The following is a 57,671-nucleotide window of genomic DNA, read 5'->3' on the forward strand; positions in this document are numbered from 1 at the left end:
GCTGGCCGGCATCCCCATCCGATCAGGTCATGAACCCCGCCCATGGGCAGTGCCGGCCGCTGGCCGGCATTCCCATCCGATCGGGCCATGAACCCCGCCCATGGGTAGTGCCGGCCGCTGGCCGGCATCCCCATCCGATCAGGTCATGAACCCCGCCCATGGGCAGTGCCGGCCGCTGGCCGGCATTCCCATCCGATCGGGCCATGAACCCCGCCCATGGGTAGTGCCGGCCGCTGGCCGGCATCCCCATCCGATCGGGTCATGAACCCCGCCCATGTAGTGCCGGCCACTGGCCGGCATTCCCCTTCAATCGGCCAGGTCAGGCGTCGGCTTCTTCCGGTTCGTTGGCCTGCTGGCGGCTGCGCTCGGGCAGCTTCAGGCGCTTGCCTTCCTCGTCATACTCGATCAGCAGCACGCCGGAGTCGTGGCGGCCGCTGATTTCGACGAAGCAGGCGCCGCCGATGAACGGTTCCAGTGTCATCACCGACTTCAGCGGGGTGGCAACCACCATCTGGAAGCCGAAGTTGTCGAAGATGTTCATCGCCAGCGCGGTGAACTCGTTGTCGGCCTTGTCGAAGGCTTCGTCGAGCACCACTGCGGCGTAGCTGGGCAGCTGGCTGTCGGCACCGCCGAGCTGGTAGCGCAGTGCCGCGGCCAGGCAGGTGGTAGCCAGTTTCTGGCGCTGGCCACCGGACTTGCCGGCGCCGCTGCGGTAGATCTCGACCTGCTGGCGCGTTTCCGCATCCAGCTCGACGCCGATGAACTCCACGTGCATGCGCACGTCCAGCACCAGCTCCCGCCAACGCTTGTCCTCGCCTTCCTGCGAGCCCAGGCGGTTGACCAGCTGGCGCAGCACGGTGAACTGCGATTCGGCCAGCTCGCGCTGCTCGGTCTGCTGCTGCGACAGCACTTCGCGCAGCTGCAGCTGGAACTCGCCCACTTCCGGCAGACGACGGTCGCTCAGTTCGATGGTCAGCAACGTACCGCGGTTGAACGGCACCTGTTCCAGGCTGGCGTTCACTTCGTCCAGGCGCTGGCCGATCGACTTGCGGGCCTCGGCGCTGTGGCGCTGCAGGGCCAGCAGGTTGTTCTTGCTCTGGTTCTGCAGCAGATCGAAGAAGCGCTCTTCGTGCTGCGGCAGGCCATCGCGCTCCAGTCGTTCGAGGCGTGCGAGGAAGTCCTCGGCCGAGGCCACCGACACGGTGAAGTCGCCCGATTCCTCCGGCCATTGCTGGATGAAGCGACGGAAGCAGCCGATCAGCTGGTTCTCGATGCGGTTGAGGTCCTGCTGCGAGGACGACAGCTGCTCGTTCAGCGCGTTGCTGACCTGGCGCATGTGCGCTTCCAGCGTTTCCAGGCTGAGCGGACCCTGCTCCTGCAGGCGCTCGGCAAGGCCGGCTTCCTGCTCCTGGGCCAGGCTCGGCAGCACCAGCGCACGGCTCTGCTGGCGCGCGCGGTCCAGGCGGTCGCGTTCCTTGACCAGCTGCCCGCGCTCGACGCGGACGTCTTCATAGGTGCGGCGGGCCTGCTCGATGTCGGCGCGCACGGCGTCAATCTGCTTGGCCAGCTTGGCGAGGTCGGCATTGCCTTCGCGCAGGTCGCGCAGCGTGGCCTCGATGTCGCTCAGGCGCTGCTGCGGGGCGGCGATGTCGATCTCGTTCCAGCTGATGCTGACCAGCTCGTGGCAGGCCAGGCGGCGTTCGTTGTCGCGGTCACGCTGCCCACGCAGGCGCGCGATGTCGGTCTCGCAGCTGGCGATGCGCTTGGCCAGTTCCTGAGCTTCGCGCTCGAAGGCGCCCACCTTGTCGTGGTTGTTGAAGCCGAGGATCCAGCGACGGCGGTCGCCCACCGCACTGCGGTCATCCTTCTCGAAACGGTCGCCCGGATGCTTGACCTGGCCTTCGCGGGTGATGCCGCGGTCGACGTTGCGCAGCTGCTTGGCATCCACGCACTCGTAGTCGAATCGCTTGCCGAGCTCGCGGCGCAGCCAGCTTTCGAACACGTGTTCGCGCAGTTCCAGCTTGTGCAGCAGCGACTTCGCCGACGGCTCACGGGCGAACGCATCATCGTTGCGGCGCACGCGGTAGTAGGTGAAGCGCATGCCCAGGTGGGTACGGTTCACCCACTCGGCGACGTCGTTGTAATGCTTGTCGTCGACCAGCAGCGACAGCGCGAAGCCACCCAGCACGCGCTCGATGGCACCCTGCCAGCCCTGCTCTTCCGAGCGGACCTGGATCAGTTCGCCGACGAACGGCAGCGCCGCTTCGGCGATGCCGGTTTCCTCGGCCAGGCGCGCGCGCAGCTTCTGCATCGGCGCCGGGATATTGGAGGGCGTGCGCTGCATCGCTTCGAGTTCCGCACGGACCTCGCCGAAGCGGCGCTCGTCATCGCGCTTGCCACCCAGGCGATCGCTGATCGCATCGTCCAGCGCCGAAGAGGCGCGCTGGCGGTCCTGCAGCTCGTTCTGTGCGCGCTCAACCAGTTCGGCGAAGCCGTGTGCGTCGTCCGGCAGTTCGGCCCCCAGCTGCTGCGCGGCCAGGCTTGCCTGCTCGCGCTTGGCCTGGCGGCGGTCGCGCTCGGCTTCGGCGCGGCCCTGCTCGCGTTCCAGTTCTTCGATGCGCTCACCGCCCTGCTGGCGGCGCTGCAGTTCCAGTTCGGCCAGGCGCTCGGTGTGATTGTCCAGTGCGGCACGGCGCTGGGCTTCTTCGCCAAGCAGGCCACGGTCACGCACGTCCATCTCGCGCAGGCGCGCTTCGATCAGCGCCTGGCGGCGGCTTTCACGGAAGCTGTCGACGCCGAGCTTGAGGGCTTCGTCGTCGCCGCGCCGGCGGTGCATTTCCTTCAGGTCGTTGTAGTAGGCGCGTGCCGGCAGCAGGGTCTCCACCTGGCGACGGGCGGTGACCACCGCCTGGTGCGCGCCATCGAGCTCGGCGAAGTCGCTGACCAGGCGCTCGGCGGCGTCGAAGGTCTTCGGCGTGTCGAGCATGAAGTCGCGCAGGAAGACGTTGAGATCGCCCAGGTTCTTCGCCGACTGCGTCTTGTGCAGCAGGCGCAGCGCCATCTCGTTGTCGATGCCGAGCAGGTCGCGGAAGCGCTCGGCGTAGCCGGAGAAGGTGTCGAAGTGGTGCAGGTCGGACAGCTTCTGCTTGAGCTTGCGCAGGTCCAGGTCGAACCCACCAAGATCCTTGGCGATGTCGAACGGGCGCTCGGCAATCATGTAGTGCTTGCGCACGTCACCGGCCGAGGTGCCGTTACCGGAGATCCACAGCAGGCGCACCAAGCTGACCACGCGGCCGTCGCCGGCGCGGTATTCCAGCACCAGTGCGGTCCAGGTGGCGCCCTTGCGCAGGTACTGGGTGGCGATTTCGCCGGTGCCGCTGTCCTGCTGGTCAGCCCACGCGCCACGCACGTAGGACACCAGGTTGCGGTCGCGGCCACTGCGCTCGGCTTCACGCGCGGCAGCGTTGAAGTCGACGATGGCCGGCGGCGTCAGCAGCGCGGACATGGCATCGAGCAGTGTCGACTTGCCCGAGCCGGAACGTCCGACGAACAGGAAGCCGCGCTCGGCGATCGGCACTTCGGTCAGGCCGTTGAAGGTGCCCCAGTTGTGTACCTGCAGGCGGCGCATGCGGAACTGCTGCAGGCGCGGGTCCGGCAGGCCTTCGTTGAACAGGGCGGGAGTGTGCTTGGAGATAGCCATGCGATGGTCGGGTCTCTCAGGCCTCGGCGGCCGGGGTTTCGCGCAGCTGGCGGTAGACCGCCGAGAGCTGGGACACGTCTTCGGCGGAGAACAGCAGCTTCAGCGCCGGCGAGACTTCGTGGCGGTCTTCCTGGCCGCTGAGGCGGGTCAGGATGTGGTTGTCCTTCATCTTCTGCACCGCCGAGGCGACGCGGCGGTTGAAGCCGGCGCGGTCGGTGGACAGGTTCTTTTCGTAGATGGCCAGTGCTTCGGCCATTTCGGCATCGGCGACCACCGCGCGGTTGCCGCGCGCATCGGCTTCGGCCAGCTGCTGGCGCAGGTACAGCAACAGCACCGAGTCGATGAAGGTCAGCGGCGAGGTGCGCAGCAGCACCGGCGCATCGACGTCTTCGGTATCGGCCTGGCGGGTGAACGCCACGCCGCTGTCACGGTCGAGCACCAGTTCCAGGAACAGGTCCGCCAGCGACGAGCGGATGGCCGCTTCGCTGCGGATCAGTGCCGGCCACAGCTTGGCGTGGCGCAGCTGGTCGATGCTGGGGCCGATCAGCAGCTGGCACAGCGCGCGGCGCGCATCCAGCGGCAGGCGCCCGGTGTCGCCGAGGTAATAGACGTCGTTGCCACGGCGGGGCTGCGCCACGGCCGCCACCGGTTCGGCCTCGTAGGCGTCTTCCGCCACGTCGGCCTGCGCTGCGTCGATGGGATCTTCATGCCAGCTCATGGCGTCTCTCCTGGGTGAACCAAACCAGCGGGATGCGGGCGCGACGGACCTGGCCGTCGCCACCACGCCACTGCGCAAGCTCCTGCTCGCCGGCGACCACGTTGCCGAAGCGCGTGCCCAGCGACAGATAGCCGATGACGCTGCCAAGACCTTGCGGCGCCTCGCGCTGCGACAGGGCCTGGGCGATGCTGAGCCGCGGCTGTGCATCGAGCAGGTCGTGCAGGTCGCGGCGCAGGGTGCGGAAGTCGATTTCGGACGAAGCGACCAGGTCGCCGACGCTCTCCAGGCTGATCGCGGCCGCGTCGTTGTACTCGACATTGCCGTCGACCTGGGCGCTGCGCGGATCATGCAGCTTCCACTGCGACCACGAGCGCAGGCGGCTGGTGGTCAGCTGCAGGTCGCGGCCGATGCCGCGTTGTGCGGGGAATTCGTCGCGCAGGGCCAGCGCTTCGGACTGCGCCTGCTTCAACAACTGGTTGAGGCGGCGCTGTTCCAGGTAGCCACGGCTCTGCACGAAGCCGCGCAGGCTGCGCGCGAAGTTCTGCAGCACGTCGTGCACCTGGCCACCGCGCTCGAGCATGGTGCTGGTGAAGCTGCGCAGGAAGTTGCGTTCGTTGCGGTCCAGGCGGCGGGCGAAGCCGCGCGCCAGCACCGCTTCCAGCGCGGCATCGAGCTGGGCACTCTGTTCGGCGTCGTTGAGCAGGCGCCAGAAGGCCTGGAAACTGCGCCCGGCGTCACTTTCGCCAATGACATCCACACCTTCGAACAGCTGCGACAGCACATCGCCGCGCTCGCCCTCGTCGTCGATGATGCGTTCGCGGAAATCGCGGTTGAGCTGCTCGAAGTCATCGCGCACGCGGCGGAAGTCCTCGGTCAGCTCGTCGGCCAGGCCGATGATCTGGCGGGTGCGTTCCAGCGCGCGCTTGCCGTCCAGCGCAACCACGCGGCCGGTGCCGACCCGGGCGATTTCGGCATCGATGCGGTCGCGCTCGTCGTGCAGCGCGGACAGGCGCGCATCGGGATCGGCTTCGGTCTGCGCAGCCAGCGCCGAGAGCTGCTCAATGACCAGCGCCAGGCGGCTTTCGGTGGCGGCCACGCGGGCCTGCTCGAGGCCGTCGGCGAAGCGGATCGCCTGCAGTGCCGCGGTCGCCAGCTCGTACTGCTCCTGGTCGGCGCCTTCGGGCAGACGGCGTTCCAGCCAGCCCTGGGCCAGCCAGTGCGCGATGTAGGCCTGGGCGGTGCGCGGCAGCTCGCGCGAGAGTTCATCGCCGGCCAGCTGGTCCAGCGCGCGCTGCAGTCGCTCGTTCAGTACCGAGGACGGCAGCGTGCGCTCGCCGTCCATCAGCAGGCCCTGCAGCAGGCCGATGATTTCCGGAGCGTGGTCGGCGGCAAGCAGCTTCCACTGGGGCTGTTCGCGCAGGTGGCGGTAACGGGCAATGCGTTCGCGATGCTTCATGCAGCGAAAGAAGTCTGTAGGGCTGACAGGGACAAACCGCCATGCACAGCTGCCGCGTGGACAGCCGTGGGCATGCCGGCCTGCAGGAGCCGGCGTGGTGCGGGCAAGCGGCTCAGCGCTTGCCGCCCACTTCGATGAAGCGCAGGAACTCGGCGCGGGTACGCGCGTCGTCGCGGAAGCTGCCCAGCATCTTGGAGGTGACCATGCTGACGCCGCGCTTGTGGATGCCGCGGGTGGTCATGCACTCGTGGGCGCCTTCGACGACCACGCCGACGCCGATCGGCTGCAGCACATCCTGGATGCACTGGGCGATCTGCGCGGTCATCTTCTCCTGCACCTGGAAACGGCGGGCGTAGGCTTCGACGACACGGGCCAGCTTGCTGATGCCCACCACCTTGCCGGCCGGCAGGTAGCCGACGTGCACGCGGCCGATGATCGGGGCCATGTGGTGCTCGCAGTGGCTTTCGTACTCGATGTCGCGCAGGACGATCAGCTCGTCGTAGCCGGCCACTTCCTCGAAGGTCCGCTCCATGTAGGCGCGCGGGTCGTCGCGGTAACCGCTGAACCAGTCGCCATAGGCTTCGGCGACACGGCGGGGGGTATCCAGCAGGCCTTCACGGGACGGGTCCTCACCGGCCCAGCGCAGCAGGGTGCGCACGGCATCCTCGGCCTGGTCCTGGGTCACGTCGCCCTGCGGGGCGGCCTTTTCGTTGTTCTTGCTCATTGCGTACAGCGTCCCGAACGGGGGGCGAGCATCGTACCCGACCGGGGGGTGGGTCGTCCTGTTGGTCGGGTTCATCGGGGGTCTGGCGGCGCCTGCCTGTTACGGGTCTGGATGGGGAAGGGCGGCAGGGCAGGACACGCCGTAAACCCATCCATGGGGGCTCGGTCGGCGCATCCATGCGCCTCACGGTCCTGCCCTGCCGCCCTTCCCCATCCCTGACAGTTTCCCGCGGGCGCGGCCGGACCGCCCGAAAGCGGGGGCAAAAGCGGGGGTTCATGGCTTCGGAATCGGCGCGCCGCTGCTGTGGTGTTTTGTGCTTTGGTGGGTGCGGACCGTTGGTCCGCACTGCTTCTGCTCTTGCTTCCAAGAGCCAACCCACCGCGCTCGCGGGGGGATGGGAAGGCCGCGGGGGCCGGGCGGGGCAGGACCGTCCGCGGCATGGATGCCGCGGCCGAGCCCCCAAGGGTGAGGGCGCTTGCTTGCGAGGCATGCCTCGCAAGCGCCCGAACGCACAGCCGCCAGCGGCTGGGCCGGACCCCGGAGGGGGGTTCACGGCGTGTCCTGCACCGTCCGGCGCCCGCTGCCCCACCCGACACCAGGCAGGCGCAACGCTTTCCTCACTACACCCACCCATTCAGAAAAACCTATTGATAGGAATGAAATTAGTAGTATCCTATCTATCTCTTATGGACCGACCCCTCGACGAGCGCACCGTGCTGCAGATGCAGCTCAGCTCCGGCCTGCTGTACGCAGGGCGGCAGTGGCAGCGCCTGGCCGACAGCCGGCTCGGCAGCTACGGCATCTCCACCGCCTGCACCATGCCGCTGCTGATGATCGGCCGCTCCGGCGGTGGTATCCGTCAGGTGGCGCTGGCGCAGCAGCTGGGCATGGAAGGACCCTCCCTGGTGCGCCTGCTGGACAAGTTGTGCGCCAGCGACCTGGTCCGCCGCGAGAGCGACGCCAGCGACCGCCGCGCCAACCTGCTGTGGCTGACCGACGCGGGCCACGCGCTGGTCAGCGAGCTGGAAGACCAGTTGATCGGCCTGCGCCAGGACGTGTTCGGCGAGCTTTCCATGGATGAACTGCACGCCGTGCTGAAGGCATGGCGCCTGCTGGCCGAGGCCGCCGACCGCATCACGTAAGACCGCTGCCCCTGAACACCGCCGCTGCCGTGCACACGCCAGCGGCTTTTGCCCGTTGCCGTTGTTTCGTTGTTCCTCCCCTCCCCCCACCTCGCCCCCGCCCCTACCGATGCCCGGTGAATTCAGTCTCCACGGAGTGTTCGTCCCGACCCTGCTCGGGTTGATGTTGTTGGCCTACCTGGTCAACAGCGGCCTGCATGCGCTGCTGCAGCGTGCCGGTGCCTATCGCCATATATGGCACCCGCCACTGTTCAACCTGGCGCTGTACGGGATCGTGCTTGGCCTGCTGTTCCACCTCCTGCGTTGGATGCAATCGTGAACAAGATCGTGAAGAAGACCCTGCCGGTGCTGCTCACCAGCGCAGCCGTGATCATCGCCCTGCTGGTGCTGCGCCAGCTCTGGGTCTATTACATGGATGAGCCATGGACCCGCGATGCCCATGTCGGTGCCGACGTGGTGCAGGTGGCGCCGGACGTGTCCGGGCTGGTGGAAACGGTGCAGGTGGCCGACAACCAGGCGGTGAAGAAGGGTGACCTGCTGTTCGTGGTCGATCGCGCCCGCTACCGCATCGCGCTGGAGCAGGCCCGCGCCAACCTGGCCGAGCGCCAGGCATCGGTGGCGCAGCTGCGCCGCGAGATCGGCCGTGACCGCAGCCTGCAGGACCTGGTCGCCGCCGAGGACGCCGAAGTGCGCCGCGCCAAGCTGCAGGCCGCACAGGCGGCGCTGGCCACCGCACAGGCGGCGGTCGACCTGGCCGAGCTCAACCTGGGCCGCACCGAGGTGCGCGCGCCGGCCGATGGCCGGGTCAACGACCGCACCCTGCGCGTGGGCGACTACGTGGTGGCCGGCAAGCCGGTGCTGGCGCTGCTGGATACCGGCTCGTTCCGCATCGATGGCTACTTCGAGGAAACCCGCCTGCGCGGCGTGGCCCCGGGGCAGAGCGTGGACATCCGCCTGATGGGCGAGTCGGCCCCGCTGCGTGGCCACGTGGAAAGCATCGCCGCCGGCATCGAGGACCGCTACCGCAGCAACGGCAGCACCCTGCTGCCGAACGTGACCCCGGCCTTCGACTGGGTGCGGCTGGCACAGCGCATTCCGGTGCGCATCGCCATCGACGAAGTACCCAAGGGCGTGGAACTGATCGCCGGCCGCACCGCCACGGTGACCGTGGACACCGGCCGCCATCCGCACAACGACAAGGCCGGCACTGCGCCGACACAGGCGGGCCTGTGAACGCCGCCCTGCCCCGTCTCGGTCTGATCGTTGCGCTGGCCAGCTTGGCGGCCTGCAGGACCGTCGGCCCGGATTACGCCCTGCCGGAAGGGTCGGCGTTCAAGCGCCCGGAGGCCAATACAGCCTTCATCGATACGCAGAACCCGCAGGTGGCCGCCAACCAGGCGCTGCCCGACCGCTGGTGGTCGCTGTACAACGACCCGGTGCTGGACGGCCTGATCACCCAGGCGCTGCGTGACAACGTGGAACTGAAGGCCGCCGATGCACACCTGCGTCGTGCCGCGGCGATGTACGAACAAGCGCTGGACGCCGGTGGCTTTGAGTACGAGGCCGAGGCCGGTGTCAGCCGCGCGCAGCTGTCGGCCGAATCGTTCCTGCAGGAGCACGAGCTGCCGGTGATCAACCTGGCCGATGGCAAGTTCGCGGTCAGCTACCAGTTCGACCTGTTCGGCAAGCTCAAGCGCGGCGCCGAGGCAGCGCGTGCCGACGAGCAGTCGGTCGCTGCGGCGCGCGACCTGGCCCAGGTCAGCGTGGTCGCGCAGGTCGCCGACAGCTACCTGGAAATCTGCCACGCCAACCACGAACTGCACGTGGCCGAGCATTCGCTGCAGCTGCAGCAGCGCAGCCGCACGGTCACCGAGCGCCTGATCGCGGCCGGCCGCGGCACGCCGCCGGAACTGGCCCGCGCCAATGCGCAGGTAGCGTTGCTGGAGGCGGCACTGCCGCCGCTACGCGCGCAGCGTTCGGCGGCCGCCTATTCGCTGGCCGCGCTGCTTGGGAAAACCCCGGGCCAGCTGCCAGCCGGCGTGATCGACTGTGCGCACGCCCCCGGCCTGGCGCAGCCGCTGCCGGTCGGTGATGGCCGGGCGCTGCTGCAGCGCCGCCCGGACGTGCGCCAGGCCGAGCGCAAGCTGGCCTCGGCCACGGCGCGGATTGGGGTCGCCACCGCCGAGCTGTACCCGGACATCCGCCTGGGTGCCTCGGTGGGTGCCGCCGGCCTGCTGGAAGACTTCGGCACGCCGATGACCCAGCAGTGGTCGATCGGCCCGCTGATCTCGTGGACGCTGCCGTCGTCCGGCACGCACGCACGCATCCACGCCGCCGAGGCGGGTGCCGATGCCGCGCTGGCCGAGTTCGACCACACCGTGCTGCAGGCGCTGCGCGAGACCCAGACCGCGCTGGACCGCTATGCGCAGGACCTGCGCCGGCTGCAGTCGCTGCGCATCGCGCAGGAGCAGGCCGCACTGGCCGCCGAGCAGAACCGCCGGCTGTACCAGGGTGGCCGTACGCCGTACCTGTCCAGCCTGGATGCCGACCGCAGCCTGGCCACCAGCGACGCCACCCTGGCCGCCGCCGAAGCGCAGGTCTCGCGCGACCAGATCCATCTGTTCCTGGTGCTGGGTGGCGGCTGGCAGGCATCGGTTGCCCCGCCCGCGCCGTCCACCGCACAGGCCTCGGCGAAGTAAGCCATGAACGCGCTGACCGATCGCCAGGCCTGGCTGTTCTCGATCAAGACCTACCTGGCCGCGGTGGCCGCGCTGTACATCGCCATGGCCGGCAACCTGTCGCGCCCGTACTGGGCGATGGGCACGGTGTACATCGTCAGCCAGCCGCTGCTGGGCCCAACCCGCGCCAAGGGCGTGTACCGCATCGTTGGCACCCTGGTGGCCGGCCTGGCTACCCTGCTGGTGCTGCCGGCGCTGGTGGAAACGCCGCTGGTGCTGAGCGCGGCGATGTCGATCTGGCTGGCCGGGTGCCTGTTCATGGCCCTGCTCAACCGCGGCCCGCGCGGTTACGCGTTCCTGCTGGCCGGCTACACCACCGCCTTCATCGGCTTCCCGGCCGTGACCTCGCCGGAGACCATCTTCGACACCGTGGTGGCCCGCAGCGAGGAGATCATCCTCGGCACCGTGGTGGCAGTGCTGTTTGCTTCGCTGCTGTTCCCGGCCTCGGTACGCCCGATGCTGCGCGCCCGCATCGGCAACTGGATGGAGGACGCGGCGCAGTGGTGCCGGCAGATCCTCGAACGCGGCCGCGCGCACGCGCCGCGCAACCGGCTCGCCGCCGACCTGGTGCAGTTCGAGGCGCTGATCGAGTTCCTGCGCCGCGACGACCCGCGCCATGCCGGTTCGGCCGTGGCGATGGAGCGGCTGCGCGAGCGCATGCTGCTGCTGTTGCCGGTGCTGTCCTCGATTGCCGATCGCTTGAGCGCACTGCGCAGCGATGGCCAGGCCCTGCCGGAAGGCCTGCCGGCGCTGGTCGACGACATCCATGACTGGCTGGACGGGCCCACCAACGCCAGCGAGTACGCGCGCCTGCGCGCGCGCATCAGCGCACTGAAGCCGCAGGTGGACCGCGACCTGCAGCACCTGCAGCTGGCCAGCCTGCTGCTGCGCCTGGAGGAGCTGGTGGACCTGTGGCAGGACTGCCGCACCCTGCAGCACGCGATCGACCAGGGCACTGCGCCGCTGGACCGTGCGCACTACCGCATCCGCACCGAACGCGTGGCCGCCGACAAGCACGTCGACTATGGCATGGCGCTGTTCTCCGCGCTCAGTGCCGGCGCGGCGCTGATGAGCTACTGCGTGCTGTGGATCGCGCTGGGGTGGGAAGGCGGCGGCAACGGCGCGATGATGGCCGCGGTGACCGCCGCATTTTTCGCCGCGCAGGACGATCCGGCACCGAGCATGGTGTCGTTCCTGGTGTGGGCGATGGTCGCCTCGGTGGTGGCCGGCGTGTACCTGTTCGGCGTGTTCCCGGCCGTGCACGACTTCGGCCTGCTGGCGCTGGTGCTGGCGGTGGCGTTCCTGCCGCTGGGGCTGATGCTGCACCACCCCAAGAGCGCGCTGTTCGCGCTGCCGCTGACGGTCAACCTGGCCGCGCTGCTGAGCCTGCAGAACACCTACAGCGCCAACATCCAGACCTTCCTCAACTCGTCCATCGCGATGTTCATCGGCATTGGCTTTGCGGTGGTGATGACCCGCCTGTTCCGTTCGGTGGGCGCCGAGTGGACCGCGCGCCGGCTGGTGCGGCAGGGCTGGACCACGCTGGCCGAAGCCGCCGAAGGTCGTGGCCAGCAGGACCGCCAGCGCTTCGCCGCGCGCATGCTTGACCTGCTCGGCCTGCTCGCGCCGCGCCTGGCGGCGACGCCGGAAGGCAGCGACATCGCCTCGGTGGACATGCTCAATGAAGCACGCATCGGCCTGAACATCCTGCAGCTGCGCCGCGCCCGGCTGGAACTGCCCGAGCGCAGTCGCGAGGCGGTCGAGCACATTCTGGAAGAGGTCGCCGTGCACTACCGACGGCAGATCGCCGCGCGCAAGCCGATTGTGGCGGCCGACGCGTTGCGCGAGCGGCTGGATACTTCGCTGGCCCGGGTCGGTAGCGTGGCCGCCTGCAAGGCCCGCGATGAAGCCCTGATGGGCCTGATCGGCCTGCGCTTCGCGCTGTTCCCGGAGGCGAAGGCGCTGGCGCCGGGGTGGGCGGACGCCGACGCTGCATCAGCCTGATAATGATCGGTGGCGCCGGGCAATGCCCGGCAGCCTTTCGCCACGGCAGCAGGATGGTTCAATGAGTTACGACATGATGGTGTTCGAGGCCAGTGCCGCCCCACGTGAGGCAACGGCATTCATCGCCTGGTTCGAAAAGCAGACGCAGTGGAACGAACGCCACGAGTACGACGACCCGGTAGTCAGCAGCCCCGCGCTGCGAGCGTGGTTCGCGGAGATGGCGCAGGAATTCCCGCCGATGGACGGCCCATTGAGCAACGACGATGACGATCGTGCCGAAGTGACCGAGTACAGCATCGGCCGGCAGGTGATCTATGGCGCCTTCGCGTACTCGGTGGCCGAGCGCGCGCACGGCCGCGTGCAGGACCTGGCCGAGAAGCACGGCGTGGGCTTCTTCGACGTGAGTGCTGATGAAGCGGCGATCGTGTTCCCGGATGGGCTGGTACTGATCGCGGAATAGGTGTGGCGGCAGGGCTGCGCCCTGCACCTGCCGAGGCAACGTCAACGTCAAAAGCGGGTATTCCTTGGGATGGCGGGGTGGGTCCGGTTGAGGGGGACGCCGTCAACCCATCCATGGGGGCTTGGTCGCCGCTTGCTCGTGTGCGCTGTCCTGCGCACACGGCAAGACCGGGGTTGGGCGTCCTGCCCAACCCGCCCGAGGCATGCCTCGGGCCCATGCGGCTCACGCCCCCGCACCCGGACCCACCCCGCCTTCGACAGTTTCCTGCGATCTGCCGGCACGGCGTTCTGCTCTGGTGGGTGTCGACCTTGGTCGACACGGTAGATCCCGGCATGCGTGGATGAACGTCGGAATGATCGAAGTACGCTGTTGTAAAGTCGAGCCATGCTCGACTGCTTCTGCCTGGCGATCAGGTGAAGGGGTCAGAGCCCGTTCCCGATGGGAACGGGATCCGACCCCGATTCAGAACAACTGGCCCTGCATCGTGGGCTGTTCGATGCGCACCGGTGCTTCGGCCACCGCTTCCGTACCCAGCCGCCAGGCCAGGCCACCCAATCGGCTGGCGTGGCGTTTCAATGCGGCCTGCAGCACCTCTGCGCTGCCCGCCACATGCAGCACTTGGCGGGCGCGGGTCAGGCCGGTGTAGACCAGTTCGCGCGACAGCACGCGGCTGTCCTGGCGCGGCAGCTGCAGCCACACTTCATCGAACTCCGAGCCCTGCGCCTTGTGCACGGTCATCGCGAAGGCGCTTTCGTGCGCGGGCAGTGCGGCCGGGTGGAAGGCGCGCGGCTGCTCGACCGTGTCGCCGGGGAACCAGGCCACCATCGCGCCACTGCCATCGCGCAGGCAGATGCCGATATCGCCGTTGAACAGGCGGTGCCGGTAGCTGTTCTCGGTGACCAGCAGCAGGCGGCCCTGGAAGTAGCCCGGGGTGTTGCCAGCCAGCAGCTGTTCGATGCGGCTGTTGAGCCCGCGCGCACCCTGCGGGCCTTCGCGCAGCGCGGTCAGCACGCGCAGTCGCCCGGCCTGCTGCAGGGCAAGCACCGGATCGGCGGCGTCGGCCAACGCACGCCAATGGCCCAGCAGGTGCTCGCGCTGGCCGCGCAGTGGATCGGCTTCGCCTTCGTGGAAATGCACGCCGGCCAGTTCACCACTGCGCAGCAGCTGCAGCGCGGTACCGCTGTCGCCCTCGCGCACGGCATGCGCCAGCGGTGCCAGGTCCAGCGCATCGCTCTGCCGGTAACCACGTTGCAGCTGCACGCGGCGGCCGGCGAAGGCGCGCGGCGTGGCCTGCGGCTGCAACGTGGCCGGTGCCAACAGACCCTGCAGTGCCTGCGCATCATCGGCGCGGGTGCCGATGCCATCACCGCTGGCGCGCAGGATCGCGCTGAGCACATCACCGGCTTCGACCGAGGGCAACTGATCGGGGTCGCCAAGCAGGATCAGGCGGGTGCCGCTGGCGATCGCGTCGACCAGCTTGGCCATCATCGGCAGATCGATCATCGAGGCTTCGTCGACCACCACCACGTCCACCGGCAGCGGGTTGTCGGCGTGGTGGCGGAAGCGCGGCGAATCCGGGATCACGCCGAGCAGGCGATGCAGGGTGGTGCCGGTACTGGGCAATGCCGCGCACAGCGCCGGGTCCACGCCGTTCTCCTGCAGGCGCTGCACGGCCAGACGCAGGCTCTCGGCCATGCGCTCGGCGGCGCGTCCGGTAGGCGCGGCCAGCGCCACTTCGGGCAGCGGCTGGCCGGCGTGCCGGGCCTGCGCCGCCAGCAGCAGCAACAGGCGCGCGATGGTGGTGGTCTTGCCGGTGCCGGGGCCGCCAGTCACCAGCGCCAGCGGATGGCGCAGGGTCACGCCGGCGGCACGGGCCTGGTGATCCTCGCTGCCCGATGCCTGCGGGAACAGCTGCGCGAACAACGGTGCCAGCGCTGCCATGTCCGGTGCCGGCAGCGGATGCCGGCCGATGCGCTGCAGCCCGGCGGCCAGCTGCCGTTCGTACTCGCGGTAGCGGCGCAGGTAGAGCAGGCCGTTCTCCAGCACCAGCGGCGCATCCTCGGCGATGGCGTCGGCCTGCTCGGGTATAGCCACCCAAGGCGATGCGCGCAGTTGTGCCAGCCAGTCCTGCGCGGCGGGCCACTCGGGCACCCCTTCCAGCAGGCGCTGCGGCTGCGCCGGATCGAAGCCGGCGTGGCCCTGCGCCACCGCCAGCGAGGCCAGCGCCGCCGCCAGCGCCACGCTCTCCGGCGTGTCGCCGCGCAGCCGCATCAGGCTGGTCGCCAACGCGTGGTCGAGGGTGCGCAGCAGGCCCTTCTGGTGCAGTTCCTTCAGCAGGCTCATGCGCTGGCCCCACGGGCACGTGCGGCCAGTTCGGCCTGGGCCTGTTCGCCACCGGCGAACAACGCATCCAGTGCATCCACCAGCGCCAGCGGGAAGCGGTCCACATGCACACCGTTGCCGGTGCCATCGAGGCCGCGGCAGAACAGGTAGCGGATGCCGCCCATGTCACGCTCGTAGTCGTAGGCCGCGCCCAGGCGGAAGCGCAGCCAGCGATGCAGGGCCACGGTATAGATCAGCGCCTGCAGGTCGTACTCGCTGTGGCGCATGGCGATGGCCAGCAGGTCCTGGCTGTAGCCGGGCAGACGATTGGATTTGTAGTCGAGCACGTACCAGCGCCCGTCGCGCACGTAGGTCAGGTCGATCATGCCGGTCATCAGCCCTTCCAGGCGGCGGCGCTGGCCGAAGCCTCGACGACCACTGGAAACACCGTGGGCATGCAGCACCTGCAGCAGCGCCGGCACCGTGGTCGGCTCGATGGCGAAATGGAAGTCGATTTCCGCGCGACGCTCACCTTCACCCAGGCTGTGCAGCGCGCCGCCTTCGGGCAGCGGCACGGTGAGCGTGTGGCCGACCAGCGGCACCAGCACGGCCACGCCATCGTCCAGGTCGACGTCGGCATAGCCTTCGTCGTGCAGCGCCTTGCGCAGTACATCGGCCTGTCCCTCGGGCGCTTCCCGGCCCGGCTTCCAGTCACCCCAGGCAGCAAAGTCGACGTTCTCCATCGCCTCGTGCAGCACGTTGCCGAAGCGGCTGCCCATGAAGCGCGGGTCGATCGGCGCGCTGTCTTCGACGACGGCGGTGGGTTCGGGCAGCGCCGGTTCCAGCGGCAGCTCCGGGCCGGCCGGTTCATCGGCGGCCGGTGCCGGCAGCTCGGTGGCGGCGGCTTCAATATCACTGCCAGCGCCCGCATCGGCATGCGCCAGCTGGGTGAAGCTGTACACCCACCAGTCATGCGGCACGCGCCGGGTCAGAGCACGCACCGCCGGCAGGTCGCCTTCCACTTCGGCCGCCAGCTGCGGCAGCGCGGCCGGTGCCTCGCTGTCATCAATATGCACATCGGCGTGCGCGCGCAGCGCCTGCAGGTCACCCAGCAGTGGCGCCAGACGCGTCCTGCCGAGCCCGGCCAGATCACCCACGGCGATCCACAGCGCATGCTCGGCGCGGGTCAGTCCCACATAGAGCAGGCGCGCATCCTCGGCACGCTGCTCGCGCTCACGCTGCGCGTTGGCCGCTTCCCAGGCCTCGTCCTTGTCCAGCTTCCAGTGCAGCTGGCGCTGGCCGCCAACGTGCACGGTGCAGTGCGAGGCGGTGTTCGGCGCGCCGCCGTCGATGCCGACGAAGGGCAGGAACACCAGCGGATACTCCAGGCCCTTGCTCTTGTGCAGGGTGATGATCTGCACGCGGCGCGCATCCGACTCCAGGCGCAGGAGCTGCTGCTCGTCATCCTGGTCGGCACTGGCCATTTGCCCCTGCAGCCAGTCCAGCAGGCCATGCATGCCCAGCGCCTGCGCCGAGGCCTCCTGCAGCAGTTCACCCAGCTGCAGGTAATTGGTCAGGCGGCGCTCGCCATCGATCAGCGCCAGCAGGCGTTCACCCTGTGCGGCACAGACATCGGCAATCACTGCGAACGGTCCGCCGCGCTGCCAGCGCTCGCGCCAATGCAGCAGCTGTGCCTGGAACCCGCGTTGCAGGTCACCTTCGCGTTCCATTGCCGCGATCGCGCTGGCCCGCTGGCCAAGCAGCACGGTGGCCAGCGCTGCACGCAGGCGGCCTTCGTCGGCCGGTTGCAGCAGTGCCAGCAGCAGCGCACGAAGATCGCGGGCTTCAGCAGTGGCAAACAGGCTCTGCTTGCCGGCCGCCACCGCGGGAATGCCGACCGCGGCCAGCGCGCGCTGTACCAGGGTGGCCTCGCGATGCGAGCGCACCAGCACCGCGATATCACCGGGCTGCACCGGTCGCCCACGCAACACGGCATTGCCCGCGCGCGCATCGACCAGGATCTGGTGAATCGCGGCCACGCAGGCCTGGGTCGCCGCATCGCGCGAGGCATCGGCGCTCATCGCCTTGTCGCCGCCACTGCGCAGCACGCGCAGGGTGAGTGCCTTGGCGGCCTGGCCGTCGCGCAGGTAGTCCGCATCGCTGCGCACGCCACCGGGCCGCACCCGCTCGAACCGGATGTCGCGTTCGAGGAAGGCGTCTTCGCCACCGTTGTCGTACAGCGCCTGCAACGCGCGCAACACAGACGGTCGCGAGCGGAAGTTCTGGTCCAGCACCGGCGCCTGCTGCGCCACCTGCTTGGCCTTCAGGTAGGTGTGGATGTCGCCACCGCGGAAACCGTAGATCGCCTGCTTGGGGTCGCCGATCAGGAACAGCGCCGGCGCCAGGCCGAGTTCGCGCACCTCCGGCGAATCACCGAACACGGTGTGGAAGATGCCCCACTGGCGATCGTCGGTGTCCTGGAACTCATCGACCAGCGCGATGCGGTACTGCGCACGCAGTTGCCTGACCAGCGTCAGCCGCTGCGGGCCTTCCAGTGCGAGCGCTACGCCATCAATCAGATCGTCGTAGGTCTGTACCCGGCGCGTACGCTTCAGCGCCTGCAGGCGCTGCGTGGCTTCGGCGCGAAGCGTGTGCAGGAAATCCAGCGCGGTGCCACGCAGCCAGGCATCGCGTTCGGCCAGCAGCGCAACATAGCGCGCCAACGGCGCCTGCAATGGCGACGACGGCGTGCGATCAGGGAATTTCTTGTTGGTCTTGTCGGCCAGCACCTCCGGCAGCAGTGCCGGCAGGCGATCGCTGGCCAGCAGCTCGCGCGGGTCGGCGCGCTCGGCCCAGGCCAGCAGCTGCCGGCCCAGCGGGTGCAGCCAGCCCAGCTTGTATGACACGCCGTTGAGCCACTTGTTGTCGACGGCATCGCAGAGGTCGATGAAGAACTGCTCGCCATGCTCGCGCACGCTTGCGGACAGGGCTTCCGCCGCGCTCTGCAATGCCGGGCGTGGATCGGCCAGCGCCGCCGGCCGTGGCAGCGGATGCAGCGGCGGTGTGCCCAGCAGCGCGCGCAGATCGGCGGCCAGCGCGTCGGGGCTCGACCACAGCCAGGTCAGCGGCTCCAGCGTGGCCGGGTCGTTGGCATGCACGCGCCACAGATCGGCCGCGAGCTCCTCCAGCAGTTCAAGGTCGCTGGCCAGCAGTTCCGGCGGATCAAAGGTGTGGCCGCTTTCCAGCGCATGCTCGCGCAGCACGCGGGTACAGAAACCATGAATGGTGAAGATGGACGCCAGGTCGATCTCGTCTGCGGCCACCTGCAGGCGGCGTTTCAGTGCGGCAGCGCTCTCGGTGCCGCACTGCAGATGGCGCTGCAGCACGTCGCGCGTCAATCGTACCTCCGGTGCTTCATCGTCGGCCGCTTCCAGGTCGACCAAGCGCGCGGCCAGCGCCAGGCGCTCGCGGATGCGCTTGCGCAGTTCCTGGGTGGCGGCATCGGTGAAGGTCACCGCCAGGATCTGGCCGATGCGCAGGCCCTGCTCCACCACCAGGCGGGTGAACAACGTGGCCAGGGTGAAGGTCTTGCCGGTGCCGGCGCTGGCTTCGATCAGCCGGATGCCCTCCAGCGACAGCGCCAGATAGGGATCGCGGCTGAGGGATTCGCTGCCGTCTTCGGTGATGGCGGTGTTCATGCGCTGCCCTCCTGGCGTGCTTCGGTGGCGAGAGCGCGGCCTTCGCGCACCGCGCTGAAGACCACCTGGCTGTTGCGCAGCAGGTCGGCGTAGCTGGCCTCGGTAGCGAACGGGTCGGCACCCCGCAGCAGCAGCTGCCAGGCGTCGCTGCTGGATTCACCCCAGCTGCGGTCGCTGCCGTGCCACTGCTTCCAGCCTTCGCTGCGCTGCTTTTCTGCTGGCGCGTTGTACAGCACCCAACCGGTGTACGGGGCAAAGCGCAGCGGCTCGCGCAGGCCACGCTGGCGCAGCTGCAGCAGCGCACGCAGCGCCGCACGTGCAGCGGGAACGCTCAGTGCCGGCAGTACATGCGGGCCGGGACCGGCGTCGCCGCCATCATGGAACTGCACAAGCGGCAGCGCGTCGCCCGCCGCGTTCGCCAGCAGCCAGTCCAGGCCGTGGCGGATCACTGCATTGCCATTGAGCGTGCCGGCACGCAAGCGCACCAGCCCTTCCGGATGCCGATCGGCCACGCGGCCATGCAGGCGCACGCCATCGATGTCCACTTCGTAGCGACGGCTTTCCAGTGGTTCGCCCTGCATCCAGCCCAGCAGCGCACTGGCATACGGGCGTGTCTTCAACTGCTCCACCTCGAACTGACGCTCGCCCAATGGACCCGACGGCAGCAGGCCACGCGCGCGCAGCCGCGGGTACAACGGCTCGGTATCGCCGCTGAGCGTGGCGCGCACTACCGCCGCCTGCACGCTGCGCTTTTCCGGCCCGCGCGAGGACAGCACCAGCGGTTCCAGGTCATCCACCTCCTCGACCTCGTCGGCCAGGCGCAGGCCCAGCGACTGTGCGAGGAACTGCCCGGCCGGGTCGCACAGGAAGCGGCGCAGGGTATCGAGCGCGACCTCCTCTTCCACCGCGTCGTCGAGCGGCGGCGGCAACGGTGCATCGAACCACGGCTGCAGGCCACCGCGCTGGCCGGTGAGGCGACCGGCGGCCGGATGCCACTGGCGGCGATAGCTGAAGCGACGCGGATCGCCATCGCCGAACGCCGCCGGTGAGAACGGCTGCAGGGCGTGGCGCACGGTGAAGTCGCGGACCGCCGCAGGCGGATCGAGGTGATACGCGGCGGCGGCGTCGATCAGTTCGCTGACCAGCACCGACGGCTCGCGCACGCTGCCATCGCGCGGATCGGCGCCGAGATAGCTGAGATAGAACACCTCCTGCGCGGCGGCGAACAGCTGCAGGAACAGGAAGCGGTCATCCTCGCGGGTGGAGCGGTCGCCCGGACGGCGGCGCGGCGTATCCAGCTCGGCGGTGAGCTGGTTGAGACCGGCAGCGGGGTCACGCCGCGGGAAATCGCCATCATTGAGGCCGAGCACGCAGATCACCCGGAACGGCAGCAGGCGCATCGGCACCATGCGGCCGAAACTGATGCCACCGGTCAGCAGCGGTGCGCGCGTATCGGCCTCGCCCAGCGCGCCGGCGAAGTGCGCGCGCACCACCTCTGGCGGCACGCCTTCCTCGAAGCCGGCCTTGGCGGCATCTTCGGCGAACTGGTTGAGCAGCTTGCGCAGGCGCTCCAGCGCGCGCTGGCTGTTGGGGGAACTGGGCGCGGTGGGCAGCAGTGCATCCAGCAGCGACAGCAGGCGTTGCCGCCACTGCGCCGGGGTGAGCAGCTCGCCCAGTCGGCGCTGGTAGATGGCCAGCACGCGCAGCAGGCGCAGCAGCCGGTCCAGCGCGTCCAGCGCACCGCCTTCCAGTTCGATCCACGGCGCCACGCCGGCCAGGTCGGCCTCGCTGCCGGTGGCGTGGCCGAGTACCAGGCGATCCAGCGCGAACTGCCAGGTGTAGGCGTCGTCGGCCGGTGCCTGGTGCTGGTTGCGGTGTTTCGCATCCAGGCCCCAGCGTGCACCGGCCTGTTGCAGCCAGCCATGCAGGCGGTCGAAGTCCACCGCTTCCAGCCCGGCCGCCTCGGCCAGCGGCGCGCTGGCCAGCAGGTCCAGCACTTCGTTCAAGCCAAAGCGCGAGACCGGCAGGCCCAGCAGGTGCACGAACACATCGGCCAACGGCTCGCCGGCCAGCGGACTGCTGTCGGCCAGCGCATACGGAATGTGTTCCTCCTCGCCGCCGCGACCGCCGAACACCGCTTCCAGGTACGGCACATAGGGATCGATGTCCGGTGCCAACACCGCGATCTCGCGCGCCTGCAGCGGCGGGTCGAAGCGCGGGTCCTGCAGCAGGCTGCGCAGCTGGTCGTGCAGCACCTGCAGCTCGCGCAGGCGGGTATGGCAGGCATGCACCTGCAGGCTGGGGTCGTCGCTGCGCAGGCCGTCGCGCAGCTCGCCCGAGGGCAGCGCGCGGCGGTGGAACAGGTCACGCTGCAGGCGATGCAGCAGGCTGTCGGACAGGCCGCCTTCGTCCAGGGTCGGGCGGGTGTCCTCCTCCGGATCGGAATAGGCAGCGATTTCGCCGGCCGGATGCACCACCTCGTAACTGCCCAGCACCGCCATGAAGTCGCGCCCGGCCGCACCCCAGGCTTCCAGCAGGCGGTTCTCGCCGGCCGCTTCGCCGAAGGGGTCCGGTGCGCCGCTGCGCAGGCGCTCGGCCAGCGTCTGCAGGTCACCCCAGTACGACTGCACCGGGGTAGGCATATAGAAATGCAGTTCGCCCACCCGCGCCTGGGTGGCCATCACCCGCAGCACGTCGGGCGAGATGTTGAGCGTTGCGAACGCAGACATGCGCGGTGGCAAGCCCTTCGGCAGCGGTTGGACGGCACCTTCGAAACGGTCCAGGTACTCCTGGATGCGGCGCGCGCGGTAGTCGTGGCCCTGGGTGATGGTGCGCCACAGGATCGCCTGCGGGTCGGCAGGATCGGCACCGGCTGCCCAGCGCAGCAGCCAGTCACGGCGCCACGCCTGGTACTTTTCAAATACCGAGGCCAGCTCGCCGGCCAGCGCCCAGGGTTTCAATGCGTCACCGCCGGCAAGATAGGACTGCAGCGCACGCATCGGTGGCTGCGCCAGCAATGTCGGGTCGCGCAGGGCCTGGTACAGCTTCCAGTGCAGGCCGGCCGCGTCCAGATCGTCCTGCTCGCCGCTGACGTTGGCCTTCAGCGCGCGGGCCACGAACTCGCCCGGGGTGAGGAATTCGAGGTTGGCGGCGACACCGAATTCGGCGGCCAGTGTCGCTTGCAGCCAGCGGCGCATCGCCACCTGCGGGATCAACACCACTTCCGGCGCCAGCAACGGCTGGCCTGGCACCGGCGCACGCACGTTGCGCGCCAGCAGCGCGGCCAGCACGTCCAGCGAGTTGGAATGGTAGAGGCGGAAATCGCTGCCTGGGTCACTCATCATGCACAGTGTGCAGGACGGCAGGCAGTATTCAATGGTCGGCCCATCGACGGTACGGATTGTTCCGGGCTGCCGGCCGATTGTCCCGGCCTGCGCCACGCCCTGCCGTGCAACAATACTGCACCGTCCAGTCTGCTTATGTTCAGCCGGCTGGCCCGATCCTTCGATGTCTAAAAAACGTTAATGGTGCCCATGTCGGCTTCCACCTCCAGTCTGGTGCAGTTGTCCAACGTCCGCATCGACCGGAGCGGACGCACGATCCTGCGTGACGTGTCGCTGCAGGTGCCGCAGGGCAGCATCACCGCCGTGCTCGGCCCCTCCGGCAGCGGCAAGTCGACCCTGCTGGCGGCGCTGACCGGCGAACTGCGACCGGTGGCCGGCGACGTTACCCTGTTCGGCAAGCCGATCCCGCATGACAGCAGCGCGCTGCTGGAGATGCGCAAGAGCGTGGGCGTGCTGCTGCAGGGCAATGGTCTGCTGACCGACCTCACCGTGGCCGAGAACGTCGCCCTGCCGCTGCGTACGCATACCCGCCTGCCGGCCGCCGTGCTGCGCCGGCTGGTGGAGATGAAGCTGCATGCGGTGGGCCTGCTGGCCGCCGCCGACGCCTGGCCGCGCGAGCTGTCCGGCGGCATGGCGCGCCGTGTGGCGCTGGCCCGTGCGCTGGCGCTGGACCCGCCGCTGATGATCTACGACGAGCCGCTGACCGGGCTGGACCCGATCGCCTCCGGGGTGATCATGAGCCTGATCCAGCGCCTCAACCACAGCCTGGGCCTGACCAGCATCATCGTCAGCCACCACGTGCACGAGACCCTGCCGATCTGCGACCAGGTGATCGCCATCGCCAATGGCGGCGTCGTGTTCCAAGGGACGCCCGAGGCACTGCAGTCCAGCCAGGATCCGCTGCTGCGGCAGTTCCTGCATGGCCAGCCGGATGGCCCGATTCCGTTCGATGCCGCGCCACGCGCGAGGGTTGCCTGATGCCGTTCGTCCAAGCCACCCGCTCGCTGGGCCGCGCCGGGCTGTTCTCGCTGACCGTGCTGCGCGGTTCCCTGCCGACCCGTGATTTCCTGGCCGAACTGACCCGCGAGATCTACAAGATCGGCGCGCGCTCGCTGCCGATCATCGCCGTCGGTGGCGCCTTCGTCGGCCTGGTGCTGACCCTGCAGGGCTACCGCACGCTGACCACCTTCGGCGCGGCCGACGCGTTGTCGACCCTGCTTGGCCTGTCGCTGTACCGCGAACTGGCGCCGGTGCTGACCGCGCTGCTGTTCATCGGCCGCGCCGGCAGTTCGATCGCCGCCGAGCTGGGCCTGATGCGCGCCACCGACCAGATCAAGGCGCTGGAGCTGATGGCGATCGACCCGGTGGCCAAGGCCGTGGCGCCACGCTTCTGGGCGGCGGTGCTGACCGTGCCGCTGCTGACCGGCATCTTCTGCTCGCTGGCGATCAGTGCCAGCTACTTCGAGGCCGTGCACGTGCTGGGCCTGGACAATGGCGTGTTCTGGTCGGCGCTGCGCAACAGCGTCGATTTCTGGGATGACTTCGGCGTGGCGATGCTGAAGTCGGCGATCTTCGGCGGCACCGCCGCGCTGGTCGCCGCCTATGTTGGTTTCCATGCCGAGCCGACCATTGAAGGCACGTCGGTGGCGACCACCCGTGCAGTGGTCAACGCTTCGCTGCTGGTGCTGATGTTCAACTTCGTTCTGTCGGCAATGTTGTTCACCTAACCCCTCCACCGGCGGTGCGCAGGCGCGCGCGGCCACCACGACTCGATCAGGTAATCCACATGGCCATCCGCGGTCCCAGACTCGAATTCTCCGTCGGCGCTTTCCTGCTGCTGGCCCTGGCCTCGCTGATGGTGCTGGCCGTGGCCTCGACCAACCAGCGCTGGAGCTGGGGCAGCCAGGGCTACGAGCTGAAGGCGCGCTTCTCCCAGGTCGGCCAGCTGCGCAAGCAGGCGCCGGTGAAGATCGGCGGCGTCACCGTCGGCCAGGTCGCCTCCATCGACCTGGACCCGGTGAAGTTCGAATCGATCGTGACCCTGCGCATGGACAGCAAGGTCAAGGACCTGCCGGCGGACACCTCGGCCGGCATCTTCACCAGTGGTTTGCTCGGCGAGAGCTATATCGGACTGCAGCCGGGCGGTGATCCGGACGTGCTGAAGGCCGGCGACGAAATTGTCTTCACCCAGCCGGCGGTTGACCTGATCCAGCTGGTCGGCAAGTACATGTTCAGTGGCGGCGCCGGTGGCGGCGCTGCTCAGAAGCCCAACGATGGCGCGCAGGCGCCTGCAACGGAACCGCAACCATGAAGATGAAACTGATCCCGGCCCTGCTCGCCTCGGCGCTGCTGGTGGCTACTCCGTTCCTCGCCCAGGCCCAGGCCGCCGCCCCCGCCGCTGCCGCGGCGCAGGGCCAGGCCGGCAAGGTGGTGATCGATGCCAGCACGCGCATCCTCACCACCCTGCAGCAGCGCAGGAGCGAATTCGGCAGCAACCCGGCCAGCCTGCGCAACTACATCGACAGCGAACTGAACCGCACCTTCGACCGCGACTATGCCGCGCGCCTGGTGCTGGGCCCGCACGCCCGTGGTGCCTCGGATGCCGACATCAAGCTGTTCGCCGATGCCATGGCCGACAGCCTCATGCAGCGCTATGGTTCGACCCTGCTCAACATCCAGGGCAAGCCGAGCTTCCGCCTGAAGGGTGAAAGCCCGCTGCCGGGCAACCGCGGCGTGCGCGTGAGCACCGAGCTGGTGCGTGCCGGCAGCGAGCCGACCCCTGTCGAGTACTGGATGCGCAACGTGAACGGCCAGTGGAAGATCTTCGACGTCAACATCGAAGGCATCTCCTACGTGCAGACGTTCCGCAACCAGTTCGACACCCCGCTGCGCCAGAAGGGCATCAAGCAGGTGGCCAGCGAGCTGCACAGCGGCAGCATGCAGGCCGGGCCCGCGGGCAATGGCAAGTAACGCACTGGCGCTGCTGGAAGGCGACACCCTGCGCCTGCGCGGGGTGCTCGACCGCGCTGCGGTGATCGCGCTATGGCCGCAGCTGCAGGCCCTGCCGGCAAAGCTGGCACGGCTGGATCTGGCTGAGGTCGAACGCGTGGACAGCGCCGGCCTGGCCCTGCTGGCCGAGCTGGCGGCACGTGCGCGCAAGGCCGGCCATCCGCTGGTGATCACCGGCGCGCCGGCTGGCTACAACGAACTGAGCGCGGCCTACCGGCTGTCGCCCAACCTGGATTTCAACGCTACTTCTGCTGCGAGCTGACATGAACGTCGTGCGCACTCTCCCCCTGATCGTCCTGGCCACCGCCCTCACCGCCTGTGCCGGCAAGCCCGCGCGCAGCGATGCACCGGCAGCCAGCACCGTGGTCCCGGCCAGTTCTTCCACCTCGCCCGCCGTCGCGGCCACCGATGCCGGCACGGCTGACGCTGCCCTGGTCGCGCCGGTGGCCAATCCGCCGGCTGCTGCCGCATCGTCGCCGGCTGCTCCCACCGACAGCGGCGACGGCAGCGCGGCGAAGACCTCAGCCGCCACCGCGCCCGGTGGCGATGACGACTTCGATGCCCTCTATGGCGGTGCCGGCAACACCACCAACGCAGCGGCCTACGATCCGTGGGAACCGTTCAACCGCAAGGTGCACAAGTTCAACAACGCGGTCGACCGCGGCGTCGCGCGTCCGCTGGCCACCGCCTATACCCACGTGGTGCCGCGCTTCGCCCGCACCGGCGTCAGCAACTTCTTCAGCAACCTGCGCGCGCCGGTGACCATCACCAACCAGCTGCTGCAGGGCCGCGGTGCCGATGCATGGGACAGCCTCGGCCGCTTCCTGATGAACAGCACGCTGGGCATCGGTGGCCTGTTCGATCCGGCCAGCAAGGCGATGGTGCCGCGCCGCAATGAGGACTTCGGCCAGACCCTGGGTGCCTGGGGCTGGCGTCGTTCGCGCTACGTGGAACTGCCGTTCTTCGGCCCGCGTACCGTGCGCGACGTGTTCGGCCTGGCCGGCGACATTCCGCTGTCGCCGATCCGCCGTATCGAAGAGGACAAGGTCCGCATCGGCCTGCAGGGCCTGCAGCTGGTCGATACCCGCGCGCAGCTGCTGGCGATCGACGACCTGCGTGACACTGCCGTGGACGAGTACTCGCTGGTGCGCGATGCATGGATGCAGCGTCGCAACTACCAGATCGAGAACGATCTGCGCAGCAAGCGCGAGCGTGGCCACGACGACGCCAATTCGCCGATCCCGGTCGATGCGATGCCGATGCCGCAGTGGACGCACTGAGTCCTGTCAGCGACGCATGAAAAACCCCGCCTCGGCGGGGTTTTTCTTTGGCGCCGTGGGTGGGGTCGGAGCCCTTTCCCGTGGAAAGGGATCCGACCCCGGCCGATCAGGCAGCCAGCGCGGCTTCGATGGCTTCGCGCAGGCGCGCGTCGTCAGCCGCCACGTCCGGGGCGAAGCGGGCGATGACCTTGCCGTCGCGGCCGACCAGGAACTTCTCGAAGTTCCACAGCACCGCCGGCGCGGCGTGGATCGGAATCTCCTTGCTGGCCAGGCGCTCGCGCAGCGGGCCTTCGCGGATCGACTGCGGCTGCGCAGCGATCAGCTGCTGGTACAGCGGGTGGGTGTCGTCACCGGCCACGCTGATCTTGGAGAACATCGGGAAACTGACATCGTAGGTGAGCTGGCAGAACTGCTGGATCTCCGCTTCGCTGCCCGGCTCCTGGCCGAGAAAGTTGTTGGCCGGGAAGCCCAGCACTTCCAGGCCCTGTGCGTGCTTTTCCGCATACAGCGCCTGCAGGCCTTCGTACTGCGGGGTCAAGCCGCACTTGGAGGCGACGTTGACCAGCAGCAGTGCCTTGCCCTGGTAGTCGGCAAGCGAGGACGGCTGGCCGTCGATGGTGGTGAGGGAAATGTCCTGGATCGAAGTGCTCACGCGGGGGCTCCGGCAACAGCGGGGAATGGCCCACCAGCATAGCGCCGCGCGATGTCGGTCGTGCCGGCCGCTGGCCGGCAATCGTGCGATCGTTCGCAAGGGTTCATGAGGCTGCCGGCCAGCGGCCGGCACTACGATCAGTCCACGCAGATCATGCCCTGCGCCTTGCCCTCATCAATGCGCTGGCGGCAGCCGAAGTTCTGGCGGGCATCGCGCTGGCAGGTGCCGGTGGCGGGGCTGCCAACGGCCACTTCGCCGCCGGCAAGGCACTGGCCCGTGCAGTCGCTCTTGCGGCTGCAGGCCTTGCCGGCATCGGCGTAGGGAATCACGCACTGTTCGCGCTGCAGCCGGCCCAGCCGCTGCAGGGTGCCGCCAGCGGCCTGGCAGTCCACATCGCGCGCTTCGCGGTAGGCCTCGGCCGCTTCGGGGCTGGTGGCTGCGGCAGGTGCCGCCGCCGGATTGGCAGCCGGCGGTGCGCTGCTGCAGGCGACAAGCAGCGCGGTCAGGATGAGACTGGTGCAGAGGCGCAGGCGCATGGCGTTACCTGATCCAGTAGGACAGGCCGCCAGCATACGCATCGACCATGCAGGCGGCGTGTCGACGTAGCTCAGGCTTCGTCGCCGTCGTCGCCTTCGTTGCCTTCGTCCTCGGCCGTGGCATCAGCATCGGCCAGGCCGCCCAGCAGGGATTGCGCCTGCTCTGACGCCAGCGACTCCACGCCGCGCAGGCGCCGCTCGATGGTGCGCGTCTTGCGGCTGGCTTCGCCGATGCTGCGGCCGACCGTGGTGATCTGCTTCTCGGCCTTCTCGAGAATGCCGGCGAACTTGCCGAACTCACTCTTCACCGCACCCAGCAGGCTCCACACCTCGCTGGAACGCTGCTCGATGGCCAGCGTGCGGAAGCCCATCTGCAGGCTGTTGAGCAGCGCGGTGACCGTAGTCGGTCCAGCCACCACCACGCGGTGCTCGCGCTGCAACAGGTCGACCAGGCCCGGGCGCCGGATCACTTCGGCATACAGGCCTTCGGTTGGCAGGAACATCACCGCGAAGTCGGTGGTGTGCGGCGGCGCGATGTACTTGTCGCAGATCGACTTGGCCTGCACGCGCACCGCGCGTTCGAGCTGGATGCCCTGCAGGCGCACGCCCTCGGCGTCACCCTGTTCCTGCGCGTCGAGCAGGCGCTCGTAGTCCTCGCGCGGGAACTTGGAGTCGATCGGCAGCCACACCGGCGTGTCGTCGCTGCTGCGGCCCGGCAGGCGCACCGCGATATCGACCATCTCGCCACTGTCCGGGCGTACCTTCACTGCCCGCGCGTACTGTTCCTGGGTGAGCGTCTGTTCGAGGATGTTCTCCAGCTGTACTTCGCCCCAGCTGCCACGGTTCTTGACGTTGGTCAGCACACGCTTGAGATCGCCAACGCCGGTGGCCAGCTGCTGCATCTCGCCAAGACCGCGCTGCACCTGTTCCAGGCGCTCGGAAACCAGCTTGAAGGAGTTGCCCAGGCGTGTTTCCAGCGTCGACTGCAGCTTTTCGTCCACGGTGTGGCGCATCTGCTCCAGCTTCTGCGCATTGTCGTTCTGCAGCGCGCGCAGCTGCTCTTCCAGCGTGGCGCGCATCTCGGCGATGCGCTGTTCGTTGCGCTGGGTCAGTTCCTGCAGGCGCAGGCCAAGGCTTTCGGTCAGGCGCTGCTGCGACTGCGCACCTTCCTCACGACCCTTGCGCGCATCGTCCACCAGGGTCTGGCGCAGCGCGCCCAGCTGGGTATCGGTCCGCCCGGTGAGTTCCTGCAGCTGCTGGCCGAAGGCGTGGATGCGCGCTTCCTGCTGCTGGCCGAAGGTTTCCAGCTGGCCGCGCAGTTCCTGTAGGCGCTGCCCCATGAGTGCGGCGCCACGCTGCTGGCTCTCCGCCGCCTCGGCACGCGCCTTGCGGGCGTCCTCGCCCAGCGCCTCGCGCAGCAGGTCCAGGCGCTGGTCGGTGCGGGTGGACAGATCGGTCAGCGCGCGGGCAAAGCCATCGAGCTGTTCGCGCAGCTCGCTGCGCCCGGCGCGCGCCTCCTCACGCACCGCCTGTTCGAGGCGGTCGTGCGGCGGGCGGCGCAGCAGGGCGACAAGCTGCAGGATGAGCACGGCCAATAGAAGGCCGCCAATGAGCAGATATTCGGTTTGCATGGGGCAAGTGTAGGCTGGCGGAGTCTCAGCTGCTGCGCCAGAACCATGCTCGCTCTGTACGGAAAGCCCACCTCCATCAACGTGCGCAAGGTGCTGTGGCTGTGCGCGGGGCTGGATCTGCCCCTGCGCCACGAGCCTGCGCCATCCGCGGACCTGCTGGCCGCACTGAATCCGAATCGGCAGGTACCGGTGCTGCGCGATGGCGACTTCGTGCTGTGGGAATCCAACAGCATCTGCCGCTACCTGGCCGACCGCGCCGGCCGTGACGACCTGCTGCCCGCAGCAGCGCAGGCCCGGGCCCGGGTGGAGCAGTGGATGGACTGGCAGTCCAGCGACCTCAACAGCGCCTGGCGCCATGTGTTCATGGCGCGCGTGCGCCAGCATCCGGACTACCCGGACGATGCCCGCGCCGAGGCCAGCCTGGCGCAGTGGAACCGGTTGATGGGGGTGCTTGATGCACAGCTGGCCGCTTCCGACGGCTATGTGGCGGGCGACACCTTTACCCTCGCCGATATCGTGCTGGGGCTGTCGACCCAGCGCTGGCGCAGCACGCCCGGCCACAAGCCCGCGCTGCCACACCTCGCGGCGTGGTTCGAACGCCTGCGCCAGCAGCCCGGTTTTGCCGAACACGTCGACAACGGCGTGGCCTGAGGCAGGGGTCAGATCCCTTTCCCAACGGGAAAGGGATCTGACCCCGAGGACGCGGGAACAACCAGCGTTACCAGCCTTCCAGCACGATCTTGCCCTTGGCGCGGTGACTCTCCAGCAGCGCATGCGCGCGCCGCAGGTTGGCCGCGTCGATGCGCCCGAAATGCTCGCCCAGCGTTGTCTGCAGCACGCCGGCATCGATCAGCTCGGCCACCCGGTTCAGCAGGTCGTGCTGGCGCTGCATGTCCGCGGTCTTGTACAGCGGGCGGGTGAACATCGACTCCCAGTGCAGCGACAGTGCCTTTCGCTTGAGCGCCATCACGTCCACCTGGCCCGGATCGTCGATCAGGCCGAACTGGCCCTGCGGCGCCAGCAGCTCCACGATCTGCGCGTAGTGCTGCTCGGAGTGGGTCAGGCTGGCCACGTGCTGCACCTCGCTGATGCCCAGCCGTGCCAGTCCCTCGGCCAGCGGCAGGCTGTGGTCGATCACGTGGTGTGCGCCCATTGCGTACGCCCAGTCCTGGGTATCCGGACGCGAGGCGGTGCCGATCACGGTCAGCCTGGTCAGCTTCCGCGCCAGCTGCACCAGGATCGAACCGACACCGCCAGCAGCACCGATCACCAGCAGGGTCTGGCCTTCGCCACCGCCCTCGGGGATGCGCAGGCGGTCGAACAGCAGCTCCCAGGCGGTGATTGCAGTCAGTGGCAGCGCGGCGGCGGCGGCATCATCGAGGCTGGCCGGCTTGCGGCCGACGCTGCGCTCGTCCACCAGCTGGTACTCGGCATTGCTGCCCGGGCGGTCGATCACGCCGGCGTAGTAGACCGCGTCGCCAGGCTGGAACAGGGTGACTTCGCTGCCCACCGCGTCGACGATGCCGACCGCATCCCAGCCCAGCACGCGCGGGCCATCGGTGGCCACGCCGCGACGGACCTTGGTGTCGACCGGGTTCACCGCCACCGCGCGTACCGCCACGCGCAGGTCACGCGGGCCGGGCTGCGGCAGCTCCAGTTCGATGTCGATCAGGGCCTGGGCATCATCGATCGGCAGGCCGGCGTGGGTGTAGGCAATGGCGCGCATGGCAGCGGTCCGGTGGGGAAGGAGTGCACAGGTTGCGCCGCGCACGGTCGCTCAGAAAGGCGCAGAATCGGGCAGCACTTTCACTCCGGCAATGAAGATGATCCGCTTCGACGACCTGCAGTTGTTCGTCCGCACGGCCGCACTGGGCAGCTTCTCGCAGGCGGCCCGCGAGGCCGATCTGTTACCCGGCCAGGTCGCTGCTGCCGTGGCGCGGCTGGAACGCGAACTGGACCTGCGCCTGTTCGTGCGCACCACCCGCAGCCTGCGTCTGACCGGCGAGGGCGCGCTGTACCTGCCGTATGCGCAGGAGGTACTGGCTACCCTGCGCGAAGGGCGGGCCCGCGTACAGGGCGAGGACGCCGAACTGCACGGCACGCTGCAGCTGTCGGCACCGTCGGATTTCGGTCGCAACCTGCTGCTGCCGTGGCTGACCGCGTTCCGAGCCGCGCATCCACGGCTGCGCCTGCACCTGCGGCTGTCCGATGAAGTGGCCGACGTGTTCCGCGATCCGGTCGACGTGGCCATCCGCATCGGCCACTTCGACGACGCCAGCTACGTGGCCCTGCCCCTGCTCGAAGGCAACCGTCGTGTGCTCGCGGCTTCGCCCGATTACCTGCAGCGACGGGGCACGCCGGTGCGCCTGGACGAACTGCGCGAGCACGATTGCCTGGTCTACCAGCTCAGTGGCCGCGCCTACGATCGCTGGTCGTTCGAGGTCGAAGGGCGCCGCACCGTGATCCCGGTGCGCGGCCCGCTGGTCTGCGACGACGCCGACGTGGTGCGGCGCTGGGCGGTGGCCGGCGAAGGCATCACCTACAAATCCTGGCTGGACCTGCGCGAAGACGTGCTGGCCGGACGCCTGCAGCTGCTGCTCGACGGCGTCGGCAGCCACATTCCGCTGCAGCTGGTGTGCCCGCACCGCAAGCAGTTCTCGCCGGCGGTGCGGCAGCTGCATGCGCAGCTGCGCCAGCACCTGCAACCGCTGCTGTCTGGCATGCCCGATGGACTCCCCCACCCCCTGTCGCCCACCCCGGTGCTGGCCGACAATGGCAGCCCCCCGTAAGAGAGAACACCGCCATGCCGTGGATGGGCATCCAGGACCTGTGGACGTTTCTGGTCGCTGTGCTGGTGTTTCTCGCCCTGCCCGGCCCCGGCACCTTCACCCTGCTGACCGCCACCGGCCGTGGCGGCGTGCGCGGCGGCTACACCGCACTGGCCGGCCTGCTGGTCGGTGACCAGATCCTGATGTGGCTGGCGCTGGCCGGTGTCGCCGCACTGCTGAAGGCCAACCCCTTGGTCTTCCACGCTGTGCAGTACCTGGGTGCGGCCTACCTGGTATGGGTGGGCATCAGCCTGCTGCGCACGCCGAAGCACGAGGGCGGTGACGCCGGCCCGATCCGCATGCAGCCGGGCCGCTACTTCCAGCAGGCGATCCTGGTCAGCCTGCTCAACCCGAAGGCGATCCTGTTCTACATGGCCTTCCTGCCGCTGTTCATCGATCCGAAGGCGCACCAGGGCATCGCCACCTTCGCGGCCCTGGCCGGCATCATCCTGGTGGTCAGCATCGCCTACTGCTCGATGCTGATCGGTGTGGGCAACCTGGCCCGCCGCCGGTTGATCCAGCATCCGCGCATCAGCGATGCGCTGCGCCGGGTGGCCGGCCTGTTCCTTGTCGGGTTCGGCATCCGGTTGGGGTTGAACGGATGAAGGCCTGGCTGGCAACCGCGGTCGCACTACTGCTCGCCGGCACCGCCTCTGGCACCACCGTGCAGGACCATCGCTGCCTGAGCGGCGGTCGCAATGACAGCATCCACCTGGAATGGCGCTGGCTGAAAGACGGCCGGGCCGATGTGCGCTACGCCGGGCAGCGCGAGCGCCTGCCCCTGCACCGGATCTCGATGGAGACCACGGTGCTGGCCGAAGATCGCCCGTACCAGTTCGACAGCGTCTGGGAAGAACGCATCGACGGACGCCTCAACGGCCGCTACCTGCTGAGCACGCAGGGTGCCCTGGTGCTGGATCTGCGTTACGAACGCGCCCGCGATGGCCGCAGCACCACCTTCCACGACGACCCCGAAGCCTGGCAGGAAGACGGCTGCCGCTGGCCCGGCAGGGTGGCTGAGTGAGCACCATCGACGACGACACCCTGCTGGAGCGCAGCTGGGAGTATCGGGAGGAGACGCTGTACCGGCGGTTGTTCGGCGATACCGGACCGGGGATCTACCCCCTCGACATGGATCTGCTGCGCAACGTCTTCAAGCAGGAGCAGATCGACCCGCGCTGGCTGCATGTCGGCGTCAATGCGTGCCCTCCGCACGGTGATCGACGGCACTGGATCTATGTCAGCACCGGCCTGTCCAACCCCTGGGAAGGGCGGCACGAAGATGGAGATTCGGGGTGGGGCATCGAACTGATGCTTGAGACGCAGGATGAAGCGACGTGGGCGCTGACCACCTTGCGCTGGTTCACCGCGTACCACCTGCTGCTGTGCCACTCACGCATGCCCGGCAATCCGTTGGCGCCATGGGACCGGCTGAAGCTGGGGGGGCCGGTGGATCACGCAGGGAGCATGCTGCAGGCGGCCGTCTTCGTGCCGTCATTGCACTTTCCGGGACCCCAGCAACTGCCATCGGGACGATTCGACTTCCTGCAGCTGCTGCCGTTGACCCTGGACGAGCACGCGTTCGGCCGCGCGCATGGCTTCGAAGTGCTGGTGGCCCAGTTGAGAACCCAAGGTGCGGCGCCGGTGATCGATCCGCAGCGGGTCAGCATCGATCTGGCCCCTGCTCTCGTACTTCAATCGCCTCCGGGCTCGCCTTGAGGGATCGAATCATTTCGAACCCTGCCAGCATTTGTGCCGATTCCGGCAGCGTGGCCGGGGTGCAGCGCGCGCCCCGCCATGCATGACCCCCGTCAGTGGTAATGCTGCGCTGCGTTCGGTCACACTCGGGAACTTGTCGTTCTTAGTCACCCCTTCCGAGGCCTGCATGTCCCTGTTCCGGCGCAAGTCCCTAGATTCCGTCACCGTCCACGAAGCCGGCAGGCGTCTGATCCCGACGCTCAGCTGGCCGCACCTGATCGCGTTGGGTATTGGCGCCATCGTCGGTACCGGCATCTACACGCTGATCGGCGTCGGTGCCAACCTGGCCGGCCCGGCCGTGCTGATCTCCTTCGCCATCGCCGGTGCGGTCTGCGCCTGCGCGGCGCTGTCCTACGCCGAGCTGTCGACGATGATGCCGGCCGCCGGCAGTGCCTACACCTACAGCTACAGTGCGCTGGGCGAGGTGTTTGCCTGGGTGGTGGGCTGGAGTCTGATCCTGGAGTACTCGCTGGTGGTGAGTACGGTGGCGGTGGGCTGGTCCGGCTACTTCGTCGGCTTCCTCGAATGGGTCCACACCCAGTTCGGCTGGAACGTGCACCTGCCGGCCTGGCTGGCGGCCGGCCCGCACGTGGAAGGCGGCATGATCAACCTGCCGGCGATCATCATCACCTGGCTGGTGGCCGGCATGCTGATGGCCGGCACCAAGGAAAGCGCCACCCTCAACGCCGTCCTGGTGGTGTTCAAGCTGATCGCGCTGGCCATCTTCGTGGCCGTGGCCCTGCCCGCCTTCGACAGCGCCAACCTGCAGCCGTTCATGCCGTATGGCTTCGCCAAGTCGATGGGCCCTGACGGCGTTGAGCACGGCGTGATGGCGGCCGCGGCGATCATCTTCTTCGCCTTCTACGGCTTCGATGCGATCTCCACCGCCGCCGAGGAAACCAAGAACCCGGGCCGCGACCTGTCGATCGGCATCATCGGTTCGATGATCGGCTGCACCATCGTCTACGTGCTGGTGGCGCTGGCCGCCGTGGGTGCGATGAGCTACGCCGTGTTCGGCCACAGCGCCGAGCCGCTGGCGCTGATCATGCGCCAGCTGGGCCATCCGACCGCGGCGATGGTGATCGGCGTGATCGCGATCATCGCCCTGCCGACCGTGCTGCTGGCCTTCCTGTACGGCCAGAGCCGCATCTTCTTCGTGATGAGCCGTGATGGCCTGCTGCCGCGTGGCCTGTCCAAGGTCAACGCGCGCACCGGCACGCCGGTGGCGACCACGCTGTTCACCGCAGTGGTGGTGTCGGCGCTGGCCGGTGTGGCGCGCCTGGACGAGATTGCCGCGCTGGCCAACGCCGGTACCCTGGCCGCGTTCACCGCCGTCGGCATCTGCCTGGTGGTGCTGCGCCTGCGCGAGCCGAACCGCGAGCGCACGTTCCGCACGCCGCTGGCCTTCGTGGTCGGCCCGCTGGCCGCGCTGGGCTGCATCTACCTGTTCCTCAGCCTGCCGCACACCACCCAGCTGTATTTCCTGCTGTGGAACGTGGCCGGCCTGGTGCTGTACTTCCTGTACAGCCGTCGCCACGCGCTGATCGCGAAATAACCGGATCGCCGGTAGTGCCGGCCGCTGGCCGGCACCTCGCATCCTGTTGATACAGGCAATGCCGGCCGCTGGCCGGCACTACCGCAGGGCGGTCAACCGCCCTGCTTTGCCGCGTAGTCCTGCGCCTGGCGCATCACCCGCAGCAGGTTGCCGCCCCAGATGCCGGCAATCTGCTGCTCGGTGTAACCCTTGCGCAGCAGCCACGCGGTGATCTTCGGCAGCTGGCTGACATCGGGCAGGTCGCTCAGGCCGCCGCCGCCATCCCAGTCCAGGCCGATGCCCACGTGCTCGGGGCCGACCACCTTGAGGATGTGCTCGAAGTGGGCGAAGAAGTCGTCGAGGCTGGCATGGCGCACCGGGTGCTCGTGGTCCAGCACCTGTTCGGCCTTCAGCAGGGCGACACCCTGCTCGATGCCCATGCCTTCCCAGCCACCCAGCTGCTTGCTCAGCGCTTCCTCGGCCTGCTTGCGCTCGGGCGTCTTTGCGGTGTCGATCAGGTAGCCACCATAGGCGTTCACCTGGATCACGCCGCCGGCCTTGGCCAGCTTGCGCAGGCGCGCATCATCAAGATTGCGCGGGTGGTCGTAGACCGCCTTGGCTGAGCTGTGCGACAGCACGAACGGCACCGGCATCATTGCCAGCAGGTCATCGAACACCGCGTCGGACGCATGCGACTGGTCGATCACGATGCCCAGCTTCACCGCCTGCTGCACCAGGACCTTGCCGGCCGGGCTCAGGCCTTTCCATTCCGCTCCCTTGGGGTCGGTGGCCGAATCGGCGAACTCGTTGTTGGCGAAGTGCACGGTACTGAGCAGGCGCAGGCCGGCACGGTGGTAGAACGAGAGCAGGCTGGGGTCTTCCACCAGCGGGCTGGCGTTTTCCATGCTGATGTAGACCACGCGCTTGCCGGCGGCCTTGATCCGTGCCGCGTCATCGGCGGTCAATGCCAGCGCGAAACGCTCGGGATTGGCGGCCAGCATTTCGCGGATCTCCAGCAGCCGCTGCAGGCCATGGTCACGCTCGGCGAGGTGCGCGGCTGGGCTGCGGTCGCCCTGATCGGTGTAGATCGCCCAGAAGCCGCCGTCCAGCGCGCCCTCGACCATGCGCGGGTAGTCCACTTGCGAGAGTGCGTTGCGGTCGTGGCGCTGCTCGATGTCGAAGCCGGTCCGGCCGAAATTGGCCGGCGTATCCAGGTGGCTGTCGAGCGTGACCAGGCGCTGCTGCAGGGCCTTGGCGCGGGCCAGTTCCTGTGCGCTGAACTCGATGGCATGAGCCGACAGCGGCGCACACAGCGCCAGGGCAAGCACGACGGACAGGTGGCGCAACGATGGCATGGGCTCTCACCGGCAATGGGAAGAGCCCGACCATAGCGCTGCAGCCGGCAGATTTGTAGAGTCGGGCTCACGCTCGGCTGCCAGGCACCGCGAGTCGAGCATGAATCGTATTCACGGCCCAGCGGCCAGCTTCCCGCGCATTGCGATGCGTTCGAAACAATGGCGCCCCCAGGATCAGGTGGCGCGGCTCGCCTCTACATCGTCCCGCGGTCAGTCGACCACGCGGCAGAACACGGCCTTCAGGTAACGCGATTCCTGCACGTGGGCCATGAACGGATGGTCCGGACCCGCACCAGCGACCTTCAGGATCTGGATCGTGCGGCCGGAGAAATAGGCCGCGCGGCGCAGCATGTCGAGGAACTGGTCCTCGGCCACCAGGCCGGTGCAGGAGAACGTGGCGAACAGGCCGCCCGGCTTGACCACGCCCAGCGCCAGCTTGTTCATGTCCAGGTACTTCTTCAGCGCAGTGATGACCTGGTCGCGGTCGCGGGTCATCTTCGCCGGATCCAGGATCACCACGTCGTACTGCTCGCCGCGGTTGGCGGCGTCGCGCAGCCACGGGAAGATGTCGGACTGGATGAACTTCGGGCGCACGTTGTTCAGGCGCGAATTGCCCTTGGCGATCTGGATGACGTCCTCATCGATGTCGATGCCGACCACTTCCGAAGCGCCACGCGCAGCGGCATACACGGCGAAACCGCCGGTGTTGCAGCACAGGTCCAGCACGCTCTTGCCTTCAACCTGCTGGCTCAGCCACTCGCGGTTCTCGCGCTGGTCGGCAAAGAAACCGGTCTTGTGCGCGCCGGCCGGGTCGGCGCGGAACTTGATGCCGTACTCGGTGATCACCGACGCTTCGGTGGTGGTGTTGCCGTGGAAGTCGAAGCTCTCCTGCTTCTGCACGTGTTCGTCGGCAAAGCTGTGGAAACGGCAGCCCGGGAACTGCTCGCGCAGGGCGTCGTAGATCCATTCGCGGTGGCGGAACATGCCGGCGGCGAAGAACTCGACCACCACCAGGTCGCCGTAGCGATCCACCACCAGGCCGGACAGGCCGTCGCCTTCGCTGTGCACCACGCGCCAGGCGTCGGAGACCGCGTCGAGCTTCAGCACCTCACGGCGCAGCGACACCGCCTGGGCGATCTTGCGCGAGAACCAGCCGGCATCGACCGGCACGTTCTGGTCGGTTTCGAGGATGCGCACGGCGATGCGCGAGTGCCCGTTGTAGAACCCGCGGCCAATGAACTCGCCATCGATGCCGACCACGTCGACGATGGAACCGGGCTTGGGCCGGACGGTCGGTTTCTCGACCAGTTTCTGGAAGATCCACGGGTGGCTGGAACGCCACGCATTCTTGAGGCGGACAATCGGAAGGGGGGTATTCATCCACCCATTGTAAACCGGGCGCCGGGGTCGGATCCCCGCAGGGGCTCTGACCCCAGTGTGGCGACGATGGGGTCGGAGCCCCTTTGGGGATCCGACCCCTGGCCTCCCCATTTGACGGCGGCGGGGCCAGACGGCAGAATCGGCGCCAGAAGGGGAGTAGCTCCCAGACGTTGTCGCCGTCATTTCGAGCCCGCAGGCTCCGGTGCAACGGCAGTTCCAGCCGACTGGAACTGCGAGCGAGACCTTCGCCGTACTGGCGAAGCTCTGTCCCTGGATCCCCCTCCCGATCCTCCGTTGCAGATCCTCGCCGTCCGGCCTGGCATTCATCTTTCCAACGGACATTCCCAATGCAGACGATCGGTAACGTGTGGTTGTGGGGCGGCTTCGCAGCGGTGGTGGTCATCGCCCTGCTGGTCGACCTCGTGTTGATGCGCCATGGTGGACCGCACAAGGTCACCTTCAAGGAGGCCCTGTGGTGGTCCATCGGCTGGGTCGCGCTGGCCCTGCTGTTCAATGCGGGCCTCTGGTACTACCTGAATGAGACCGCCGGCCAGGTGGTGGCCAACAAGGTCGGCCTCGAGTTCCTGACCGGCTACCTGGTCGAGAAGGCGCTGGCGGTCGACAACATCTTTGTGTTCCTGATGATCATGAGCTACTTCGCGGTGCCGGAGGAGCAGCGCCAGAAGGTGCTGATCATCGGCATCCTGGGCGCGATCGTGCTGCGTACGATCATGATCTTCGCCGGCAGCGTGCTGATCAGCCAGTTCCATTGGCTGCTCTACGTGTTCGGTGCCTTCCTGCTGTTCACCGGCTGGAAGATGTGGTTCGCCGCCGGCCAGGAGCCGGACCTGGAGACCAATCCCGCCCTGCGCTGGATGCGCAAGCACCTGCGCCTGCTGCCGGACTATGCCGGCAACGCACTGAGCGTGAAGCGCGACGGCGTGCGCTGGTTCACCCCGCTGTTCGCGGTGCTGATCCTGATCGCGGTCACCGATGTGATCTTCGCCGTGGACAGCATCCCGGCGATCTTCGCGATCACCACCGACCCGTTCATCGTGCTCACCTCCAACGTGTTCGCGGTACTGGGCCTGCGCGCGATGTTCTTCCTGCTGGCCGGCATGGCCGACCGCTTCCACCTGCTGCCGTATGGCCTGGCGCTGGTGCTGGGCTTCATCGGCATCAAGATGATGATCATCGACCTGTTCAAGATCCCGACCCCGGTGTCGCTGGGCGTGGTCGCGGTGATCATCGCCGCCACCGTGGTACTGAGCCTGAAGTACCCGCCGAAGGAAGGCTCCGGCCACGCCTGATCATGGCCGGCCGGCGGGATTGTCCCGCCGGCCTCACCCACTCTCCCGTTGCGGTGGCCTTGGTTTCGCGCCAGTCACCGCCATTGCTGAGGTATGGACAACAACGCGCCCCTGCCCGCCGGCGACGTACCGGCCCCCCGCAATGACCGCTCGCGCATCCTGCGGGCGTTCAATGTCAGCCTGGCCGCCGTGCTGGTGCTGGTGGCCGTGTTCGCCCTGCAGGGCACCTTCGACTGGCGGCCCTGGGCGGTCGCGCCGCTGGAAGCCAAGGGCCTGCTTGGCCTGATCGGCGGCCCGATGCTGCATGCCTCGGTCGAGCACATCGCCGCCAACAGCATCGCGATCCTGATCCTGGGCACGCTGGCCGGCAGCGTCTACCCGAAAGCCACCGTGCGCGCCCTGCCCCTGCTGTGGCTGGGCTCGGGCATCGGTGCGTGGATGCTGGGCAATCCGGGCAGCGTGCACCTGGGCGCCAGCGGCGTCACCCATGGCCTGATGTTCCTGCTGGCCAGCCTGGGCCTGCTGCGCCGCGACCGTGCAGCGATTGCCACCGGCCTGATCGGCATGCTGTTCTACGGCGGCATGCTGATGACCATCCTGCCGCACGCCGACGGCGTGTCCTGGCAGTCGCACATGGGCGGCGCCTTCGCCGGCATCATCGCCGCGCTGCTGTTCCGCAATGCCGACCCGCTGCCGCCGCGCCCGCGTTACAGTTGGGAAGACGAAGAAGACGAGGCCGAACCGCTGGCCGACGACGAGCTGGAACCGCAGTCACCGCAGCGCGTGCCGGTGCTGTGGCAGCCGCGCGAAGGTCAGGACTACGTGGTGATCCCGTTCCGCCGGCCAGACGAGCCGCGCGGCTGAAAATGCCCCGGTAGTGGCCGACCTTGGTCGGCGCGGTTGTAGTGTGCCAACCAAGGTTGGCACCTACCAGAGTCGTCAGTTCGCCGCATTCCCCGCCGCGCCCATGCCATCCACCGTCTGCCGGCCCAGTGCCGGGTCATCGGTGAAGAAGGCATCGATGCCGGTGGCCAGATAGGCACGCATCTCGGCAATCGAACCCTCGGCATTGCGCGCGTTGTCGGCGCCCTTGCGCAGGTTGCTGGCCTGGAAGTGGTTCTCCGGACGGAAGGTGTACGGAATCACCATCAGGCCCACTGCATGTGCGTCCTGTACCAGCGTGGTCGGAGTGCTCAGCGCGCCCTTGGCGTCCAGCGGAATGATCGAGCGCAGTTCCGGGCCGATGCTGTCGGCGTAGCTGGCGATGTCCTTCAGTCCTGCCGGCGTCATCATCTGGGCGTAGGTCAGCTTGCCACCGGCCTTGGCGATGTCGGCCGGCTGGGTGTCGCCCTTCCACAGCAGTTGCAGCAGGCGGATGTTGCTGCCGCGCGGGATCTTGCCGCGCAGGTAGCGCAGGTTGGCGGTCTCGAACGACTGGATGGTGACCGGGCCGACGTTGGTATAGGCATTGCCACGCAGCGCGGTCAGGAGCTTGTCTTCCATCGGCAGGCCGATCGACTGGAAGTAGGTCGGGTGCTTGATCTCCGGCACCAGGCCGATGCCACGGTTGGCACGCCCGGCCTGCTGGACAAGGAATGCGAGGATCTCGTCCAGGCTGGCGATGCGGAACTGGCCGTCATAGGCGGTGCTGCGCAGTTCCGGCAGGCGCTCGCGCGCGTACAGGGTCTTCAGCTCGGCCAGGGTGAAGTCTTCGGTGAACCAGCCGTCCACCTTCTGCCCGTCGATGACCTTGCTGGTGCGGCGGCTGGCGAACTCCGGATGCGAGGCCACATCAGTGGTGCCGCTGATCTCGTTCTCGTGGCGGGCCACCATCACTCCGTCCCTGGTCATCACCAGGTCCGGCTCGATGTAGTCGGCGCCATCGGCGATCGCCTGCGCATAGGCGGCCAGGGTGTGCTCGGGCAGCAACGCGCTCGCCCCGCGATGGCCATAGACCGACACCTTGTGCGCGGCCGGGGTGGAGGATTCAGCACTCATGGCCACCGATGGTGCCACGGCCAGCGACAACAGCAACGCACAACCCCACGACTTCACTGCGACTTCCCCAAGCGGTATGTGATGGGCGTCAGTATGCGGCGGCAATGTGACAGGTGGGGGACCTGGGGTCGGATCCCCGCAGGGGCTCCGACCCCGTAGCGATCCCGAGGAGCTCGTTCGGCTGGGTTGCCGGCCAGCGGCCGGCACTACCAAGGCTTACTTGCCGATGCAGAAGCTGGAGAAGATCCTGCCCAGCAGGTCATCGGCACTCATCTGCCCGGTGATCTCGCCCAGCGCGTCATGCGCCAGCCGCAGTTCCTCGGCGGCCAGCTCCAGGTGCTCGTGCGCCAGCTCGCCGTCGGCGCGCTGCGCGTGCTCCTGCGCGCGTTCAATCGCATCCACATGCCGCGTGCGCGCGGAGAACTCGCCGTCCACCTGCTCCCCTGCCCCGGCCGAAGCGATCGAACGCAGACGCGCGTGCAGATCGTCGAGCCCGGCGCCGGTCGCAGCCGAGACGAACACGCGGTCCGGATCGTCCAGTGCTGGCAACGCCTCCAGCAGGTCCGACTTGTTGTGGATGTAGACCTTGTGCGGCACCGCCGCCACGGCCTCGCCCAGCGCTGCTTCGCCGGCCGCCGGATCGCGCGCATCCAGCACGATCAGCGCCAGGTCGGTGCGCTCGATTTCCACGCGGGCGCGGCGCATGCCTTCGCGTTCGATGGCGTCACCGCCGTCGCGCAGGCCGGCGGTGTCGACCAGGGTCAGCTCCAGGCCGTCCAGGCGGATGGTTTCGCGCAGGGTGTCGCGGGTGGTACCGGCGATGTCGGTGACGATGGCGCGTTCGCTGCCGGCCAGCGCGTTGAGCAGTGAACTCTTGCCGGCGTTCGGCGGACCGATCAGCACCGCGTGCAGGCCATCGCGCAGGCGACGGCCGCGTTCGGCATCGCGGCGCAGCAGGGCCAGATCGCTGCGCGCCTGTTCCAGCCCACGCCGCACCTGAGCGCCACCGAGCGTATCCAGCGGTTCGTCGGCAAAATCGATGGCCGCTTCCACGTGGATGCGCAGCAGCACCAGCTGCTCGACCACGGCGTCGATGCGGCGCGAGAACACGCCATCCAGCGAGCGACGTGCCGCGCGCGCGGCGCGGTTGTCGCCCGCAGCGATCAGGTCGGCGATGGCCTCGGCCTGGGCCAGGTCGAGCTTGCCGTTGAGGAATGCCCGTTCACTGAACTCACCCGGCCGCGCCTGGCGCGCGCCGAGCGCGATGCAGCGCGCGACCAGCTGCTGCAGCAGCACCGGGCTGCCATGGCCCTGCAGTTCCACCACTTCCTCTCCGGTGAAGCTGTTCGGTGCCGGGAACCACAGCACGATGCCATCGTCGATGACCTCGCCGTCGGCATCACGCAGGCGCGCGTAGTGCGCGTGGCGCGGACGCAGTGCAGGTGCGCCCAGTGCATTGGCGATGGCCGCAGCACGCGGGCCGGACAGGCGCAGCAGGCCGACACCGCCGGCGCCAGGGGCGCTGGCGATGGCGACGATGGTGTCGGTGCGGATCGCGTCGTTCATGGCTCAGAGCTTCTCCAGCTGTGCGCGCGCCTGTGCAGCGCCACTGCCCTGCGGCTGCAAGGCCAGGTAGGTGGTGTAGGCCTGCTTGGCCTTGGCCTTGTCGCCGGCGTTGAAGTAGGCATCACCCAGGTTGAGATAGGCCACTGCACGCGAGGGGTCGATCTTCAGCGTGTTCTCCAGCCAGCGCGCCGCTTCGGCATAGCGCTGCTGGCGGTAGTAGACGAAGCCGAGGTTGTTGGCGGCCTGGGCGAAGTCCGGACGCAGCTTCAGTGCCTCGGTGAACTGCGCCACCGCCTCGTCGTACTGCTTCTCGCGGTACAGCTGCAGGCCGCGGTCATTGGCCTGCTGCGCGCGCTGGCGATCCGACGCCGGGCCCGCAGTGGGCACCACCAGCTTGGCCTTGCCGCCCTGCAGGTCAGCCACCGTCACCGGCGCCTGGCTGCCCTTGGCTTCGCTGGCGGCTTCAACCTTGTTGTTCAGTGCGATCGCATCGGCGGTCAACTGGCGCGTATCGGCATTGAGGAACTCCTGGCTGTCCGGCACCTGGAACACGAACTCGCCGCCCTGCGAACCGGGCAGGCTGCCGAAGGCCGGGGTCTGGTGTGAAACGGCTGAGACGGCCGGCGCAACGTAGGCGGCCAGTTCGGTACCGGTGATCAGCCCATCGCCGTTGAGGTCGCCCTTGCCGGCCAATGCCTGCAGCAGCACCCAGGTGAACACCGAGTGGCCGTTCGGACCGGCGTCGGCCACCTGCTGGTCGGCACCGCCGGCGGTCAGCATCTGCCGCGCGCTGCGCCGCGCGTTCTCGCGCAGGAACGACGACGACGATGGACCGCCACGGGTCAGGCCCAGGCCGCTGTAGCAGGCATCCATCACGAACATCACGTGCTTGGCCTGCATGCTCTCGGCGATGTTCTGGATGTCGGTCATCGCGATGGCGTCGGTAGCGAATTCCTTCGGGTCCGAATCGACCGGGATGATGTAGCCGAGGTCGCGCCCGGAGGCGAGCTGGCGGGTCGCGCCATGGCCGGCGAAGAACACGAACACGCGATCGTTCTTGCCAGTGCGGTCATCGGCCAGGCGGTCGTGGAAGGCAGCCAGGATGTTGTTGCGCGTGGCCTGCTCGTTCTTCAGCACGATCACCTGCGAGGACGGGAAGCCGAACTGCCCGGTCAGGGTATCGGCCACCGCCTGCGCATCGTGGCTGGCGTACTCCAGCTTCGGCCACTTGGCGTAGTTGTCGATGCCGACCACGATCGCCCAGGACTTCTCGTAGCCGGTGGTGACGGTGGCATCGTTGGTCGCGCCCTTGCGCGCACGGGCGACCGTGAAGTCGCGGCCGTTCCAGCCAGCGAACTGGTAGCCATCGGCGATCAGCCGGTCGAGGATCTGCGGCAGCGCCTTCACCGCACGATCGTGAATGTCGTGGAACAGGATGATGCCGCGCTGTTCCTTGTTCACCTGGTCGAGCACGCGCTGCACGATCGATTCCGGCACCGGGTCGGCCCAGTCCATCGAGTCGATGTTCCACATGATCGACTTCAGCCCGGCTTCGTTGAGCAGCTGCAGGCCTTCGGCATTGCGTGCGCCATAGGGGAAGCGGAACAGCGGCGCGCGCTTGCTGTCGACATCCTTCAGCAGCGTGTCGGTGTCCAGCACCTGCTGGCGCAGCGCGTCACCGGTGGTGCGCGACAGCTGGGCGTGGGTCAGGCTGTGATTGCCGACCGCATAGCCCTCTTCCATCAGGTTGCGGCTGATCTTCGCCATCGGGCCGAGGCTGACCTTGCCGTCGGCCTCGACCTTGCCGAGGTTGCGGCCCACTTCGAAGAACACGCCCGGCACATCGTAGCGCTTGAGGATGGCCACCACTTCATCGGTGTAGGCCTTGTGCGGGCCATCGTCGAAGGTGAGCACAACGGTCTTGGCCGGCAGGTCGCGGCCGAAGATCTCGCGGTCGCTGTCCTTCATCGACATCGGGTACGGCTCGATCACGCCATAGTCGCGCAGGATCGCTTCGCGGCTGTAGTCCTTGTGCAGGTGGGCGATGTAGTCGTCCCACTTCTCACGCTTCAGTTCGATGGCGCGGGTGCGCTCGAAGCGGCTGAAGATGCGGGTCAGTTCCTGGTTGTAGTTGCGCTCGATCTCATCAAGCGCCTCCAGGTCCTCACCGATGCGCTGGTGCAGCTTCACCGCCGGCAGCGACGAATCGGTGCCGACCCGTTCATGCAGGTCACGCAGCACTTCGCGGAAGGCCAGGCGGTCGGCGTCGAACAGTTCCGGCGCCGACTCGATGTAGTCCAGCACGGTGCCGAGGGTGGCGAAGCGCTGCGGACTGGAGCCGCGCAGCAGCGTGTCGAACTGCGCGGCGATGGCCGTGCGCTGTTCCAGGCCATCGTGGAACAGCTGCTGGCCCACGCGCGTGGAGGTACCGCGGTCGGCAGCCGACTGCTGTTCCTCGTCGGCCAGCAGCACGATGATGCGGCGGTAGCCGTCGAGCTGCTTCTGCAGCGCGGCCAGCAACGGTGCAGCGGCAGGATCGGCGGCGGGCGCGGCCTGCGCGCTGGGCTGGGTGACCGTGGTCGCCGGCGCCTTCGCGTCCTTGTCGCCACAGCCGGCAACGACCAGGGTCAACAACAGCGACGGCAGGAACAGGCGGAACGACGACGCACGCTGCATGGTGGACTCGAAGGTGGGAGGAACGGTGTGCCGGCGATTCTAACGCCGCATGCGAAAAGCCCGCCTTGCGGCGGGCTTCTCATCGACCGGGGCGGTAGTAGAGTCGACTGTTGGTCGACTGCTCTACTGCCAGTCGACCAACAGTCGACTCTACAGGTCGGGATTACTTCTTTTTGACCGGGGCCGGCGCGGTGGTGGCCGGGACCGGCTCGCCGCCATGGCGCTTGGTCATCCACCACTGCTGCAGCAGGCCCAGGCCGCCGTTGACCACCCAGTACAGGACCAGGCCGGACGGCATGAAGGCCATCATGACGCCGAACACCAGCGGCATGAACTGCATCATCTTCTGCTGCATCGGGTCCATGCCCGGTGCCGGGGTCAGCTTCTGGGTGAACCACATCACTGCCACGTTGATGACCGGCAGGATGAAGTACGGGTCGCGTGCGGTCAGGTCCTGGATCCAGCCGAACCAGGGCGCCTGGCGCAGTTCGACCGATTCCACCAGCACCCAGTACAGGGCGAAGAAGATCGGCATCTGGATGAGGATCGGCAGGCAGCCCCCCATCGGATTGATCTTTTCCTTCTTGTACAGCTCCATCATCGCGGTCTGGAACTTCTGGCGGTCATCGCCATAGCGTTCCTTCAGCTGCGCGATGCGCGGCTGGAAACGACGCATCTTGGCGCCGCTCTTGTACTGGGTTGCCGACAGTGGGTACAGCACCAGCTTCAGCAGCACCACCAGGCCGACGATCGCCCAGCCCCAGTTGCCGACCAGCTTGTGCACCTGGTTCAGCACCCAGAACAGGCCCTGGCCGATCACCGCCATCATCGAGAAGCGGCTGTAGTCGACCACGCGGTCCAGGCCCGGCACGTCTTCCTTGGCGATCAGGTTGACCAGCTTCGGGCCGACCCACAGGCGGGCTTCGGTGCTGGTGGACTGGCCCGGGGCCACGGTGAAGGCCGGGCCACGCGCTTCGATCAGGTCACGACCGGCCACCTGCGACAGCACGTAGTGTGCGGTCTGGTCCTTCTGCGGGATCCAGGCGGTGAAGAAGTGGTGCTGCAGCATCGCCAGCCAGCCGCCGGTGATGTTCTGGTTCAGCGTGCCGTCTTCCAGGTAGTCCTTGAACGCACGACGCTGGTACTTCTTGTCGTTGTCGTACCAGGTGGCACCGTTGAAGCTGAAGGAATCCGGGTTGGTCATGCTCCGCGACAGGATGGTCGGGGTGCGGTCCAGGGTGCGGTAGACGTAGCCGTTCCACGGCGCGGCGCCAGCGTTGCTGACTTCGTCCTTGAAGCGCACGGCGTACTCGTTGCGCGAGACGGTCAGGGTGCGCTTGATGGTCACGCCGTTGTCGGCGGTCCACACGAACGGGATCTGCAGCTCGTTCTGGCCCTTGGCCAGCACGAAGTCCTTGGTGTCACCCACCAGCTTGAAGCCGTCGGCGCCGGGGACCGGGGTGTTCCTGTCTTCGCTGGCCCAGCCACTGATCGCGCTGTACGGGTGCGCGGGGTCTTCGGTCAGCAGGCGGACCGGCGGGCTGCCTTCGTCCTTGGTCTGCGGGAACTGCAGCAGCTCGGCATCGAGCACGCGACCGCCGTCGAGCACCAGGCGCAGCACGTCGGTGGTGACGGTCACGCGCTGGCTGGCCGGGGTAGCGCTGGCCTGGGCCTGTGCGGCGGCCTGGCCGGGGGCGCCCGGCACCTGGGCGCTGGGGATGGCGCCGGGGTTCGCGCCCGGAACACTCTGTGCGGCGGCCGGGGCCGACGTGGTGGTTGGTGCCGGGGTCGGAGCAGCCTTTTCACGGCTCCACTCCATCCACAGCAGCACGGCCACCATCAGCCAGGCAAAAATGAGGAATACGCGGGTCTGGTTCATCAGCGGACAGGCTCGGCGGGGCCGGGACGCGATGCCGGCTCGGTCAAAGAAGGAGTTGCGATGCCATCAGGCGGCGGCATTGTGCCGTCCACGCCCGGCGTGGGCAATGCACGCAGGCGACGCAGCAGGCGCAGGAAGGCCTGGCGGATCTCGTCGTTGCTGGCGGAACGCGCAGCACTACGAGCCACGACGACAAAGTCGCCTGGCTGGATGTCGGTACGTGTCTGACGCAGGATGTCGCGCAGGACGCGCTTGATCCGGTTACGCCCGACGGCGTTCGGATCAACCTTGCGGGAAACCGCCAGACCCAGCCTGGCCGGCCGGTCAGCCGGCAGCCAGTGCAGGGTCATCAGCGGATCGGACACACGGCGGGCGCCGTTGAAGACCGTTGAGTATTCGGCACGCGTGCGAACCCGCGCAGAGCGAGGGAATCGCTTGCGCGGGTCTGCAGTATTCACTGTCGAAGGGATTGCGTCTGCCGCGGAGTGCGGCATGGCAATCAGGCGCTCAGGACTTTGCGGCCCTTGGCGCGGCGACGCGACAGGATCTTGCGGCCGTCAGCGGTCTTCATACGGGCACGGAAGCCGTGGTCGCGCTTACGCTTGAGGTTGCTGGGCTGGTAGGTGCGCTTCGTGGCCATTGGGGGCCTCTCGTATGAATGGGACGGAAAGAACCGGAAATTCTAGAGAGGTACCCTGCCCCAAGTCAACCCCTGGCAGCTACGCGAATTCACCGGGCTGTGCAATAGCTGTGGATGTTTTTGTGAATAAGTAGGGGACAAGCATTCCGAAGGCGGGCGCTCGGTGGTAGTCTGAGCCATCCATTTCCCCCCTTTCAGGCCTGTGTTTGGGCGCCTTGTCGCGTCCATGCCCCGGCCACCGGACGATTATTGCTGATGGATGCTTGGTCCCGTAGTCTCGAGCGCCTCGAAGCGGAGTTCCCGCCGGAAGACGTTCATACCTGGCTGAAGCCACTGCAGGCCGATCTGCGCGTGGACAGCCTGGTGCTGTATGCACCGAATGCCTTCATCGTCGACCAGGTCCGCGAGCTGTACCTGGCCCGGATCCGCGAACTGCTGGCGCACTTCGCCGGTTTCAGCGACGTTTTTCTTGAAATCGGCTCGCGCCCGCGCCCTGTGGAGGCGCAGAACGCGCCGGTTTCCACGCCGTCGGCGCATGTGTCCAGCGAACCGCAGGTGCCGTTTGCCGGCAACCTGGACAACCACTACACGTTCGCCAACTTCGTCGAAGGCCGCAGCAACCAGCTGGGCCTGGCCGCCGCCTTCCAGGCGGCGCAGAAGCCGGGCGACCGCGCGCACAACCCGCTGCTGCTGTACGGGGGCACCGGCCTGGGCAAGACCCACCTGATGTTCGCCGCCGGCAACGCCATGCGCCAGGCCAATCCGGGCGCGAAGGTGCTGTACCTGCGTTCGGAACAGTTCTTCAGCGCGATGATCCGGGCCCTGCAGGAAAAGACCATGGATCAGTTCAAGCGCCAGTTCCAGCAGGTGGATGCGCTGCTGATCGATGACATCCAGTTCTTCGCCGGCAAGGACCGCACCCAGGAAGAGTTCTTCCACACCTTCAACGCGTTGTTCGATGGCAAGCAGCAGATCATCCTGACCTGCGACCGCTATCCGCGCGAAGTCGAGGGCCTGGAAGCGCGCCTGAAGTCGCGGCTTGCCTGGGGCCTGTCGGTCGCGATCGAACCGCCGGACTTCGAGACCCGCGCCGCGATCGTGCTGGCCAAGGCACGCGAACGCGGTGCCGAGATTCCCGATGATGTTGCGTTCCTGATCGCCAAGAAGATGCGCTCCAACGTGCGCGACCTCGAAGGCGCGCTCAATACCCTGACCGCCCGCGCCAATTTCACCGGCCGCGCGATCACCACCGAATTCGCCCAGGAAACCCTGCGCGACCTGCTGCGCGCCCAGCAGCAGGCGATCAGCATTCCCAACATCCAGAAAACCGTTGCCGACTACTACGGCCTGCAGATCAAGGATCTGCTGTCGAAGCGTCGGACCCGCTCGCTGGCACGCCCGCGCCAGGTCGCCATGGCCCTGACCAAGGAACTGACCGAGCACAGCCTGCCCGAGATCGGCGATGCCTTTGCCGGTCGTGATCACACCACGGTGCTGCATGCCTGCCGCCAGATCCGGACCCTGATGGAAACCGACGGCAAGCTCCGCGAGGACTGGGACAAGCTGATCCGGAAGCTGAGCGAATGATGCACGGATGCCGATGAGGCGTCATCGCACAAAACGGTGCAGAATCCGGTAGCAAGCGCGGGACACGTTGTGGATAAAAATGGCGTTTGAAATCGCGTCGGTTTTATCCACAGCTTTCCCCACCCCCTGGGGGTCGGTAATACAGAGGGTTTCGATGCCTGAAATCCTTTTATTTACAAAGACTTAGCGTTGTTTTCCAGCGATTCTGTCTCTACCAGCACCACCAAGCTTTTGATTTATTCCACATTTTTTAAAGCATAGGGGCACGGAACCACATGCGTTTCACACTGCAGCGCGAAGCCTTTCTCAAGCCGTTGGCACAGGTCGTCAACGTGGTCGAACGCCGCCAGACCCTTCCGGTTCTGGCCAATTTCCTGGTCCAGGTGCAGAACGGCCAGCTGTCGCTGACCGGTACCGACCTGGAAGTGGAGATGGTGTCGCGGATCGCGGTTGAAGATGCCCAGGACGGCGAAACCACCATTCCCGCCCGCAAGCTGTTCGAGATCATCCGCGCCCTGCCCGACGGCAGCCGGATTACCGTCTCGCAGACCGGTGACAAGATCACCGTGCAGGCCGGCCGCAGCCGCTTCACCCTGGCCACCCTGCCCTCCAACGACTTCCCGTCGGTGGACGAAGTGGAAGCCACCGAGCGCGTGGCCATCGGCGAAGCAACCCTGAAGGAACTGATCGAGCGCACTGCGTTCGCGATGGCCCAGCAGGACGTGCGCTACTACCTCAATGGCCTGCTGTTCGACCTGCGCGGCGATGCGCTGCGCACGGTCGCCACCGACGGCCATCGCCTGGCCCTGTGTGAAACCGATCTGGCCAAGCCCAGCGGTTCCAAGCGCCAGATCATCGTGCCGCGCAAGGGCGTGACCGAACTGCAGCGCCTGCTGGAGAGCGGCGATCGCGAGATCGAACTGGAAGTCGGCCGCAGCCACGTGCGCGTCAAGCGCGACGATGTCACCTTCACCTCGAAGCTGATCGACGGTCGTTTCCCGGATTACGAAGCGGTGATTCCGATCGGTGCCGACCGCGAAGTGAAGGTTGATCGTGAAGCACTGCGTGCCTCGCTGCAGCGCGCCGCGATCTTGTCCAATGAGAAGTACCGCGGCATCCGCGTGGAAGTCTCGCCGGGCAACCTGAAGATCAGCGCGCACAACCCGGAACAGGAAGAAGCCCAGGAAGAGATCGAAGCCGACACCACGGTCAGTGATCTGGCCATTGGCTTCAACGTGAACTACCTGCTGGACGCCCTCTCCGCGCTGCGCGATGAGGAGGTCATCATCCAGCTGCGCGATTCCAACTCTTCTGCGCTGGTTCGTGAATCCAGCAGCGAGAAGTCGCGTCACGTGGTGATGCCGCTGCGTCTCTGACAGCAGCCTGTTCCACGTGGAACCGAAGGACGCCCGGGATCTCCCCGGGCGTTTTTTTTTGCAGGTTCCACGTGGAGCATCGGGGATCGCGGAATCTCCAGGTCTGGGCGAATGTCTTGCTCGAGATTGCTGCTTGCCGATTGTTCCTGGTTGCCCCTCCGATGCAATCGGCCCTGCGCGTTAGGAATCCAGGTTGCTGACCTGGGCGCTGCCCAGCCAACTTCGGTCGAGTACGCAGTTCCGGGTCTTCAGCCTGATTGAGGGTGACCCGATCTGGTCGGATGGATGAAGCGGATCGCATCCGCTATCGCAGTGGTTGCTTCATCTGCAGACGTCACTGTCCACAGGGTTGGTTGGGGCCGGATCAGAGCTGGCCTAGCTTCTAAATCTGGGTATAAATCTAAAGCATGGTGGTGATGGTGGGCCCAGATTTCGTGGAAAAATGCATTATCCAATTGATTTTCAAGAGATTTATGGAGCTGAAACCCCCTGTATAGAGGCCCCTCAGGCTGGGGGGGAACCTGTGGATAGTTTGGCAGGTCGGGCAAAAGGGCTTTTTTATCCACAGTTTGCCCATACCTTGTGTATAAGTCATACAGACCCGCTGTGGACAGCGTGAAACGAACGGGCTGAATTCTTTGAAATCTGTGGAACCCTCCACGGCATCGCATCGTAGATTTCAAGAAATCCGCGCGGTGTTCGCGCAACCCACCGTCGAGGGCACCTGGCGATGCTCGCGGAATGAGGCTGAAATCGCTGAAATCTGAAGGCCTGTACCCTGCGCCGCCGCTCAGAATTCAAGGATTCCCGGGCATATCCAGACCCAGGCGAGCCCAGATGAGGGAGCGCCACCACGTGGAACACGCGTAGGGTTGCCAGGCGGAGGCTTCAGCACAGTGGCGATGTCTGGCGCGCCACGGCTGGCTTGACCGATGCAGTAAGCTGATGGATTCCCTGCCCCACTACCGCCTCGTGCGGATGGTCTTTCGCGCCCCATGCTTATCCGCCGCCTCGCCCTGCACCAACTGCGTCGCTTCAGTGCGGTGGACCTGTCGCCCCAGCCTGGATTGAACCTGCTGACCGGCGACAACGGTGCCGGCAAGACCAGCGTGCTCGAAGCCCTGCACCTGATGGCCTACGGGCGCAGCTTCCGTGGCCGAGTGCGTGACGGTCTGGTGCGCCAGGGCCAGGAAGCGTTGGAGATCTTCGTGGAATGGGACGAACAGCGTGCCGATCACCCGCCGCACCGCCGAAAGGCCGGGCTGCGCCACAGTGGCCAGGACTGGAAGGGGCGATTGGACGGTGAAGACGTCGCGCAGCTGGGCAATCTCTGCGCAGCGCTGGCCGTGGTGACGTTCGAGCCGGGGAGCCATGCACTGGTCAGTGGGGGTGGCGAACCCCGCCGGCGTTTCCTCGATTGGGGCTTGTTCCACGTGGAACCGGATTTTCTCTCCCTGTGGCGCCGCTATTCCCGGGCGCTGAAGCAGCGCAATGCTCTGCTCAAGCAGGGCGGGCCGTCGCGGATGCTCGATACCTGGGATCACGAGCTTGCCGAGGCCGGGGAACCGCTGACCAGCCGCCGTCAGCACTACCTGGAGCGTCTGCAGCAGCGCACAGTGGCCTTGGCCGCCAGCCTGGCTCCGCAACTCGGCATCCAGGGTCTGGAACTGAGCCCCGGTTGGCGGCGGCATGAGCTTCCCTTGGCCGATGCCCTGCTTCTGGCCCGCGAACGTGACCGGCAGGCCGGCTATACCTCGGTCGGCCCACACCGGGCAGACTGGAGTGTGGATTTCCACAGCATTCCGGGCCGTGATGCGTTGTCCCGTGGTCAGGCCAAGCTGACGGCATTGGCCTGCCTGCTGGCGCAGGCCGAGGACTATGCGGAACAGCGCGGCGAATGGCCGGTGATCGCGCTGGACGATCTGGCCTCGGAGCTGGATCGCACCCATCAGGCGCGGGTGCTGGAGCGCCTGCTCAATGGGCCGGCACAGATCTTCATCACCGCTACCGAAACCCCGGCGGCGCTGCTGGACCTGACCCACATCGCCCGGTTCCACGTGGAACATGCACAGATCATGGCTGTGCCATAGTGGGCACACCAGGGCCGCTCGACCCCGGCTGGTATAATTCGGGTTGGAATCCTTTCATTCTCGGCACATCGCTCCAAGCGGTGGCCGACCTGCGGAGCCTACGGCAAGCGCAATGAGCGACGAACAGAACACCCCGGCAAACAACGGCAATTACGACGCCAACAGCATTACCGCCCTGGAAGGCCTGGAGGCTGTCCGCAAGCGTCCCGGCATGTACATCGGTGACGTGCATGACGGCACCGGTCTGCACCACATGGTGTTCGAGGTCGTCGACAACTCGATCGACGAAGCGCTGGCCGGCCACGCCGACCACGTTGCGGTGACGATCCACGCCGACGGTTCGGTCTCGGTGTCCGACAACGGCCGTGGTATCCCGACTGGCAAGCACGAGCAGATGAGTGCCAAGCTCGGTCGCGAAGTGTCTGCAGCCGAAGTCGTCATGACCGTCCTGCACGCAGGCGGCAAGTTCGACGACAACAGCTACAAGGTTTCGGGCGGCCTGCATGGCGTCGGCGTCAGCGTGGTCAACGCGCTGTCGCAGAAGCTGCTGGTGGACGTGTTCCAGAACGGCTTCCACTACCAGCAGGAATTCAGCAACGGCGCCGCAGTGACCGCGCTGGCCAAGCTGGAAACCACCACCAAGCGCGGCACTACCGTGCGCTTCTGGCCGTCCACCGTCGCCTTCCACGACAACGTGGAGTTCCACTACGACATCCTGGCCCGCCGCCTGCGCGAACTGTCGTTCCTGAACTCCGGCGTCAAGATCGTCCTTGCCGACGAGCGTGGCGACGGCCGTCGCGATGACTTCCACTACGAGGGTGGCATCCGCAGCTTCGTGGAGCATCTGGCCCAGCTGAAGACGCCGCTGCACCCGAACGTCATTTCAGTCACCGGCGAGCACAACGGCATCGTCGTGGATGTGGCGCTGCAGTGGACCGACTCCTATCAGGAGACGATGTACTGCTTCACCAACAACATTCCGCAGAAGGACGGCGGTACCCACCTGGCCGGTTTCCGCGGTGCGCTGACCCGTGTGCTCAACAACTACATCGAGCAGAACGGCATCGCCAAGCAGGCCAAGATCAACCTGACGGGCGACGACATGCGAGAAGGCATGATCGCGGTGCTGTCGGTGAAGGTTCCGGACCCGAGCTTCTCCAGCCAGACCAAGGAAAAGCTGGTCAGCTCCGACGTGCGTCCGGCGGTGGAAAACGCCTTCGGTGCGCGCCTGGAAGAGTTCCTGCAGGAGAACCCGAACGAAGCCAAGGCGATCGCCGGCAAGATCGTCGACGCCGCGCGCGCACGTGAAGCGGCGCGAAAGGCCCGCGACCTGACCCGCCGCAAGGGCGCGCTGGATATCGCCGGCCTGCCGGGCAAGCTGGCCGACTGCCAGGAAAAGGATCCGGCGCTGTCCGAACTGTTCATCGTCGAGGGTGACTCGGCAGGTGGCTCGGCCAAGCAGGGCCGCAACCGCAAGAACCAGGCGGTGCTGCCGCTGCGCGGCAAGATCCTCAACGTGGAACGCGCGCGCTTCGACCGCATGCTGTCCTCCGACCAGGTCGGCACGCTGATCACGGCGCTGGGCACCGGCATCGGCCGAGACGAGTACAACCCGGACAAGCTGCGTTACCACAAGATCATCATCATGACCGACGCCGACGTCGACGGCGCCCACATCCGCACCCTGCTGCTGACGTTCTTCTACCGTCAGATGCCGGAGCTGATCGAGCGCGGTTACGTCTACATCGGCCTGCCGCCGTTGTACAAGATCAAGCAGGGCAAGCAGGAGCTGTACCTGAAGGACGACCCGGCGCTGGACAGCTACCTGGCCAGCAGCGCGGTGGAAAACGCTGCGCTGGTGCCGGCCACCGGCGAGCCTGGCATCGAAGGCCTTGCGCTGGAAAAGCTGCTGCTGGCCTACGCAGCCGCGCTGGATTCGATCGAGCGCAACGCACATCGCTACGACCGCAACCTGCTTGAAGCGCTGGTCGATTTCGTGCCGATGGACCTGGAAAGCCTGCGCGCTGCCGGCGAAGGCGAGGGCTTGGATGCACTGGCCAAGCGCCTCAACCAGGGCAGCCTGGGCAGCCCGCGTTTCACGCTGGAACTGCAGGAAGCCAACGACGAGCGCCCGGCCGCTGTGCTGGTGACCCGTCGCCACATGGGCGAACAGCACATCCAGGTGCTGCCGATGTCGGCCTTCGAAAGCGGCGAACTGCGCGCGATCCACCAGGCATCGAAGCTGCTGCACGGTCTGGTCCGCGAAGGCGCGACCATTTCCCGCGGTGCCAAGTCGATCGAAGTCGACAGCTTTGCCAAGGCACAGAACTGGCTGCTCGAGGAGGCCAAGCGCGGCCGCCAGATCCAGCGATTCAAGGGTCTGGGTGAAATGAATCCGGAGCAGCTGTGGGACACCACGGTGAATCCGGAAACCCGCCGACTGCTGCAGGTGCGTATCGAGGACGCTGTCGCAGCCGACCAGATCTTCAGCACCCTGATGGGCGATGTCGTCGAACCGCGTCGCGATTTCATCGAAGACAACGCGCTGAAGGTCGCAAACCTGGATATCTGACACAATCGGGACACGGCCGGCGCGCGGGGAGGCGCGCCGGCCTTCGACTCTTGAACACAGGTACCTGATGTCAGCATCCGCCCCGGTTTCCGCTCCGCCCCCGGTTCCGCCGGCTTCTGCCGCGCCGCGTGCTATTTCGCCGTTGGCGGGGTTCTTCATCGACCTGGGCATCGCCGCTGTCACCCTGTTCGGCCTGAGCCTGGTCAGCGGCCTGCTGTGGGGCCTGTACCGTGGCGTGGTGGTTGGTTACGCGAACGCGCAGGCTGGCGCTGGCGCACCCGACGCCAGTTCGGTCGCGGCGTCACTGGGCCAGCCCGGCGCGCTTGCGCAGATTCTCATGGCACTGTTCGCCACCGGTGGCGCCGCGTTGCTGCTGTACTTCTGGCGACGGCCGGCCAACGCCGCCGAGCGCCACGCCTCGCGCCAGGCGCTGCGCCGCCCCTCCACCTGGGGCTGGACCCTGCTGGTGGCGACCCTGATCGTGCTCGGCAGCAACGGCATCGCCTTCCTGGCCAAGCAGGTCGGCGTCGAGCCGGTCCCCACCAATCTGGCGCTGATGCAGAGCGCGATCGCACGTTTCCCGTTGTTCCTGGTGCTGTTCGCGGTGGTCCTGGCGCCGGCCTACGAGGAACTGCTGTTCCGCCGCGTGCTGTTTGGCCGCCTGTGGCAGGCCGGGCGGCCTGGGTTGGGCGTGGTACTGAGCAGCCTCGCATTTGCCCTGATCCATGAGATCCCTGGCACGAGTGCCAATGGCCCGGCCGAAATCGCACAGCTGTGGCTGGTCTATGGTGGCATGGGGGCCGCGTTCTGCTGGCTCTACCGGCGCACCGGCACGTTGTGGGCGGCGATCACCGCCCATGCGCTGAACAATGCGGTCGCCCTTGCGGCGATGGTGTTCCTGGGGTCAACGTAAGGCCGCGTCCGCTTGACGAAAGATTAAGCCGCTACGCTACACACTCCGCATATGAACACGGGGGAGTTTCCATGAAACAACTGCTGCTGGCCCTTGTCATCACCACCCTGGTCAGCGCCTGCGCGACCACCACCTCCCCTACCGGTCGCCGGCAGATGGTGGGCGGCGTCTCGCAGGCGCAGCTGGACCAGCTCGGCGCACAGGCGTTCGCCGAAACCAAGCAGAAGGAAAAGATCAGCACCGACGGCCGCCAGAACGGTTACGTGCAGTGCGTGGTCAACGCCCTGGTCGCGCAGCTGCCAGCTCAATACCGTGGCGTACGGTGGGAGACGGCGGTATTCGTCGACAAGGAACCCAACGCCTTCGCCCTGCCCGGCGGCAAGGTCGGCGTGAACACCGGCATCTTCACCGTGGCCAAGAACCAGGATCAGCTGGCTGCCGTGATCGGCCATGAAATCGGCCATGTCATCGCCCGCCACCACGAAGAGCGCATCACCCGCCAGATGGGTGCGCAGACCGGGCTGGCCGTGCTCGGCGCGCTGGCTGGCGCAGCCTACGGCGAAGGTGCTGCCAGCACCGTCAACCAGCTCGGTGGCATGGGCGCGCAGACTGCCTTCCTGCTGCCGGGCTCGCGGACGCAGGAAAGCGAGGCTGACGTGATCGGCCAGCGGCTGATGGCCCAGGCCGGATTCAATCCGGCGCAGGCGGTCGACCTGTGGCAGAACATGATGGCCGCCAGCGGCGGTCGCAGCCCGCAATGGCTGTCCACCCACCCGGATCCGGCCAACCGGATCC

The 57,671-nt window shown here is 67.5% G+C and carries 45 protein-coding genes (1 of these 45 running past the window's edge); 26 read left to right on the forward strand and 19 right to left on the reverse strand.

Annotated elements, in window-relative coordinates; genetic code table 11:
* Positions 1-319: 319 nt before the first annotated feature.
* The 4 genes from AC5P6S_RS18960 to folE form a co-directional block, all read right to left on the reverse strand.
* Entirely contained in the window at positions 320-3,700 is a 3,381-nt protein-coding gene (locus AC5P6S_RS18960; protein WP_012481665.1) for an ATP-binding protein, read from the reverse strand.
* Positions 3,701-3,716: 16 nt separating this feature from the next.
* Positions 3,717-4,418 (reverse strand): DUF4194 domain-containing protein, encoded by a 702-nt coding sequence (locus AC5P6S_RS18965; RefSeq protein WP_005411692.1) that lies wholly within the window; start codon positions 4,416-4,418, stop codon positions 3,717-3,719.
* A complete protein-coding gene (locus tag AC5P6S_RS18970) occupies positions 4,405-5,874 on the reverse strand; it encodes a DUF3375 domain-containing protein (protein ID WP_005411693.1) in 1,470 nt (489 codons plus the stop codon). Before AC5P6S_RS18970 ends, AC5P6S_RS18965 begins: the two co-directional genes overlap by 14 nt.
* Positions 5,875-5,986: 112 nt before the next feature.
* On the reverse strand, positions 5,987-6,598 hold the full coding sequence (folE, locus tag AC5P6S_RS18975; RefSeq protein WP_004141296.1) for a GTP cyclohydrolase I FolE: 612 nt from the start codon (positions 6,596-6,598) through the stop codon (positions 5,987-5,989).
* 686 nt (positions 6,599-7,284) lie between these two features.
* Between folE and AC5P6S_RS18980 the strand changes: the two genes are divergently transcribed.
* The 6 genes from AC5P6S_RS18980 to AC5P6S_RS19005 all read left to right on the forward strand — a co-directional run bounded on the left by AC5P6S_RS18980 (position 7,285) and on the right by AC5P6S_RS19005 (position 12,942).
* The gene (locus tag AC5P6S_RS18980; RefSeq protein ID WP_012481667.1) at positions 7,285-7,740 is read left to right on the forward strand and encodes a MarR family winged helix-turn-helix transcriptional regulator; all 456 of its coding nucleotides are present in this window, start codon (positions 7,285-7,287) and stop codon (positions 7,738-7,740) included.
* A gap of 109 nt (positions 7,741-7,849) precedes the next feature.
* Positions 7,850-8,059: a DUF1656 domain-containing protein gene (locus AC5P6S_RS18985; protein ID WP_005411696.1), complete on the forward strand. Its 210-nt coding sequence runs from the start codon at positions 7,850-7,852 to the stop codon at positions 8,057-8,059.
* On the forward strand, positions 8,056-8,973 hold the full coding sequence (locus AC5P6S_RS18990) for an efflux RND transporter periplasmic adaptor subunit (RefSeq protein ID WP_005411697.1): 918 nt from the start codon (positions 8,056-8,058) through the stop codon (positions 8,971-8,973). The genes AC5P6S_RS18985 and AC5P6S_RS18990 overlap by 4 nt, the downstream gene beginning before the upstream one ends.
* Positions 8,970-10,439, forward strand: a complete 1,470-nt coding sequence (locus AC5P6S_RS18995) for an efflux transporter outer membrane subunit (RefSeq protein WP_043035327.1) — start codon at positions 8,970-8,972, stop codon at positions 10,437-10,439. The genes AC5P6S_RS18990 and AC5P6S_RS18995 overlap by 4 nt, the downstream gene beginning before the upstream one ends.
* A gap of 3 nt (positions 10,440-10,442) precedes the next feature.
* Positions 10,443-12,482, forward strand: coding sequence for an FUSC family protein (locus AC5P6S_RS19000; RefSeq protein WP_049396522.1), 2,040 nt, complete (start codon positions 10,443-10,445; stop codon positions 12,480-12,482).
* Between the two features lie 61 nt (positions 12,483-12,543).
* A complete protein-coding gene (locus AC5P6S_RS19005) occupies positions 12,544-12,942 on the forward strand; it encodes a hypothetical protein (protein ID WP_005411700.1) in 399 nt (132 codons plus the stop codon).
* Positions 12,943-13,404: 462 nt separating this feature from the next.
* On the opposite strand, the gene recD is transcribed toward AC5P6S_RS19005, so the two are convergent.
* Genes recD through recC form a run of 3 tightly spaced genes read right to left on the reverse strand, consistent with a single transcriptional unit; the run spans position 13,405 to position 22,306 of the window.
* Positions 13,405-15,285, reverse strand: coding sequence for an exodeoxyribonuclease V subunit alpha (gene recD / locus AC5P6S_RS19010; RefSeq protein ID WP_012481672.1), 1,881 nt, complete (start codon positions 15,283-15,285; stop codon positions 13,405-13,407).
* A complete protein-coding gene (recB, locus tag AC5P6S_RS19015) occupies positions 15,282-18,962 on the reverse strand; it encodes an exodeoxyribonuclease V subunit beta (RefSeq protein ID WP_414498577.1) in 3,681 nt (1,226 codons plus the stop codon). The genes recD and recB overlap by 4 nt, the downstream gene beginning before the upstream one ends.
* Positions 18,959-22,306 (reverse strand): exodeoxyribonuclease V subunit gamma, encoded by a 3,348-nt coding sequence (recC, locus tag AC5P6S_RS19020; RefSeq protein ID WP_414498578.1) that lies wholly within the window; start codon positions 22,304-22,306, stop codon positions 18,959-18,961. Before recC ends, recB begins: the two co-directional genes overlap by 4 nt.
* 189 nt (positions 22,307-22,495) lie before the next feature.
* On the opposite strand from recC, the gene AC5P6S_RS19025 reads away from it, so the two are divergent.
* Genes AC5P6S_RS19025 through AC5P6S_RS19050 form a run of 6 tightly spaced genes read left to right on the forward strand, consistent with a single transcriptional unit; the run spans position 22,496 to position 26,595 of the window.
* The gene (locus AC5P6S_RS19025) at positions 22,496-23,284 is read left to right on the forward strand and encodes an ABC transporter ATP-binding protein (RefSeq protein ID WP_005411704.1); all 789 of its coding nucleotides are present in this window, start codon (positions 22,496-22,498) and stop codon (positions 23,282-23,284) included.
* Positions 23,284-24,033, forward strand: a complete 750-nt coding sequence (locus AC5P6S_RS19030) for an MlaE family lipid ABC transporter permease subunit (RefSeq protein ID WP_005414955.1) — start codon at positions 23,284-23,286, stop codon at positions 24,031-24,033. Before AC5P6S_RS19025 ends, AC5P6S_RS19030 begins: the two co-directional genes overlap by 1 nt.
* A 59-nt stretch (positions 24,034-24,092) precedes the next feature.
* Positions 24,093-24,617: an outer membrane lipid asymmetry maintenance protein MlaD gene (gene mlaD, locus AC5P6S_RS19035; protein ID WP_005411706.1), complete on the forward strand. Its 525-nt coding sequence runs from the start codon at positions 24,093-24,095 to the stop codon at positions 24,615-24,617.
* Positions 24,614-25,276 (forward strand): MlaC/ttg2D family ABC transporter substrate-binding protein, encoded by a 663-nt coding sequence (locus tag AC5P6S_RS19040; RefSeq protein ID WP_049417748.1) that lies wholly within the window; start codon positions 24,614-24,616, stop codon positions 25,274-25,276. Before mlaD ends, AC5P6S_RS19040 begins: the two co-directional genes overlap by 4 nt.
* A complete protein-coding gene (locus AC5P6S_RS19045) occupies positions 25,266-25,577 on the forward strand; it encodes an STAS domain-containing protein (RefSeq protein WP_005414956.1) in 312 nt (103 codons plus the stop codon). The genes AC5P6S_RS19040 and AC5P6S_RS19045 overlap by 11 nt, the downstream gene beginning before the upstream one ends.
* Position 25,578: 1 nt before the next feature.
* A complete protein-coding gene (locus AC5P6S_RS19050) occupies positions 25,579-26,595 on the forward strand; it encodes an MlaA family lipoprotein (RefSeq protein ID WP_043035321.1) in 1,017 nt (338 codons plus the stop codon).
* Between the two features lie 106 nt (positions 26,596-26,701).
* On the opposite strand, the gene AC5P6S_RS19055 is transcribed toward AC5P6S_RS19050, so the two are convergent.
* From AC5P6S_RS19055 to AC5P6S_RS19065, 3 genes are all read right to left on the reverse strand, one after another.
* Positions 26,702-27,247 (reverse strand): glutathione peroxidase, encoded by a 546-nt coding sequence (locus AC5P6S_RS19055; RefSeq protein WP_495204723.1) that lies wholly within the window; start codon positions 27,245-27,247, stop codon positions 26,702-26,704.
* Positions 27,248-27,384: 137 nt separating this feature from the next.
* Positions 27,385-27,783 carry a hypothetical protein gene (locus AC5P6S_RS19060; RefSeq protein ID WP_005411711.1) on the reverse strand — a complete coding sequence of 133 codons (399 nt, stop codon included), beginning with the start codon at positions 27,781-27,783 and terminating at the stop codon, positions 27,385-27,387.
* Positions 27,784-27,854: 71 nt separating this feature from the next.
* Positions 27,855-29,414 carry a DNA recombination protein RmuC gene (locus AC5P6S_RS19065; RefSeq protein ID WP_005411712.1) on the reverse strand — a complete coding sequence of 520 codons (1,560 nt, stop codon included), beginning with the start codon at positions 29,412-29,414 and terminating at the stop codon, positions 27,855-27,857.
* A gap of 45 nt (positions 29,415-29,459) precedes the next feature.
* On the opposite strand from AC5P6S_RS19065, the gene AC5P6S_RS19070 reads away from it, so the two are divergent.
* Positions 29,460-30,065: a glutathione S-transferase family protein gene (locus tag AC5P6S_RS19070; protein ID WP_012481678.1), complete on the forward strand. Its 606-nt coding sequence runs from the start codon at positions 29,460-29,462 to the stop codon at positions 30,063-30,065.
* Positions 30,066-30,132: 67 nt separating this feature from the next.
* Here the strand turns inward: AC5P6S_RS19070 and AC5P6S_RS19075 are convergent, their stop codons facing one another.
* Positions 30,133-31,140, reverse strand: coding sequence for a zinc-binding alcohol dehydrogenase family protein (locus tag AC5P6S_RS19075; RefSeq protein ID WP_012481679.1), 1,008 nt, complete (start codon positions 31,138-31,140; stop codon positions 30,133-30,135).
* Positions 31,141-31,231: 91 nt separating this feature from the next.
* On the opposite strand from AC5P6S_RS19075, the gene AC5P6S_RS19080 reads away from it, so the two are divergent.
* The 5 genes from AC5P6S_RS19080 (at position 31,232) to AC5P6S_RS19100 (ending at position 35,555) form a co-directional block, all read left to right on the forward strand.
* On the forward strand, positions 31,232-32,203 hold the full coding sequence (locus AC5P6S_RS19080; protein ID WP_049395268.1) for a LysR family transcriptional regulator: 972 nt from the start codon (positions 31,232-31,234) through the stop codon (positions 32,201-32,203).
* Between the two features lie 14 nt (positions 32,204-32,217).
* Complete coding sequence (gene leuE, locus AC5P6S_RS19085) at positions 32,218-32,847, forward strand: leucine efflux protein LeuE (RefSeq protein ID WP_005411716.1); 630 nt, start codon at positions 32,218-32,220, stop codon at positions 32,845-32,847.
* The gene (locus AC5P6S_RS19090; RefSeq protein ID WP_005411717.1) at positions 32,844-33,266 is read left to right on the forward strand and encodes a hypothetical protein; all 423 of its coding nucleotides are present in this window, start codon (positions 32,844-32,846) and stop codon (positions 33,264-33,266) included. The genes leuE and AC5P6S_RS19090 overlap by 4 nt, the downstream gene beginning before the upstream one ends.
* Complete coding sequence (locus AC5P6S_RS19095; protein ID WP_005411718.1) at positions 33,263-33,961, forward strand: suppressor of fused domain protein; 699 nt, start codon at positions 33,263-33,265, stop codon at positions 33,959-33,961. Before AC5P6S_RS19090 ends, AC5P6S_RS19095 begins: the two co-directional genes overlap by 4 nt.
* Positions 33,962-34,127: 166 nt before the next feature.
* Positions 34,128-35,555: an amino acid permease gene (locus AC5P6S_RS19100; RefSeq protein ID WP_012481681.1), complete on the forward strand. Its 1,428-nt coding sequence runs from the start codon at positions 34,128-34,130 to the stop codon at positions 35,553-35,555.
* A gap of 92 nt (positions 35,556-35,647) precedes the next feature.
* Here the strand turns inward: AC5P6S_RS19100 and AC5P6S_RS19105 are convergent, their stop codons facing one another.
* Both AC5P6S_RS19105 and AC5P6S_RS19110 read right to left on the reverse strand, forming a co-directional pair.
* Positions 35,648-36,889 carry a dipeptidase gene (locus tag AC5P6S_RS19105; RefSeq protein ID WP_005411720.1) on the reverse strand — a complete coding sequence of 414 codons (1,242 nt, stop codon included), beginning with the start codon at positions 36,887-36,889 and terminating at the stop codon, positions 35,648-35,650.
* 210 nt (positions 36,890-37,099) lie between these two features.
* The gene (locus AC5P6S_RS19110; protein WP_005411721.1) at positions 37,100-38,269 is read right to left on the reverse strand and encodes a class I SAM-dependent rRNA methyltransferase; all 1,170 of its coding nucleotides are present in this window, start codon (positions 38,267-38,269) and stop codon (positions 37,100-37,102) included.
* A gap of 347 nt (positions 38,270-38,616) precedes the next feature.
* Between AC5P6S_RS19110 and AC5P6S_RS19115 the strand changes: the two genes are divergently transcribed.
* Both AC5P6S_RS19115 and AC5P6S_RS19120 read left to right on the forward strand, forming a co-directional pair.
* Positions 38,617-39,579, forward strand: a complete 963-nt coding sequence (locus AC5P6S_RS19115) for a TerC family protein (protein WP_005411722.1) — start codon at positions 38,617-38,619, stop codon at positions 39,577-39,579.
* Positions 39,580-39,672: 93 nt separating this feature from the next.
* On the forward strand, positions 39,673-40,443 hold the full coding sequence (locus tag AC5P6S_RS19120) for a rhomboid family intramembrane serine protease (RefSeq protein WP_414498317.1): 771 nt from the start codon (positions 39,673-39,675) through the stop codon (positions 40,441-40,443).
* Positions 40,444-40,518: 75 nt separating this feature from the next.
* On the opposite strand, the gene AC5P6S_RS19125 is transcribed toward AC5P6S_RS19120, so the two are convergent.
* The 6 genes from AC5P6S_RS19125 to rpmH all read right to left on the reverse strand — a co-directional run bounded on the left by AC5P6S_RS19125 (position 40,519) and on the right by rpmH (position 48,338).
* A complete protein-coding gene (locus AC5P6S_RS19125) occupies positions 40,519-41,634 on the reverse strand; it encodes a glycerophosphodiester phosphodiesterase (protein ID WP_012481683.1) in 1,116 nt (371 codons plus the stop codon).
* A 159-nt stretch (positions 41,635-41,793) separates the two neighbouring features.
* Entirely contained in the window at positions 41,794-43,143 is a 1,350-nt protein-coding gene (gene mnmE / locus AC5P6S_RS19130; RefSeq protein ID WP_012481684.1) for a tRNA uridine-5-carboxymethylaminomethyl(34) synthesis GTPase MnmE, read from the reverse strand.
* Between the two features lie 3 nt (positions 43,144-43,146).
* Entirely contained in the window at positions 43,147-45,819 is a 2,673-nt protein-coding gene (locus AC5P6S_RS19135) for a polysaccharide deacetylase family protein (protein ID WP_414498318.1), read from the reverse strand.
* Positions 45,820-45,982: 163 nt separating this feature from the next.
* Positions 45,983-47,698, reverse strand: a complete 1,716-nt coding sequence (yidC, locus tag AC5P6S_RS19140; RefSeq protein ID WP_012481686.1) for a membrane protein insertase YidC — start codon at positions 47,696-47,698, stop codon at positions 45,983-45,985.
* Positions 47,698-48,192, reverse strand: a complete 495-nt coding sequence (rnpA, locus tag AC5P6S_RS19145; RefSeq protein ID WP_012481687.1) for a ribonuclease P protein component — start codon at positions 48,190-48,192, stop codon at positions 47,698-47,700. The genes yidC and rnpA overlap by 1 nt, the downstream gene beginning before the upstream one ends.
* A 5-nt stretch (positions 48,193-48,197) precedes the next feature.
* Positions 48,198-48,338, reverse strand: coding sequence for a 50S ribosomal protein L34 (gene rpmH / locus AC5P6S_RS19150; RefSeq protein ID WP_005411729.1), 141 nt, complete (start codon positions 48,336-48,338; stop codon positions 48,198-48,200).
* A gap of 255 nt (positions 48,339-48,593) precedes the next feature.
* On the opposite strand from rpmH, the gene dnaA reads away from it, so the two are divergent.
* From dnaA to AC5P6S_RS19180, 6 genes are all read left to right on the forward strand, one after another.
* Positions 48,594-49,925 carry a chromosomal replication initiator protein DnaA gene (gene dnaA, locus AC5P6S_RS19155; protein ID WP_005411730.1) on the forward strand — a complete coding sequence of 444 codons (1,332 nt, stop codon included), beginning with the start codon at positions 48,594-48,596 and terminating at the stop codon, positions 49,923-49,925.
* A gap of 275 nt (positions 49,926-50,200) precedes the next feature.
* Positions 50,201-51,301, forward strand: coding sequence for a DNA polymerase III subunit beta (gene dnaN / locus AC5P6S_RS19160; RefSeq protein WP_005411731.1), 1,101 nt, complete (start codon positions 50,201-50,203; stop codon positions 51,299-51,301).
* Between the two features lie 995 nt (positions 51,302-52,296).
* Positions 52,297-53,391 (forward strand): DNA replication/repair protein RecF, encoded by a 1,095-nt coding sequence (gene recF, locus AC5P6S_RS19165; RefSeq protein WP_049460369.1) that lies wholly within the window; start codon positions 52,297-52,299, stop codon positions 53,389-53,391.
* Between the two features lie 112 nt (positions 53,392-53,503).
* Positions 53,504-55,963, forward strand: a complete 2,460-nt coding sequence (gene gyrB, locus AC5P6S_RS19170; RefSeq protein WP_005411733.1) for a DNA topoisomerase (ATP-hydrolyzing) subunit B — start codon at positions 53,504-53,506, stop codon at positions 55,961-55,963.
* A 67-nt stretch (positions 55,964-56,030) separates the two neighbouring features.
* Complete coding sequence (locus AC5P6S_RS19175; protein WP_329755419.1) at positions 56,031-56,876, forward strand: CPBP family intramembrane glutamic endopeptidase; 846 nt, start codon at positions 56,031-56,033, stop codon at positions 56,874-56,876.
* A gap of 71 nt (positions 56,877-56,947) precedes the next feature.
* Positions 56,948-57,671, forward strand: the 5' portion of a protein-coding gene (locus AC5P6S_RS19180; RefSeq protein ID WP_005411735.1) for a M48 family metallopeptidase. 83 nt of this gene lie beyond the right edge of the window; 724 of the gene's 807 nt are visible here — the first part of the coding sequence; it begins with the start codon at positions 56,948-56,950; the stop codon falls past the right edge of the window.

Source organism: Stenotrophomonas sp. YJH_SMC_119, from assembly GCF_059368315.1.

Excerpts from the sequence above, each read along its gene's own strand:
- AC5P6S_RS19075 (WP_012481679.1), bottom strand. The coding sequence starts at position 31,140 with ATGCGCGCCATTGCCTACACCCACGCCGGCCTGCCGATCGATGATGCC.
- recB (WP_414498577.1), bottom strand. The coding sequence starts at position 18,962 with ATGAACACCGCCATCACCGAAGACGGCAGCGAATCCCTCAGCCGCGAT.
- AC5P6S_RS19175 (WP_329755419.1), top strand. The coding sequence starts at position 56,031 with ATGTCAGCATCCGCCCCGGTTTCCGCTCCGCCCCCGGTTCCGCCGGCT.
- yidC (WP_012481686.1), bottom strand. The coding sequence starts at position 47,698 with ATGAACCAGACCCGCGTATTCCTCATTTTTGCCTGGCTGATGGTGGCC.
- AC5P6S_RS19065 (WP_005411712.1), bottom strand. The coding sequence starts at position 29,414 with ATGCAAACCGAATATCTGCTCATTGGCGGCCTTCTATTGGCCGTGCTC.
- AC5P6S_RS19135 (WP_414498318.1), bottom strand. The coding sequence starts at position 45,819 with ATGCAGCGTGCGTCGTCGTTCCGCCTGTTCCTGCCGTCGCTGTTGTTG.
- AC5P6S_RS19090 (WP_005411717.1), top strand. The coding sequence starts at position 32,844 with ATGAAGGCCTGGCTGGCAACCGCGGTCGCACTACTGCTCGCCGGCACC.
- AC5P6S_RS19060 (WP_005411711.1), bottom strand. The coding sequence starts at position 27,783 with ATGCGCCTGCGCCTCTGCACCAGTCTCATCCTGACCGCGCTGCTTGTC.
- AC5P6S_RS18970 (WP_005411693.1), bottom strand. The coding sequence starts at position 5,874 with ATGAAGCATCGCGAACGCATTGCCCGTTACCGCCACCTGCGCGAACAG.
- AC5P6S_RS19005 (WP_005411700.1), top strand. The coding sequence starts at position 12,544 with ATGAGTTACGACATGATGGTGTTCGAGGCCAGTGCCGCCCCACGTGAG.
- AC5P6S_RS19070 (WP_012481678.1), top strand. The coding sequence starts at position 29,460 with ATGCTCGCTCTGTACGGAAAGCCCACCTCCATCAACGTGCGCAAGGTG.
- AC5P6S_RS19105 (WP_005411720.1), bottom strand. The coding sequence starts at position 36,889 with ATGCCATCGTTGCGCCACCTGTCCGTCGTGCTTGCCCTGGCGCTGTGT.
- AC5P6S_RS19000 (WP_049396522.1), top strand. The coding sequence starts at position 10,443 with ATGAACGCGCTGACCGATCGCCAGGCCTGGCTGTTCTCGATCAAGACC.
- AC5P6S_RS18965 (WP_005411692.1), bottom strand. The coding sequence starts at position 4,418 with ATGAGCTGGCATGAAGATCCCATCGACGCAGCGCAGGCCGACGTGGCG.
- dnaA (WP_005411730.1), top strand. The coding sequence starts at position 48,594 with ATGGATGCTTGGTCCCGTAGTCTCGAGCGCCTCGAAGCGGAGTTCCCG.
- AC5P6S_RS18985 (WP_005411696.1), top strand. The coding sequence starts at position 7,850 with ATGCCCGGTGAATTCAGTCTCCACGGAGTGTTCGTCCCGACCCTGCTC.
- AC5P6S_RS19045 (WP_005414956.1), top strand. The coding sequence starts at position 25,266 with ATGGCAAGTAACGCACTGGCGCTGCTGGAAGGCGACACCCTGCGCCTG.
- leuE (WP_005411716.1), top strand. The coding sequence starts at position 32,218 with ATGCCGTGGATGGGCATCCAGGACCTGTGGACGTTTCTGGTCGCTGTG.
- AC5P6S_RS19120 (WP_414498317.1), top strand. The coding sequence starts at position 39,673 with ATGGACAACAACGCGCCCCTGCCCGCCGGCGACGTACCGGCCCCCCGC.
- AC5P6S_RS18960 (WP_012481665.1), bottom strand. The coding sequence starts at position 3,700 with ATGGCTATCTCCAAGCACACTCCCGCCCTGTTCAACGAAGGCCTGCCG.
- AC5P6S_RS19080 (WP_049395268.1), top strand. The coding sequence starts at position 31,232 with ATGAAGATGATCCGCTTCGACGACCTGCAGTTGTTCGTCCGCACGGCC.
- AC5P6S_RS18980 (WP_012481667.1), top strand. The coding sequence starts at position 7,285 with ATGGACCGACCCCTCGACGAGCGCACCGTGCTGCAGATGCAGCTCAGC.
- recC (WP_414498578.1), bottom strand. The coding sequence starts at position 22,306 with ATGATGAGTGACCCAGGCAGCGATTTCCGCCTCTACCATTCCAACTCG.
- AC5P6S_RS19025 (WP_005411704.1), top strand. The coding sequence starts at position 22,496 with ATGTCGGCTTCCACCTCCAGTCTGGTGCAGTTGTCCAACGTCCGCATC.
- recF (WP_049460369.1), top strand. The coding sequence starts at position 52,297 with ATGCTTATCCGCCGCCTCGCCCTGCACCAACTGCGTCGCTTCAGTGCG.
- AC5P6S_RS19050 (WP_043035321.1), top strand. The coding sequence starts at position 25,579 with ATGAACGTCGTGCGCACTCTCCCCCTGATCGTCCTGGCCACCGCCCTC.
- rpmH (WP_005411729.1), bottom strand. The coding sequence starts at position 48,338 with ATGGCCACGAAGCGCACCTACCAGCCCAGCAACCTCAAGCGTAAGCGC.
- AC5P6S_RS19115 (WP_005411722.1), top strand. The coding sequence starts at position 38,617 with ATGCAGACGATCGGTAACGTGTGGTTGTGGGGCGGCTTCGCAGCGGTG.
- folE (WP_004141296.1), bottom strand. The coding sequence starts at position 6,598 with ATGAGCAAGAACAACGAAAAGGCCGCCCCGCAGGGCGACGTGACCCAG.
- recD (WP_012481672.1), bottom strand. The coding sequence starts at position 15,285 with ATGAGCCTGCTGAAGGAACTGCACCAGAAGGGCCTGCTGCGCACCCTC.
- gyrB (WP_005411733.1), top strand. The coding sequence starts at position 53,504 with ATGAGCGACGAACAGAACACCCCGGCAAACAACGGCAATTACGACGCC.
- dnaN (WP_005411731.1), top strand. The coding sequence starts at position 50,201 with ATGCGTTTCACACTGCAGCGCGAAGCCTTTCTCAAGCCGTTGGCACAG.
- rnpA (WP_012481687.1), bottom strand. The coding sequence starts at position 48,192 with ATGCCGCACTCCGCGGCAGACGCAATCCCTTCGACAGTGAATACTGCA.
- AC5P6S_RS19040 (WP_049417748.1), top strand. The coding sequence starts at position 24,614 with ATGAAGATGAAACTGATCCCGGCCCTGCTCGCCTCGGCGCTGCTGGTG.
- mlaD (WP_005411706.1), top strand. The coding sequence starts at position 24,093 with ATGGCCATCCGCGGTCCCAGACTCGAATTCTCCGTCGGCGCTTTCCTG.
- AC5P6S_RS19030 (WP_005414955.1), top strand. The coding sequence starts at position 23,284 with ATGCCGTTCGTCCAAGCCACCCGCTCGCTGGGCCGCGCCGGGCTGTTC.
- mnmE (WP_012481684.1), bottom strand. The coding sequence starts at position 43,143 with ATGAACGACGCGATCCGCACCGACACCATCGTCGCCATCGCCAGCGCC.
- AC5P6S_RS19100 (WP_012481681.1), top strand. The coding sequence starts at position 34,128 with ATGTCCCTGTTCCGGCGCAAGTCCCTAGATTCCGTCACCGTCCACGAA.
- AC5P6S_RS19110 (WP_005411721.1), bottom strand. The coding sequence starts at position 38,269 with ATGAATACCCCCCTTCCGATTGTCCGCCTCAAGAATGCGTGGCGTTCC.